This window comes from Micromonospora avicenniae (genome assembly GCF_900156065.1).
GTDB classification, from domain to species: Bacteria; Actinomycetota; Actinomycetes; order Mycobacteriales; family Micromonosporaceae; genus Micromonospora; species Micromonospora avicenniae.
Map to the genome: position 1 here is coordinate 1 of NZ_FTNF01000026.1, position 57,671 is coordinate 57,671.

Sequence of the window (57,671 nt, forward strand, 5' to 3'; positions counted from 1 at the left end):
TCCGCCGCTACATCATCTGGCGGAACAAGCACGCCGCCGACGAACGCCTACGCGAGGTAGTCAACAGGGCAAACGTTGCCTGACGCGGCACTAGCGTGGGCATTAGCCCAGCTCCTTTCAGGGAGATGAGGGTGAGGCGCGGGGCGGGAGTTGTCTTGGCGGGCGAGTCCCGCCCCGCGCGACGTGATCTGGTCAGGCCGCCTGCTGGATCGCGGCCGGCTCCGTCATGGCCCCGGCGCGGATCGACCACGCCTGCCGGGCCTTGCACTTCGGCGCGTTGCCCTTGCACCGCTGCGAGTCCACATACGGCGTCAACGTCACGTCGGTGAACTCCACCGCCGGCGGATAGCCCGGAACCCTCGACTCCGGCGGCACCGGCTGCTGAGGCGCAGCGATCTTCACCTTCACTTCCTTCGTGGTGAACTTGCCGGCCTCCGGGTCCAGGTCCATGACCCTGACCACCCACAGGCGCTCGCCCGTGTCCTTGTCCCGCGCCTGGTCATCGCCCTGACCGCGTTTGTCGAAGTCCGTCACCGGCTCCACACCGAGGAACAGCGCCCCACGCGGGAAGACGAAGTCGAACGAAACCGGAATCTTGATCGAGTTCGGGACAGCCATGCCCCACACCTCCCTGGTTGAGTCGGCCGGCTTCCCCGGCCCTTGACTTGGTTCGTCGCCGGCTTCGCGGCGCAGTTCGATGATGCTTGCTGTCTCGCGCATCGTCAAGCAATTGCGCGCAATTGCTCTAGACTCGGGTTCGCCAGGTTCCGTCACCCGCACCAACTCGCCCCGGTTGTCTAGTCAGCAACGGGGGCGATTGCGTGAAGATGCTCAGCAGTGCAGCATCGAGTCATCTGCGTCGCGGGGCGCAGCGATGGGAAGGGGCCTGAGGATGCGGAACCTGGAGTTCCTGTGGAAAGACGCCACCTCCGGAGGCGGCGGCTGCCCGGCGCTGTACAAGACCGAGGGCGGCTACGTCGTCCAGGGCATCAAGCTCGATGACGAGACTCGCGCGCAGCTTCGCCAGCTGGCGGACAACGAGGACGGCGTCTTCGTTCCGGCGAACGTGCTCGACCGCCTGCGCGAGATGGGCTGACCATGGGAACACCGCTCACCGACGACGAGTTCGCCGACCAGCTCCGCACGTTCGATCACACCGCGTTCCGGTTGGAGCTCCAGCCGGCGTACCTGGAGCCCAGCGAGCACGACACGGTGGCGAAGTTCTTGGCCGGTGACCCGGAGCCCCCGACTGAGGTTCCCGGGCTTGCCGCCTGGTTCGAGCAGATCACCGAGTTGACGCAGCAGGGCAAGCGAATCGAACGCGTGCGGGTGCACGAGGACCCGCCGACCGACTACCAGCGGTGGGAACGTTGGATCGGCCGGTGGAACGTCGAAGCCGGCGAGGAGATCCACTACCTGACGCGGGCGAGAGCGCATGAGGTCGGTTTGCTGCCCGCAGCCGGCGACGTCGACTGGTGGTTGCTGGACTCCAGCCGACTGATCATGATGCGGTTCGACGAGGTCGGCCACCGGATCAGCAATGAGCTGGTGACTGACCCGGCGACCGTGGTGCAGGCGTGTGCGTGGCGGGACCTGGCAGTCCACCACGCCGCTCCAACCAAAGCGCGGAGCGCAGCCGCCTAGCACGAGGAAGTCATGCGATGAACCCGATCGAAGAGTGGCTGACCCAGCCCGAAGGACTGGCCGATCGCCTGCGTGCCCTGCGCACGCAGGCCGGCCTGTCCGGCAAGCAGCTCGCCGACGCGAACGGGTGGGCACCGTCGAAGGTCTCCCGACTGGAGAACGGCCGGCAGATGCCGGCGCCCGCCGACCTGTACGCGTGGGCACGGGCCTGCGGTGCCGACGACACCGCCGCTCAGGAACTGTTGCGGATGCTCGGCGAGGTCCAGGCCGCGCACCGCAGCTTCCGCCGCCGGATGCGCCAAGGCCAAGCCGCCGTTCAAGACAGCTACAACAAGCTTGTCGCCGAATCGCGCCTGATCCGGCACTTCGAGACCGTGTACGTACCCGGGCTGCTTCAGACCGCCGACTACGCCCGCCGCGTCCTCACCGAGATGGTCGAGCTGCACAACCTCGACATCGTCGACGTGGACGCCGCCGTAGCCACCCGCATGCAGCGTCAGCACCTGTTGTACGACACCAGCAAGCGGTTCGAGTTCCTGCTAGCCGAGCCCGTACTGGGGTGGCTGCTGTCCTCGCCCGAGGTCATGCGCGGCCAGCTCGACCGGCTGCAAACCGTGGTCGGCGTACCGAACATCCGCTTCGGCATCCTGCCGCTTGGGGTACAACTCGTCACTACCCCGCAGAACTCCTTCCAGATGTACGACGACGTCGCCATCGTGGAAACCTTCGTCGGCGAGACGACCCACCGAGACGACGAAGCCGCCGCGTACGCCAAGGCCATCGACCGACTCTGGAATGAAGCCGTCACCGGAGAAGACGCACGGCGGCTCATCGTCCGCGCCGCACAGGATCTTCCGAGCTGATACGACAGCCCCGGGGGTCCGCTTACCGCACCGCATGGCTCACCGATTGGATGGCCGTATGAGGATTCCGCCGTTCGCGTTCAAACTGCTCTACCGCATGCGGCGGCTGTACTGGCGGATCGCCAAGCCGACCACCTACGGCGTGAAAGCGCTGATCATGCACCCGGTCGACGCTGACCGAGTGCTCCTCGTCCAACACAGCTACGGCGACCAATCCCTGTGGAGCCTGCCGGGAGGCGGATACAAGCCAGCCCGGGAGACCCCAGAGCAAGCGGCCAGGCGTGAGTGCATCGAGGAACTGAGCATTGAGTTGGACTCGTTCGCCATCGTGCTGGAGGAACACCTGACCACCAGCGGGGGCAAACAGGGGCACCTGAAGATCGTCCGCGTGCACGCAACCTCGGACGAGATCAGGCCAAATGGGGAGATCTCCGAAGCCCGATGGGCAGCCGTCGACCTTACGGACCTACCTGGCAACCCGACAGTCTCTAAGTGGGTGTACTCGGCTTTAGAAGCGCATGCACGCCGAGCCGCTGGAACCCGGGATGCGTCTTGAGGATTCAAGAACCGAAGGCGTTGCCGAATTGCCCTCTTAAGGATCAAGGCGGCCCGCAAGCGGGCCGCGCCGGACGCGCTCGGCCTGCTGGCGGCGCAAGCGCCGGCATCGGCCGGCGCGCCGGCCGATTGCAGACTGCGCCAAGTACCCGGAACCGATGCCTCCGGCGGGGATCTTCGACAGAGATGGGGGCCGCCCACCTCCACCGTGACTCCGGGCGAAGCCGAACGGGCCTGCTCCCCGGTGTCAACACGGTGGATCTTTGTGTTGACACCGGGGAGCAGGCCCGTTCCACGATGTGCGGACTCACGGCGGAGATGGGCTTCAGGCAGAGGAGCGGTACGTGGCAGACGAAGAGTCCCCGTGCTGGTAGAACCGGCGGCATGGAGATCAGCCAGTTGGATCGGGCCTTGGACGACATCTTCGACCAGGCGGTGCTGTACCACGCCTACACCGACTACATGCGCGACTACGAGGTCATCGTCTACGCGACCGCCGACCCGAGCACGGGCATCCAGCCGGCGGACCTCCGTTACCTCTTCGAGTGCTGCGTCGTGGCCGAGGCGACTACGGCCCTGAGCCCGGATACCTGGCGCGAGTCCTTGGACGAAGGGCTGACGGACCCGGAGATCGGGCCGGATCTCGATGGCTACGTGTGGGCGGTGAGATGGCAGTCTCTTTACCCCGGAGCACACCGGATTGCCGATTCGCGGCGCGCCCAGGAGTGGGCCGAGCGCGTGGGAATCGACTTCCATGAGGTCCGCATTGAGATGAACGGGCACAACCTCACCTTGGTCTTCAGTGACCTAGAAGTGACGCGACTTCCCGTCGGCTACGCGCCCTTCCGAGTGACCGAAGGAGAGTAGCCGGATCGGGGCGGGCTGTCGGCCGGGCGAATGGCGCTTGATCCACTCAGACGCGGGCGGTCCGCAACTGGTCCGCAAGAGGTCGATCGACGGCGGGGGACTGGTGTGAGATGTCGAGAGGTGTTTCCGCTGCTAGACGCTCATGTCCCCAGCTCGCCGGGTCGCTCATTTTGATCTCATAATTCTTCGGTCGCCGTGCCCGTTGGCATGGGAGCTGACCGTCGACGGCGGTCAGCTCCTGGACGTGCCCACCGGCAGACTGGTGCAGGTCAACCCACGTCACTGCCGCGCGACGTCTGGCCGTACCCACAGTTCCTAAGCCATGTAGCACCGTGACGGACGGGCGACCGACTGGGGGACACATGAGCAAGAAGAGCCGATACGTCGGCCCCAGCATGAGCAGGCCATACAGGGGGGTGCCTGAGCAGGCGGACCGCTTGACGTTGATCACTCATTGGCGGAACTTCGTGCCCGAGCGCCCTGTCCTGGTCCAAGCCGGCGAGACCATCTGGATCGAGGACCACCGACAAGCTGAACACCGAAGGCCGCAATATCACCTCATGGTGAAGCGGAACAACGGCCAGCTGGACTCATACCCCGGCGAGCTGTACCGCTGAGGTGCTGCGACCAGCGCCGAAGCGCACGGTGCGGACAGGGCCTCGAAACCCGTCGGGTTCGCGGGCAGCTCCGAGGCTTCGAGCCCTTGAAAGTAGATCCCCATACTCACTTTCGGCAAACTACCTGGTGCCACCGACGCGAGCCTCGTGGCCTACAGGCGCCGCAGGCACGAGCGCGTCCTCGACGAGGACCAAGTCCAGGCTGCCGACAGGCTGATGCCAAGTAAGAGGGCAGGGGGCCGAGGCAGCGAGGAGCAGCGAGAGCAGCAGCAACGAGCGGCACCAGACGACACAGGTCGGTAAAGAAGCTTCACTGTGCAGGGCAGAACGACATCGGAGGACATCAAAGGAAGTCACGAACCCGCGTTCACACAGAAGAGGTGTCGCCCCCATTGGCCGCCGGATCCGGGGCGAGTGAAGGAGGCGCCGCCCAGCTCCTCCGCGATCGATCAGCGCCAGCGCAGCGGGCCGGGATGGATGGACCACAGCAGCCGGCGCCAGCGGGATCGGGTGGCGCGGAGGCTGTCCACGTAGGCCTGAGCGATGCCTTTGGCCTGGACGGCCTGCTCGCCGGTGACGGTGCTGGGCGCGAAGCCGACCTGGTTGAGTAGGTCGGCCAGTTCGTCGATGCCGGCGGCCACCCCGTGCCCGCCGGGACTGGTGGCTGCCGCGCCGGGACGGGTGGGCTCGAAGGCGTGGCGGGCGCGTACGGCCACCTCGGTGGCGGCCAGATCGGCGCCGACCGGCTGGCCGGCCAGCCGCAGCGCGTCGGTGACCTCCCGCCAGGCGCCGGCGATGCGCTCGCCGGGGTCACCCCGTTCGAGCCGGCCACGGGTCAGCGCCCGGCGCATCGCGAGCAGGGTGAGCAGGACGGCCCCGACCAGCAGCAGCAGACCGCCGGCACCGCCGCCGACCAGCACCGGCGTCGGCACGTCCCGGTCCTCGGTCGGCCTGTCCGCTGCGGCCGCCGGCTCGGGTGCGGCGGTGGGCTGCACGGTCGGTTCCGGCGCCTCGGACGGTGGTGGGTCGTCCGGTACGGGGCGGAAGTCCTCCTCCACCGGCCGGGGCTCCTCGTCGGGGCGGGGCAGGGGGTCGAACGGCACCCAGCCGAGCCCGTCGAAGAGCACCTCCGGCCAGGCGTACGCGGCACCTGCCCGTACCGGCCCGTCCCCGGTCGACTCGAAGCCGACCACCACCCGGGTCGGCAACCCGGTGAGCCGGCCGAGCACCGCGAACGCGGCCGCGAACTGCTCCGACGTGCCGCGCTGCCCGCCGGCGTTGCGGGGGCCGAAGAGGAAGAAGGCCAGGTTCGGGTACGCGTGCCCGCTCGGCGCGTCCGCCACCAGTCGGTAGTGCTCGGCGAGGAACTGCTCGACTGCCGTGGCGCGTGCGTACGGTGCGCCGTTCTCCTCGGCGAGCTGGGCGGCGAGGCGGCGCAGCGGCTCGGGCACCCCGTCGGCCACCCGCAGCACCCGGGCCACCGGGTCACCGGCCGGTACGTTCGCGATGGCGAGCAGGTTCTCGTCCGGACGCTCCCGGTCCGAGGTGACCGTGTACCGCAGCCCCGGGGCCAGCCCCTCCGGCCGGATCAAGGTGCCCGTCGACGGGTCGTACGCCACCCGCGCGCCGCTGACCTCACGGGGTGTGGCGACCGCCGGCAGCAGCCGGCCGCTCAGCTCACCGATGGTGATCTCCTGCCGGACGGTCTCCACGGTGCTGCCGGGCGCTGGGGTGGCCGTTGGCAGGATCCGCCCGGCGTTTCGGTACGTCGCACCGACCCGCCAGGTGACCCCGTCGTAGTCGCTCAGCACCGCCAGCCGGATCCGGACGCCGTCCCCGCGCGGCAGGTCAGCGGCCGGTCCCGTGTGATCGGTGCCGGGCGACGCGGCCGCACCGGGCGCCGGAACCCCGTCCGGCCGGTCGGTACGTACCCGCAGCAGCTCCTGCTCCGGGTGCAGCGCCCAACCGGAGATCCGGACCAGCGGATTCTCGTCCAACGTCTCCACCTGCGGCGGCTCCACATACCGGCGGGGGTCCACGGGCCGGCCGTCGACCTGCGCGACGACCGTCGGACCGATCGCGGCGACCAGGCCGACCACGATCCCCGTCCCGAACGCCGCGCCGGCCGCGAGCCGGATCCGCACGGCGGCCCGCAGTGCCGGTGCCATCCCGACGTCCAGGGCTGCACGGGCGTCCGGGCCCGGTCGGGCGGAGGCGACCAGGCCGAGGGCCGCGATCGCCACGAAGACGACGGTGGGCCAGAGGGCCGGCGCGGCGTTCGGCCCGACCACGTAGAGCGCGCCCGCGTAGAGCAGCACCGGGGGCAGATAACCGGCGAGCACCCGGCCGGCCCGCAGCGCCACCTCGGCACCGGTCAGCCCTGCCAGCCAGGTTGCCACCAGCGGTACGAGCACCGTGTCGGGCGTGGGTTCGATCGGGATCATCGCGGTGAGCAGCCGGGGGATGCCGTTACGCGCGGCGTCCACGGTCACGTCGGCCAGGCTGCCCGGCAGGCCGGCGAGCACGGCGGCCTGCCGCATCGACCAGGCGGTCCAGCCCGCCATCGCCAGCACCGACAGCGGCGCGACCAGCCAGGACGGCAGCCGCCGGGCGGCCACGCTGACCAGCACCGAACCGAACGCGGCACCGGCCACCAGTCGCGGTAGCAGTGGTCCCGCGTACACCCGGCCGAGCACCTCGCCCGCCAGCGCGGTCATGGCGATCAGCGCGAGCGGAACGGGCACCGCCCGCAGCGCGGCCGCCATCCGATGCCACCTGCCCGGTCGGCGGCTCGGCCGGGCGGCCCGGCCGTCCGGGTCCACCTCGGCCGGTGTCCGTCCGTCGGGGGTGGTCACCATCGCCTGACCCGGTCCCACTCGGCGGCGAATGCGGCCCCGTCGGCGGCGTCGATCACCACCAGGCCGGCCGCTCCCGGCGGCGTCGGGTCGGCCGCGCCGACGACCCCGACCACCACCGAGGGGTACGCGCCGCGCAGCGCCCCGACGTGCCCGAGGTCGCCCCGGCCGCCCGGCCCGGTGAGGAAGACCAGCGTGTCGCCGAGCCGGTCGCGTCGCAGGCGCGTCACGGTCGCCTGCAGGTCGCCGTCACCGGCGACGAGTTCGGCAGCGGCGAGCCGGTCCAGTGGGCCGGCCGGGGAGGCCCCGCCGTCCGGGGCGGCGTCGGCGTGTTCGGCCGGACGGCGGCGGGCGCGCAGGCCGGCCCATCCGCGTACGGCGCCTACCGTCGTGCCGCTGCCCGTCGTCGCCGGGACGCTGTCCTCGGCCACGAGCAGCAGGATCGCGGGCAGGTCGGCCCGGTGCGCCGCGGTGATGATCGACGCCGCGGCCTCGCAGCAGGCTTCGAACGACTCGGACGGCCCGCCGCCGTACGGGTGCGCGGCGGCGCGGTTGTCCAGCAGCACCACGATGCGGGGCAGGCTGGTGTCCACGTTCTCCCGCACCATCAGCTCGCCCACCCGGGCGCTGGTGCGCCAGTGCACCCGGCGCAACTCGTCGCCGATCACGTACTCCCGGAGCGAATCGAACGTGATCGACCCGTGCGGTACGGCGTCGGTGCGGCCGTCGAGGCTGCGCCCCGCGCCGGTCGGTACCGCGTTGAGCGGGTGGATCCGCGGGTGCACCCAGATCGGCACGCTGCCGCCGTACGGGCGGGCCGACGCGACCAACCCCAGCGGATCCCGGCGGGTCACCCGCAGCGGTCCCACCCGGACCACACCCCGGCGTACGGTGGGCACGTCGTACCGGACGGCGGTGTCCCGGCCCGGTCGGAGCCGGAGCAGTGGGACGGGCACCCACCGGTCGTCGCAGCGGTCCTCGGCGAGGAGGTTCACCGCCCGCAGCCGCCCCGTGTTGCGGACGGTCAGCTCCATGGTGGCGGGCTCGCCACGCCCCACCCGGTCGGGGGAGGCGGTGCGGATGACGGTCAGCCGGGGCCGCCAGGCCGCGACCAGGGCGGCGTAGCCGACCGCGACGCCGGCCGCCGCGCCGAGCAGCGTCAACTCGGGGTACGCGAACCGGCCGCCGACGCCGAGCAGTACGACAGCCGCGACGAGCAGCCCGATCCCCCGGGCGGTGACAGCCATGCCGGTGCGGCCGGTCACCCCTGCACCGGGGCCGGCTGGCCGGAGGGCAGCGGGACCGGTACCGAGGCGATCGCCTGACGCAGCACCTCGGCGGCGGTCACCCCACGCACCTGCGCCTCCGGGGTCAGCAGCAGCCGGTGCGCGAAGACCGGCTCCGCCAGCGTCTTCAGATCCTCCGGCATGATCCAGCCCCGGCCGTCGATGAGCGCGTACGCGCACGCGGCGCGGGTCAACGCGATGACTCCCCGCGGGCTGACGCCGACGCGTACCTGCGGATGGGTCCGCGTGGCCGCGGCGAGCCGCACCGCGTACGCGTAGAGCGGCTCGGCGATGTGCACCCGGCGGGCCATTTGGATCATCTCTCCGACGGTGGCCGTGTCGGTGACGGCGGCGAGCGCCTCCGGGGAGCGGACGGTCGCCCCGCGCAGCACCTCCACCTCGACCGCCTCGTCCGGGTAGCCGACGGAGAGCTTCACCAGGAACCGGTCGAGCTGTGCCTCCGGCAGCCGGTAGGTGCCGTCCATCTCCACCGGGTTCTGCGTGGCCACCACCAGGAACGGCTGCGGCACCTGATGCCGGACACCGTCCACGGTGACCGTGCGTTCCTCCATGACCTCGAGCAGCGCCGACTGGGTCTTCGGTGAGGCGCGGTTGATCTCGTCGGCGATGACGATGTTGGCGAACACCGGCCCCGGGTGGAATTCGAAGTCCCGGGTGGCCTGATTGAAGATGGTCACCCCGGAGACGTCCGAGGGAAGCAGGTCCGGGGTGAACTGGATCCGCCGCCACTTGCCCTGCACGGTAGCCGCGATCGCCCGCGCGAGCGTGGTCTTACCGACGCCGGGGACGTCCTCCAGCAGTACGTGCCCCTGGGCGAAGAGCGCGGTGAGCGCGAGCCGGACCACCTGCGGTTTGCCCAGGACGACCGCGTTGACGTTCTCGGCCAGCCGGGCGGCGAGAGCGGCGAAGCCCTGCACCTCCGGCTGGGTGAGCGGTTCGTGGGTGTTCACGTGCGTGGCGCTCCTTGCCTGGGGCGGGTCAGCAGGTGGGCAGGACGTTGATGTTGTCGCCGCCCTCCAGGTTCAGCCAGGCCCAGGGAATGTAGTTCTTCCCCTCGTACGCGACCTGCACCCACCAGGTGCTGCGCTTGTTCTTGTTGTAGATGTAGGCGTACACCTCTTCGCCCCGCTTCTTGCAGTACGCCTTCAGCCGGGTGCCCGGCTTCGCCCAGCCGACCTGCCGGTCGTTGTCCTGCCGGGTCACCGCGAAGATCTCGTTGCCGTTGCGGCCGTCCACGTCCTTGTCGCAGTACGTGGCTTCCTCGCCGGAGTCGCCGTTGTTGCAGGTGGCGATGCCGTGCAGGTTGTTCGTGGTCTGGGCGCGGGTGGCCGTGCCGCGGCCGGCGGCGTTGCTCGCGGTCACCGTGAACGTGTACTTCGTGCCCGGGGCCAGACCGCTCATCGTGATGCCGGTGCAGTTGCCGGCCTTCGTCGGCTCGCCCGGCGCGCTCAACGTGCAGGTCGCCTTGCCGCCACCGGCGTCCACGGTGAACGACACCGTGGCCGAGGTGGCGGTCGCCGACGAGCCGGTCACCGTGACCCGCGGCTCGGCGACCGTACGGGCGGTCGCGGTCGCCTCCGGGCCGGCTCCGGCCTCGTTGACCGCCTTCACCCGCACGGTGACGTTCCGTCCGTTGCCCAGCCCGTCCACCGTGGCCCGGGTGTCGTTCACCTCGCTGGTCCTGCCGCCCACGTCGAGCAGGTACTTCGTGACCGGTCGGCCGTTCGGCTCGGCCGGTGCCCAGCGCAGCGAGACCGTGCCGGGCCGGTCCGGCACCGTGCCGGCCCGCAGTCCGGCCGGACGTCCCGGCGCCGTGTACGGCACCACCGTGTTGCTCACCGGGGACGTTGCCGACGCCACGCCCCTGTCGTTCACCGAGACCACCGTGAACGCGTACTGCGTCCCGTACTCCAGTTCACCCGCGGGCACCACGAGCTCGGTCTTCGTGGACTCGCCGACCGGGGCGTTCGCGCCTGCCGAGGACGCGGTCACCGCGTACCGCGCGATCTTGTTGCCCTGCCCGTTCGCGGCCGGCCACTTGACCAGGACGGTGCCGTCCGGCCGTTCCTGCGCGGTGACCCTGGCCGGTGGGTCGGGCACGGCGGCCGTCGGCGTGACCCGATTGCTGCTCCGTGACGGGCCCGCGCCCTTGGCGTTGACCGCGTGCACCGAGAACCGGTAGGTCTCGCCGTTGGTCAAGCCCTTGATCTCCACGGCCCGCTGGTTGGCGCCCACCTCGTGCCGCTGCCCGGCGCCCTCCACCACGTAGCGGATGATCGCGGCGCCGTTGGCGGGTGCCGGCCGCCAACTCACCCGAGCCTGCGCGTTGCCCGCGGCGGCGGTCACGCTGCGCGGCGCGCCCGGCTTGCCGACCTTCGGCTTCTTCGGCGGCGGTGGCGGCGGGGGAGCCGGCGGCGGGTCACCGCCGAGCACGTCGTTGGCGTACTTGTCGACCTCGCGGACCTGGTGCTTGTCGTCCACCACCCGGGCGGTCGCCGAGTCGGGCGCGTTGATGAAGAGGTGGTTCTCCCGCACCTCCAGCTCCAGCGGACCGGTCGCCTTACCGCGGATGGTGTCGACGAGCCTGCCCTGGGTGTCGAACGTGTAGATCGTGCCGGTCGCCTCGTCGGCACAGTAGAACCGGTCCGCCCAGGCGACCGCCGGACTGAGCTGGTCGCCGCTGCCCGGCACGGTGAAGGCGCCCACCTCACCGCCACCCTCGGCCACCACGTGCACCCGCCGTTCCCCGGGCACCGTGACGGGCACCCTCGGCCCGCTGGTACGCGCCGGAAGCGCGCCCGGCGAAGTCACCGTGAGCCTCGTCGGCCGGACCGTGCCCTCGCGTACCGTGACCAGGGCACCCGCGGTGCGGTCGAGCACCGCGACCCCGTCATCCAGGGTGGAGATCACCAGCTCGTGCGCGGGATCTGCCACGCGGTACGTCTCGACCCGAAGCGGGCTGAGCCCGGCCCTGGGAGACGCCGACGCGGCATTGTCCGGCAGGTCGGCGGCGGTGACCGCCGAGACCGTGCCCTCACTCGGCACCCCGATCCAGAGTCGACCCGCACTGTCGAACGAGCCGCCGGTGATGCCCGGGAGGTATCGGACCGGCTCGCCGACGGGCATGAGCGAACGCGGATCCAACTGCCGCACCACGCCTTGCACGGCGTCGATCACGAAGGCCGCGTCCTCGTGCAACGCGACGTTGACCCCCAGCCCGGGCGTGGTCCGCGTGGTCCCGGTCATCTGCAACGTTGCCAGGTCCAACGAGCTGACCTGCCCCGTGCTCCGGTCGCGCAGGATGAGCATCCGGTCGGTCTGGGTGACCTCCATCGGATGCCGCCGGGTGCCCGGCACCTCGGTGCGCGTGTCGACGCGCGCGGTGACCCCGTTGACCCGGGCCAACTCGCTGCGCGCCGCACTCCACAGCCAGGCGCTCGCGTCGTAGTTGGCGACCGCGTTGTCGGCGGCACCGAGCCCGTGCACGGTGAGCCCCATCGCCGCGAGCAGCGCGACCACCGTCGCGATGGTGACCAGCCCACCCCGCGGCCTCCGCCGACGGCGGGAGGCGCCGGACCCGGCGTGCACCGCGTCGTCGATGGTGGCCACTACCGGCTGCCTTCCGTGTCGTCGTGCCAGGTGGCGCACCCTGTCGATGCCCCCGGCCCTGAACCGGTGCCATCATATGGTCCAGGTCACAGCCGGGGGAACCCGCAGAGTCCGCCTGTGGACACCGAGCGTGTACGGAAGACCTTTCAGGTCACCTCGGCAGAGCGCCGCCCGCGCGTCCCGTGCACACCTGAGCGGACGTGGCGAAGGTCCCCGTCGGCCAAGCCGCGAGCACCGTGAAGCAGTAGTCCAGCCCAGGATTCAACCCGTTCACCGTGTAGCTGGTCTGGCCCGGGTCCACCGTGGCCATCGCCCGCATCGGCTGCCCCGCGCGACCGCCGACGATCGTGAACGGCACCTTCCCGCCGGACGGGTCCGCCCACGTCAACGTGATCGTGCTCTTCTCGTCGCGCAGCCGTACGTCGCCCGGGGGCGGTCCGGCCACCGTCGACTCCGCGGCCGACGGCGTGCTCGCCGTCGACCCACCCTCGCCGCTCAGCACCATCGCGCCCACACCCGTCGCCGCCGCCGCTGCGGCCACCACCACGGCCGCGGTCACCGCCATTGTCGTCGCCGCTCGGCCTCGGCCACGCTTTCCCGCGTCCTCGAACATCGGGTCGGTCGAGCCGAGCGGCGGGTACGGCGGCTCACCCGCGAGGGTGCCCGGGGCGGACGGGTCAACGGCCACCTCCGCGACAGGGACCCGGGGCGTCGACCGCGGCAGTGCCGCAGTCTTCGCCTGCCTCGCCGAGAAGTTCACCGGCACGGTCGACGGGTGCGGCGCCGGGTCGGCCTGAGGCGCCGGTGCGGGCGCCGCGGGCGGATCCGCCGGTGCCGGCCGGGCGGCCCCGCCTACCTGAGGTGCGGGTGCGGGTGCCGCGGGCGGATCCACCGTTGTCGGCGAGGCGGCCTCGCCTGCCTGAGCGGTCGGCAGCACCTGCAGCTCGGCGGTGGCGCCCCACTGCGGCGCGTTCTCACCCCACGCCGGCACCTGTGTTTCGCCGGCCGGCCGCGACTCACCGCCCGCCCCGCCGGCTGCTGGCGCGTACCCCGCAGGCACGCCGTCCGCCGGTCCGCCGGTCGGCGGCGACTCGACGGCCGGCGGCACCGCGGCCGGTTGCGTGTGGCCCGGCCAGAGCCCGTGCTCGTCGAACGGGGCGGATCCCGGTCCGGGCTGGTGGGGTGGTGCGCTGACCGGCGGCGGCACGGGCCCTGGCCCCGGCTGGTGAGGCGGGGCGCTCACCGGCCGCGCGGGGGCAGCCGGAGCCGACGTCGGAACTGACTGGCCGGGCGTTCCGCCGACCGCGGGCGGGCCTTCCGGTTGTGAGACCCGTCCAGCCTCGTCCGGGCGGGCCGGTTCCGGCCCCGGCTCCTGGACTCGATCACGCTGGCCTGCCCTGGCCCGAGCGATCTCGTCGGCCAGCAGCGGCTCGATCTGCTGCACTCGGATCGTCGGCTTGTCCCACCCGGGCGAGCCGGCGCTGGCCGGGTGGGACGGGGTCTGGCCGCCCGCGGCCCGTCCGCCGGGCGCGTCGGGAGCTGGCTGCCGGGGCTCGGGCCGGGCCGGGCCGGACTCCGCACCGGTCTCCGTTCGGTCAGGCGGCACCGGATGCGGCACCGGCCCGGTTACGGGCTGCGCCGCGGAGGCGCCGGGGCGCGGCGGCACGGCCGGAGGTATCGGCACTCCGGGCAGCGGAGGCCCGACCGGGCGTGGCGGCAGCGCCGGGGTTGCCGGGGGCGGAGGCAGCGGTACGCCGGAGCGCGGTGGCGGCACGCTGCCGGGCGCCTGCGGCGCAGCGACCGGGGGCACGGTTGGCCGTGCCGGCCCGGTGGTGGGAGCCGGAGGCGGGGGCACTGCCCGGGTGACCAGTGGTGGCGGCGCGACGTGCCCGGGCGGCGCGGTGGGCTGCGTCGGCGCCGCGACCGGCGGCGGGGGTGGTGCGACCGGGGTCGCCGGTGGTGCCGGGACCGGGGGCGTCACCGGTGACACAGGGGCGGTCGGTGACGGGAAGTGTCCGGCGGGGGCCAGGGGCGCGGATGGGGCCCACGGCGTGGCGGGCGGAGGCGGCGGCTCGGCCGGACCGGGCCGCCGAGGAGCGGATGGCGGGACGGCAGCGCCGGGCTGCGGCGCCCAGGGCGACGCGGGTGGGGACGGTACCGCGGTGGCACCCGGCGTGGCCGGCGGGGGCGGGACCGGCGTGCCGGGCTGCGGCGGGAGCGGGGACGGTACTGCGGCGGCGCTCTGCGTGGCCGGTGGAACCGGTGCGGCCGCAGGCGGGACCGGGGCGACGGGCTGCGGCGGGGGCGGGGCAGCGGAGGCGCCGGGCTGCGGCGCCCACGGCACCGCGGCACCGGGCGCCTGTTGCGAGACCGGCGGGGTCCGCCCCGCCGGCGGCGGTACGGCGGCCGGCGGATGCACCGCCGGGGGCTGGTTACCGGGCGCTGACGGACCGGTGCGCTGGATCGGCGGCAGCGCCTTGAACGCCAGCGTCGGGCCGGTCAGGGCCGCCATCGCGCCGGCCTGGGCCGGGTCCGGCGGTGCCGGGGCAGCCGGATGGGCGACCGGCGGGGCGGCGCCGGCGTGCTGCGCGAGGTACTGGTGCGCCGCGCGTACCGCTGGATGGTCCGCGCCGAGCACCGTCGGTCCGGCGGCGGCGATCCGGCTGTAGTTGCGGCGAGCCTCGTGCCGATTGCCGAGCTCCTCCGAGACACCGGCCAGGTCGTAGATGAGGGCGAGCATCAGTGGGTCGTTCGGGTGCCAGCGGCGCTCACCCGCGGTGTACGCCTCCTCGAGCACCCGACGCGCGGCGAGCGGGTCGTCGGCCTCCCGGTGCAGCCGGGCCAGCAGGTGCGCGGTGTTGAGCACGTCCGGGTGGTCTTTCCCGTACGGCGGGCGGGCCGACTCGACGGCCTCGGTCAGCACCCGACGAGCAGCGGTCAAGTCGCCCGCGGCACGCAGAGAGAGCGCCTGGTGCTGAACGGCGGCCAGAGGGGAGGGATGGGACACATGGTCATGCTGCCGGTAGAACGCCTTCGGACGCTACCCGGACGTGTGTGCGCGGCGGACGGCTGCGCCGTGACCTGGGCTAACGACGCGCCTTGCGGCGCGGGGGAGCGCGATGTGCATGATCCACGTCGGCCGTGTACAGTAACTCCCCGTGCGGCCCGCCGGGGCGGCCATCGGGTGACGAGATCACCGAGGCCGACACGGTAGGCTGGATGAGTAAGTCCGGGTGGCGGAATGGCAGACGCGCTAGCTTGAGGTGCTAGTGCCCGTATAGGGCGTGGGGGTTCAAGTCCCCCCTCGGACACAGATTTTCCGCATCGGTGCGCACTTTGAGTGCGCATGCGCTGATACTACAGCCGTCCGCCCCAGCAGCGGAGCGTGCATCGGGCGAGCGTCTGCTCCGCAACCATGCGTTGGTCATCGACGGCGCAATCCGTGCGGTCACAACTTCAGCGATCTCACCCCGACGCGTAGCAGGCCTTCGTCCGCATGGTGGCTCTCCTCAGCGTCTACGTCGCAGAGGAGAAGCGCCCATGAATCGAACGCCTCCGCCAACGCGGTCAGCGACGCCGAGTAGATCGGCCCAGGCCGGGACATCGCCCTCCGCCCTTCCACGTGACCGTCGGCCAGCGGACCGCGCATCCGCCCTCGTGCGCCGGGCCGGGTACTGACGCAGTCCTGGGTCTCAGCCTGATCAGGTTTCACCCTGCCCGAGGTGCCCGTGTGGGGAGCACCATGGGCAGTGCTCGTCTTGGCGTGGTAGTTGGGCTGAGCGTTTGCGCTGTCGAGGAAGGTGGATCGTGGAGGTGGTGTCGCCGGCGTCGTGGTGCATGCCGGTGGTGGCTAGCATGAAGTGGTTGATGGCCTCCATGGCGACGAGGCCGTTGAGGGCGATGACGCTGGGCGCTGGGACGCCTGCCACGTAGCGGGCGGCGGCCCGTTCGTGTTCGGGGTGCATGTCGATCGCGAGTTCGGTCGGGTCGATGAGGCCGTTGCACCACATGCAGCCGCTTCCCGGGACGAAGAACCGGTTAACGGCGTGGATCTCGCCGACGTTGCCTTGGTCGTCCACGGGGATCTTGACGCCGATCTGGGTGGCAGGGATCAAGTACTGGTTCACGGTGGCGTTGACCCAGAAGCGGGCGGAGTGGCTGTCCGCGGCGAGGAAGATCCAGTCGCAGGAGGTCAAGGCCTGCCTCGCCCTGCTGGTCTCGACTCGCTCCTCGAGCACGGTGAGACGGATTTGGGGGTTGGCCCGTCGGGCGTTGCGTTCCGCGGGGACGGTCTTCGGTTTGTCGATGTCGTCGCGCTCGGCGGCTAGGAGCCGGGGCAGGTTGGTTTCGTCGACGGTGTCGTTGTCGATCAGGAGAAGGTTGCCGACGCCGAGTCGGGCGAGTCCTTCGACGAGGATGCTGCCGACTCCGCCGAGGCCGACGACGGCGACCCGCATGCGGCTAAGGGACTCCTGGCCGAGCTGCCCGAAGAGCCTCGCCTGCCGGTCATGTACGAGGTTGATCGCTCCCTCGCGGGCGGGCCGAGGCCGCAGGCGGATGAGGTTTCCGCCGGGGATGACGGTCTCCGCCAGGTTGACGCGGGACCCGTCGGGCAACCACAGGTCACCCGCGGCGGCCTGGGGAGTGAAGACCAGTCCACCGACGACCTGCCCGGTGATCTGCCGCAGCGCCGGGTAACCCCGCTCGTGGCTGGCCAGGTCGATGGGGGAGAAGCCGGCCCTGACATCGCCGAAGTGGTTGTGGACGGCGAGGTAGGCGAGCCCTTCGTTCCGCGCCCGGACGGCGGCGTCGCGCACGAAGGACGGCGCGAGTGCCCGGTAGCCGGTCTCGCCGGGAACGTAGTCGATCCCGTCCTTCGCGATGATCAGCTCCCGCGCTAGCAGGCGAGGTCCGCGAGGGCCGTCAGCGCGTCCGGCGAGGATGACCGCGCCGTGCTCCTCCTTGTCGCCCCGGAACAGGTGATCGGCCAAGGCGGCCCAGAGTCGGGGCGGCAGGGTGAGGCTCCAGCCATCGGTCGGTGGGTTCACTGGGTGACGAGCCATGTGATCACCTTCTCGGCCTTGAGTGCCGCGTTGTCGATCCCGGCCCGCCAGCCGTTGGAGCGGCGGGACAACTGCATGGCCGGCCGGTTCTGCCAGTCGACCTGTTGGATGGCTGGCCCGTGGGGCTGCCCGTCGGTGCGGGTCAGCTTCCCGGTGTAGTGGGGGTAGACGTCCGCGCTCGGGTAGGCGGCGCTGACTTGGAAGCCCAGCCAGGTGGTCGACGGGGTGTAGCTGGGGCCGACCTCGATGTCGTTGACGATCACGAAGGCGCCGCCGGCGCCGTCCGGGGTGACCTCGACCGGCTTGCCGGCGAAGTGTTCCCGGAGGGCGTCGACCGCTGTGGCGACCGCGGGAGTCAACGCGGTCACGAGTTGTCGTCCGGCGCGACGGCGAGGAACTCCTGGTTCGGGTGGACCGTGACGGTGTCGTTGTCGCCGACGACCTCGTAGCGGTTGCCTCGCTTGACCGAGAGCTGGAAGTTCGGCTGGAGGTGGACGCCCTGCGCGATGGCGGCCTGCTTGATCTCCAGGCCGGTGACCCGGTGCTCGGGCAACTCGACCTGCTGGTTGTTGACCGAGACCGTGATGGTCCGGGGCGGGCGCTGGTTCTCGTTGACGCTCTCGGCGGCGCTGGTCGTCATATTGATCTCCTCAGATCGTTGCTGCGGTTGGAGCGCAGCAGGTACGGTGGATGTCCTACAAGTAGGACACCGTTCGACTTGTCGAACGAGATCAACGCTACCACGCGAGCGTTCGACATGTCGAACGGTGGTAGAAAGGTGGTTCGCGCAACCCTGCGAGGAGATGTCCCGCCCATGGCCCAGACCAGGATCAACGTGCCGGCGCTGTACGCCGCCCTCGACGCCGCGCGGAAGAGCAAGAACCTCTCCTGGCGACAACTCGCCGCTGAGGTGGGGTGCAGTCCCTCGACGATGACCCGCCTGGCCAACGGCTATCGGCCGGACGCCGACGCCTTCATGACCCTCACGCAGTGGCTGAAGATGCCGGCGGAGAAATTCTGGATTTCCGAGGAAGGGGCGAGCCAGGACGACGAACAGCCCGAGCTCCTCGCCGAGGTAGGGGTACTTCTCCGGGCTCGCAAAGACCTCGGCGAGGAGGAGAAGCAGCACCTGCAGAACGTGCTGGAGGCGGCCATGAAGCTGCACGCCACCCAACGCGCGGCTCGGAACCGGTGACACGTGGCCAAGAGGCTCTCCAAGGCCGAGATCCGGCGCCGAGCGATCGACATCCGCACGACCGACCTCGGCCTCACCGAATACGACCGGCTCTGCCCCTACGACCTCGCTCGTGAGCACGGAGTCGACGTGCACCCGCTGGAGGGCCTTGTCGCGGTGGGCTGTCCAGAAGAGTCGGTCATCTTCTTCGCCTCCGAACGTCCGGACGTCTGGTCGGCTGCGCTCGTTCCCGCCGGGGCGGGCCAGTTCATCGTCGAGAACACCGCACACCTGCCGCGCCGCCGCAGATACAACATCGCCCACGAGATGGCCCACGTGCTCCTCGAGCACGAGTTCGACCGGGTCATGTTCAGCGCGGAGGGGCGACGGGGCTGCGCCAACCCCACCAACAAGGACCAGGAGTGGGAAGCCGCCGAACTCGGCGCCGAGTTGCTCCTGCCCCAAGCAGCGGCATACAAGGCGGCCAAGGAGCACAGGACCGACGAAGACGTGGCCGACATCTTCGACGTCAGCCTCCCGGTTGCACGCTGGCGCATGAACGGAACAGGAGCACGGATCGTCGCCCAGCGCACAGCCGCCAAGTGGGCCAAGTTCAGAAGAGGTCAATAACTCCAGCTACATCCAACACCGCACTGCTTCGGGGTCGCGGCGAGACGCTGGCATTCCGTTGCAGCGGTCCGCGTGACGGCTGCTGCGGAGCGGGCGGCGATTCGTGCTGTTCGGTGGATGCTCGTACGACGAGCTTCCCTCACATCCCGGCCTGCCCGGCGGATTATGGAGCGGTTCATGCGGGGCTTGGCGGCGGGGTTGGCGATTCCCATAACAGTGCCGCCGATTTCCATCGATGAAGTTCATGCCGGCGGTGACCCTTCGGCGCTGTCCCTAGCAACGCCAACGTCCGAATCGTCTCTCGCTGCCAAGCTGCCGCGACCGGCGTGACTGCCGGCTCTGGGGCCGTCACGCCTGCCTGGTTGGTCGCCGCTCCGGGAAGCGGGGATACGCCGTGGCTCACCGTCTGCTGAGTTGCAGCATGCGCTGGCGGTTTGCTCTTGACGGTGGGCGTGGACAGTGCGTTGCTCGTAGTAACAGCTGCTGGGAGAGCAGGTAAGGTGCCAGAGTTCAGACGGAGGTCAAGGGAGCCAGTGCATGCGTGAGGATTCGCCGCGCTGGGAGCAGATCAACGCGAGCTCCTACACCTGGGAACAGGACGGGCTGCGTGAGCTGGCCAGCTACCTGCCCGACGCCGACCCGTACCACGTCTGGGCGAACGTCGAGTTCGTCGGCGCCGACGGGTCGATCAACGAGGTCGACGCGCTGGTGCTCACCCCCAGCGGGCTCTACGTGCTGGAGCTGAAGCACTGGCAGGGGGAGATCCGCGGCGACGGCACCCAGTGGGTGCGCCGGGCACCCAACTCCCGGCTCATCCCCGAGGACAACCCGTACATCCTGGCCAACCGCAAGGCGAAGCGGCTGGCCAGCCTGATCCGCTACTACGCCCGCCAGCACGGCAGGGAGGGCCAGTCGCCCTACGTCGGCGCGGCGGTGTTCCTGCACGCCAGGGGCATGCGGGCGAGCCTGGACGCGATCGGCGGTCAGCACGTCTACGGCCTGGAGGGGCACGACTCCGGGCTGCCCGGCCTGAAGGATCTGCTGATCACGCAGCCCCGCAACCCGGCGCACCGGGTGGACGAGGCGCGCGGGCGGCAGATCGTCGAGCTAGTGCGCGGAGCCAAGATCCGGCCGTCGGTGGCGGACCGGAAAATCGGCCAACTGCTGCTGCACCCCAAGCCGTTCGCGGAGGGGCTCGGCTGGCAGGACTTCCTCGCCGGGCACGCCCTGGACACCTCGCTGGTGCGCCGGGTGCGGTTCTACCTGACCAGTCGGGCCGCGGAGCACGAGGTGCCGGCCATCCGCAGGGCGGCCGAGCGGGAGTTCCGCCTGCTGCAGGGCATCCACCACCCCGGGGTGGCCCGGGCGCACGACCTGGTCGAGCACGCCTGGGGCCCGGCGGTCGTCTTCGACCACCAGCCGGACTGGGTACGCCTCGACCAGTGGCTGCTGCGCCGTGGTGACTCGCTGACTCTGGCCCAGCGGCTGCAACTGGTTCAGGATCTCGCCGAGATCATCGACTACGCGCATTCCCGCCGGTTGGCCCACCGGGCGCTCTCGCCTCGGGCGATCTACGTGGGCGACCCCGACGGGTCGCGCCCGACGCTGGTGGTGACCGACTGGCAGACCGGTGGACGGTTGAGTGGCAGTACCCAGCTCACCCGGCTAGGTCCGTCGAGCGACCCGGCCAGCCTGGAGCTGTTCTTCGACGACGAGGTCCGCCGCTACCAGGCGCCGGAGGCGGAGCACGCCACCCGCCTGCCCGGCCATCAGCTCGACGTGTTCTCCCTCGGCGCGCTGGCGTACCGGATCTTCGCTGGGGCGGCCCCGGCCGCCACGCCGGAGGAGCTGGTCAGCGCGGTCCGCGACGGCGGCCTGCACCTGGACGCCGCGGTCGACGGCATGCCGCTCGAACTCGTGAAGCTGGTCTACGACGCGACCCGGGGCGACCCCGGGCAGCGGCTCGCCGGTGTGTCGGCGATTCGCGCCGGGCTGGAGAAGGTGTGGGAGGAGCTGACCGCTCCGGAGCCGGAGCCGGTGGCCGATCCCCTTTCGGCCCACCGGGGCGACCTGCTCGACGGCGGCCTGGAGGTGAAGGACCGGCTCGGTTCTGGTGCCACCGCCGTCGCCCTGCTGGTCAACCGGGTCGGGGAGTCCCGCGAGCTGGTGTTGAAGGTGGCCCGCGACGAGCAGCACGAGGAACGGCTGACCGCGGAGGCGCGTACCCTCGCGAAGTTGAAGCATCCCCAGGTGGCCGCGCTGGTCGACGGCCCGGTGCGGGTCGGCGGCCGGACCGCCCTGCTGATGGAGAGCGCCGGGCCGCGGACCCTCGCCGAGGAGCTGCGCGGTGGCCGGCTCGCGCTGGACCTGCTGGAGCGGTACGGGCGGGACCTGCTCGACATTGTCAACTACCTGGACAGCCAGGGTGTCTGGCACCGTGATCTGAAGCCGGCCAACCTGGCGGCCCGGCCGAGGCCGAAGGACAAGCAACCGCACCTGTGCGTCTTCGACTTCTCGCTCTCGGCGGCTCCCGCCGACCAGCTCGGTGCGGGCACCGTCGGCTACCTTGACCCGTTCCTCGGCCCCCCGCGCCGGCTGCGCTTCGACGCGGCGGCCGAGCGGTTCGCCGCGGCCGTCGTGCTCTACGAGATGGCGACCGGCGTGCTGCCCAGGTGGGGCGACAACGCTAACCCGGCCGCGATCAGCGACGAGGTGACGCTCGACCCGGCGGCGTTTGACCCGGCGGTAGCCGACCGGCTGGTGGAGTTCTTCGGCCGGGCGCTGGCCCGGGACGCTTCGGCCCGGTTCGACACGGTCGACGAGATGACCGACGCCTGGCGAGCCATCTTCCAGCAAGTCCCGCAGCCGGCCGTAACTCCGGTCGGTCCGATGCCGTCGGTGGTGGGGCTGACCCGCGAGTCGCCGCTGGAGGTTACCGAGCTGACTGCCCGGGCCCGCTCGGCGCTGGAACGGCTCGGCCTGCACACCGTCGGTGAGCTGCTGGACGCGGAACCGTCGGCGCTGACACGGGCCAAGGGCGTACCGGACGCCACCCGCAAGGAGATCCTCGCCCAGGCGCGGGCGCTGCGCGCCGTGCTGCCCTCCGAGTCCGACCGGGAGCCCACCGACGAGCGGGCACTGGCGCAGGGCGTCGAGGCCCTGTGCGCGACTCTGCTGCCGGCCGCCTCGTCCCGCAATCACCGCACTGTGGCGCTGCTGCTCGGGCAGGCCCCCACCGACGATGGCACGTTCCTGTGCTGGCCGGCGCAGAGCGACGTCGCCCGAGCCGCTGGGAAGAAGCAACCGCAGATCTCGGTGCTGCTTCGCAACCAGGCCCGGGTCTGGTTGGACAATCCGGCGCTGGGGGCGGTGCGCAACGAGATCGTGGCGCTGCTCGACGCCCGCGGCGCGGTGATGTCCGCCGAGGAGTTGGCTCAGGCGCTGATCGCCGCCCGCGGCTCCTACACGCCCGCGCCGAAGCGGCTGCCGCAGGCGATCGGGCTGGTCCGGGCCGCCGTCGAGGCCGAGTTGAGCACGGGTGGGGACGCCCGGGTGGCGATCCAGCGGTTCCGCGCCTCCGGCACCGTCCTGGTCGGCCGGGAGCCGGACGACCCGGCGTCCGACGTCACCGCCGCCGACTTCCTCGGGTACGTGGTGGAGCTGGGCGGCCGGGCCGCCGAGCTGGCCGCCGCCGACCCGCTGCCGACCCGGCAACGCGCCGTCGACGAGCTACGCCGGCTGCCCGCGCCGACGGGGATGCCGGCGATGGCCGACCTGCGGCTGCTGCAGCTCGCGGCGGCGGGAAGCAACGACCGGGTCGACGTCAACGCGCAGGGGCAGCTCTACCCGGTGGAGATGTCGGCGGAGCGGGCGCTGCGGCTGTCGGTGGGGAGCCTGATCGGCCAGCGGCTCAGCGAGAAGCAGATCCGCGACCGGGTGCACAGCCGTTTCCCTCGGGCGGAGAAGGTGCCCAACCGCCCCGCCCTAACCGACCTGCTCGCGACGGCCGAGGTGCCGCTGACCTGGCATGCCTACGACCAGGCGTATGGGCCGGCGAGCACGGCGGCCTCGGTGACCGGCACCCGGTTGGCGAGCACCCACGCCCCGCTGCTCGGGCTCACCGCCGCCGACGAGGTGGGGGACAAGCTGGCCTCTGCCATCGAGCGGCGCGCGTTCCTGGCGGTGCTGGCGCCGCTGCGCCGGCTCGGCCCGGCCCGGCGGGCGCTGCTGGCCCGGCTGTCGCTGACCGAAGTGGACGTCACGGCCATCCTGCTGGAGCGGCTGCGCTCGCTCGGCTTTCCGTGGGAGGCGATCGTGTCGGCTGACAACGGCTCGCCGCAGGACGCGGACTTCCGGAGCCTGGTCGACCTGGTCAAACACCAGGTGGTGCCGGCGGTCAGCGCCGCCATCGCCGCCGCCGACGGGCCGGTGCTGCTCACTGAAGCGGCGCCGCTGACCCGGTACGGGCAGCTCGGGCTGCTCCAGGAACTGGCCGACCCGACCCGGCCCCGGCCGGCTGCCCGGCTGCTGCTGATCCCGGCCCGCCGCCCCGAGCCGGCATTGCTGGATGGGGTGCAGGTGCCGCTGACGTCCCCGGCCAGCCAGTCGCTCTGGCTAGCCGGCGACTGGATTGAGGCGGTGCACTTGCCGGCAGGCAGGAAACCGTAACGCGGGATGGCGTTGCCTCAGCCGGTGTCGGCGGCGACTGCGGGAGCGACCTGTTCGGATCGGGGTTGCGGGGGCACCCACGACTCTTCGATCTCATCGAAGGCAGTTCGTCGCGGCCCGTCAAGGCGGGCTGGTCGGACGAGGAAGGCCATGCGATACCGCCGCGGGTCTGCCGCGAGCAGTAGGGCCATGAGCCGGTCGCCCCGTTCGACAACCTGACGGGCGGTGACAAAGGCAGAGGCGAGGTCGTCGAGGTTACGCATTCGCTGCTCGGGCTCGCCGTCAGCGATCCAGATCGTCCAGCCATCGTCATCCGGCTCCGGACCTGACGTCTGGTCGCTGGCTGTCGGATCATCCTCCTCGGGGGGTACGGGCAGGTCGAACGCGTTGTCTTGCCTGAGTAGCTCATCTACGAGGTCGTGCAGGTCGCCGATGGCATCGACAAGCTTTCGACCAGCGGAGACCATGTCCGGATTGTCGGTGGATAGGCGCGGGACGAGAACCCGTGTGAGCTTGCGATGGAGCAGCTTCCAGTCGTGGTGAAGTCCGGCAGGCCACATGAGCATCCACAAAGCGGAGACGCGGCTGATCACGTCGGTGGCGCCTTCAGCTAGTGCTCTGACCACGAACGTTCGCGGTGTTGGGGGTCAGGCCGCTCGGGTGGTGGGTTGGCCCCAGCGTCGTTGTCGTTCGCTGCGGATGCGGGCGCGTTCGCGGCGTTGGGCGGCCAGGACGTTGGGGTGGCGGGCATTGGCGTTGCGCCAGCGCAGGTAGGCCTGCAGTTTCCGGGTCAGGGCCTGGTGGTTGGGGTGGTTCGAGCCGGCGATGACAAAGGTGCGTAGCGGCCCGAACTGGGCCTCGATCGGGTTGGCCCAGGAGGCGTAGGTCGGGGTGAAGCAGAGCTCGACCTTGTTCCGAGCCGCCCACGCTCGGATCTTCGAGCCCTTATGCGCGGACAGGTTGTCCAGGATGACGTAGATCGGCGCCCCGTCCGGACGAGCGGCGCGGATCGACTTGAGCGCGGCGAGGGTGTTCGCGGCGCTCTTACGGCGCCGGACGACGCCCCAGAGTTGGTCGTCACCGACGGAGTAGCAGCCGTGGAACTGCCGGACGCCGTGCAGCTTGTGGTAGTTCGCTGGCAACCGGCGCGGGTGCCCGGCCGGCGCCCACCCGGCCCCGACCTGGGGGCGGATCACCAGCGGCCCGAACTCGTCGAAGGCGAACACTCGCTGCGGGAATCGGGCGCTGACGTACTCGATGCGGGCGAGCTTGGCATCGCGGTGCGGGTCGGTGGACTCCTTCCACGTCTTGGTCCGCTGGAAGGTGATCCGGTGCCGGTGCAGGATCTGCCGCAGCCGTTCCCGCCCGACACGGACCCGCCGAACGGCATGCGAGCCCAGGTGGTCGGCGAGCTTGCGGATGCTCCAGCGGGTGAACGGCCGCCCCAGCGTTTCGGGGCGGGTGTTGGCCGTCTCGACGATGAACTGTTCCTCGTCAGGACTGATCTGGCGGGGACGGCCACCCGCCCACTGAGGGTCCAGGCTGGCCATCCCCATCTCGTTGAACCGGTGGATGACCTGCCGGATCGTGTCCTCGTCAGCCTGGACCAGACGGGCGATCGCCGGCACGGTGTTCCCACCAGCCGAAGCGAGCACGACCATCGCCCGCCGAAGCCGGATCGGTGAACCGGTACCTCTACGAGTAATCCTCAGCAGCTGCTGACCCTCCTGGTCACTGAGCCGCCGAACGCGAACGGGTTCTGCCACCGCCACAGCCTGACCGCCACCAGGCCAGCAGCCCGACAGGCCGGACGGCGTGTCACCCAACACCGTGAACGTTCGTGGTCAGAGCACTAGCTGCCAGGTGGGCCGCTCGGCCCACGGGTCGTGACCCGGGCGGGCGGCTTCCTGTCGGTGCAGGTGCTCCCACGATTCACGAGCGTCTCTGATCCAGCTGAGCGGTCCTGTCACATCCTGGACGGTGTACTGGTACACGAGCAGGTCACGTAGCCGTTCCCAAGTGGCACCAACCGCATCAGTAAGTTCAGCGGCGGCTACCTGCCACTGCCGACGCCGGCGGCGGTCCTGCCAGCCGGTCAACAGCACGCCCGCAACGTAGAGCTCAAGCGGAACCAGCATGGCTCCGGCGAGGATGTTGGCGGCCAACGGGGACCGGTCGGCAAACTGCGGCCAGCGCCACTCCACGAACGGGCCGCCACCGACAGCAAGAGCCAGCAGGGCGGCCCCGATAAGGATCCACCTCGTTCTGGTCAGCCACGACACGGCCGTACCGTAGCCGACGCAGCAGCATCCCTTCGGCAAACGGCCTCCAGAGGGCAGCTCAACCGGACGTGAGCAGGCCGAGGCGCCCGGGTTACCTACCGGACCCGTCCTTCAAGTAATAATAACTCCTCCAGAGTGTTGCTTAGTGGCCTGTAAGTGAAAGACACTGTTCTCAAGTAGTTCTTACTTGGAGGGTGGAATGTACATCTCCGACCAGGCCCGTTCCGAGATCGAGATCCTTCTCGACGGCATCGCCCGGGCATCTTCACGTATCCAAGCTCTGCTCGGTGATCATGACTCGCAGGGTGGCCAACCCGCCGGGGTGGACGACGCGACGAATGCAGCCGGGTCGATCGACTTTTCGGTTGTCGATGCGCAGCCGTTGACCCCACGGTCGTTCACCTACCGCTGGCCAACCGGGGAGGCGAAGTACGTCGACGCCATCCGGTACACGGTGCGGTGCGACGACAACGAGTACGTCTTCGTCGTAGGTGCCGAGGAGGGGGGACGCGCGGCGTACCGACGGGCGGATCGGGGGCGGGTCGTGGTGTTCCTCCGGCAGACCACTAGTGCGAACTCCTACTATCCACTGCTCGAATTCGCCGAGAGTGACCTGGACGCCAACCTTTACGCCGCGCTCATCCCGAAGCCCGGGCAGAAGTCGGCCCGGGCAACCGTCGACGACCTCGATGCCGTGCGCGGTGTCGCGCACCTGCACAAAGCCGATATCCGGCGTGCCGACCAGGTGTTTGACTCCTCAGCGAACGCCCCAACCCTGCGGGTCCTGGTGCGTCGCGACGATCACAACATGTTGATCGCCCACTCGTGGTGGGTCGGGCGGCTCCGCCGCACCGCCCCGTAGGCATATCAGCAGCATGACGTGAGGGCGGCTCCACGCCGTGGAGCCGCCCTCACGTCAGTGCCAGGCGGCGTCCGGCTCGGAGGCAGGCGGCGGCTGGTAAGACGATTCCAGAATGGACGTCTGTGGGTCAGTGGCCGCTCACTTTCTGTGGTACGACTCTAGGAATGCCCCTGCGCAAGATCGTGCTGGAGAACTACCGCTGCTTCCGGGACCGGCAGGAAATCGAGCTGGCCCCGGTGACGGTGGTGCTCGGCAAGAACAACTCCGGCAAGAGCGTGCTCACCCGGGCACCCCTGGTCATCGCGACCGGGTTCGGCACCACCAGCACCGCGCCGCTCGACCTGGACCGGCTCGAACCGCAGCCGGTGGACGGCTTCGCGGATCTGGTCTTCGAGCAGAGCCCGCACGGCAGGTTCTTCCTCGGCTTCGAGGTGGACGGTCCGACTCCCTTCTCGATGGACGCGACCGTTCAACTGGTCGACGAGGAGCGGACAGCCTTTGTCTCAGACCTCCGGGTCGCGTTGGCGGATCAGGAGTTCGTGCTCTCCTGGCAGCCGACGATGACCGACGGCTACGAGGGCTTCCAGTACCAGATTCAGGTGTCGGGGCGGACGCCGGTTGTGCGGGCGGTGCCGTTCGCCGGGCTACGCCCCAGCCCGGCTGGCATCCCGGAACTGCGGCTCCTCGCTGAACGGCGCAACGGCCTGACTCTGGGGCCGATCCGCTTTCTCAGCGCGTACCGGGACCGGCCCGAGCGGCAGCACCGACTGCCGCTCGGCGTGCCCCGGGGCATCGGTGAGCAGGGACAGGGCACCCTCGGCATCCTCGCTCATGACCAGGCGCGCAACGGTGGCGCGCTGCTCGCCAACGTCAACGAGCGGCTGGCGGCGATCGTGCCGGGCTGGCGGATTGAGGAGATCGAGGCCGGGCCGTTGTGGTCGACGGTGTTGACACGAAGCGGCAGCCGCGTGCGGGTCAACCTGGCGGACACGGGCACCGGCCTGTCCCAGGTGCTCCCGATTCTGGTGCAGTGCGCGCTGGACGAACTGCGCGGCGTGGACGCACCGCCGGCGTTGCAGATCATCGAGGAGCCGGAGATGCACCTGCACCCCGGTGCCCACGCCGCGCTGGCCGATCTCTACTTGAGCACCGCACGGGCCACCGGCACCCGCTTCCTCATCGAGACCCACAGCGAGACCCTGCTGTTGCGACTGCGACGGCACATCGCCGAGGGGTGTCCACCAGAGATGGTGGCGGTGTACGTCGTCGAGCAGCACGACGGTGTCTCCGACGTACGGCAGGTCGGCATCGACCGGCTGGGCAACCTCGACGACGACTGGCCCGAGGGCTACTTCTCCCAGGACTACCATGAGGTACGGGCGCTCGCGGCCGCACAGCTCAGGCAGGGTGGCTATGCGTCTTGACATCGAACCCGAGGTCTTCACCTCCGGCGATCGGCTGTCGGTGATCCACCTGCTGGCGATGGTGATCGAGGGACAACACGAGTGGCGGCCCACCCTGCCCGTCGCGCTCAGCGCCGAACGGTTCGCCAACGAGGAAGCCCCGGTGCTCTCCGAGTTCGTGCAGAAGGCGCTGGTCGAGGCGGCGAACCCGGCCCCTGACGCGCCGGCGGTCGCCCAGATCACCGCCGCCAAGCTCAAGGAGTTCGTGGCGGACCTGCGCCGGCCCGCCACCCTGGTGGTGGAGAACCGCATCGCCGATGGTGGCTTCGTCCGGGCGGTTGCGGCGGCTCTCGGCGACCACCGGGTGGTGGAGGCGCTGTCCCCGGGCCGGCAGTGGCTCTGCTTCAGCCACGGCGGGGGCAGCGGCGACATCCCCGAGCTGGCGGCCGACGAGCGAAGTGGCTTCACGGTTCTCGTTCGAGTGGCGGTGCTGTTCGACAGCGACCGCGAACACGCCGGCCACGCCGGTCGCAACCACGACAAGGTCCAGAAGTGCCGAGAGCACGGCGTCGCCGAGGTGCATCTGCTGGCCTGGCGGATGATGGAGAACTACGCGCCCTTCCGGATCTGGGAACACCACTTCGTGCACCGGCCAGACCACGTCGAGGCACTGCGGGCCATCGAGCCGGAGCAGCGGGGCTACCTGCACCTCAAGACCTGGTTCAAGGAGCGCCGCTGCCACGTGCCCAAGCGGGTCTTCCCGGCCGATCTGGCGCTGGCCGAGGATGACTTCGCCGAGCTGGGACCGGACGTCGTGGCGGAGCTGCGGGAGTTGCTCGCGATGATCCACCGGATCCTGTAGGAGACTGGGGGCCATGCGCGCCGACCAGGCCGAGATTCGGCCCGACCCGACCATCGCACTCGTCGATGACCTCCTGGGCGGCATCGGCCGAGGCGAGATCCGGGTGCCGGCCTTCCAGCGGCCTTTCGTGTGGCGGCCCGCACAGATGCTGGAGCTGTTCGACAGCATCGAGCGCGGCTACCCGATCGGCAGCCTGCTGCTCTGGCAGACCGACGTGCAGGTGCCGTCGCTGGACCGGATCGGCGGCCTGGAAGTCCCACCGCCGCCGGCCGGCAAGCAGATCTCCTACCTGCTGGACGGTCACCAGCGAGTGTCGACTCTCTTCGGTGTCTTGAACCGGCCCCTGCGTGACGGGCCAGCCGAGGACGAGCGAGATTGGATCTGGCAGATCTACCGCGACCTGCGTCCCGATCCGCTCGGCTCGGACCGGTACCGCCATCACCGATCCGGCAAGTTCGCGCCGCACCTGCTGCCGCTGGCCGCGGTGATGCGGACCCGGAACTTCCTCCGGCATTTCCACCGGGTGGAGCTGGAAGTCAGAGACACCCGCCAGGCGGATGCGCTGATCCGTGAGGCGGAGGCGGTCACGCAACGGATCAAGGGCTACAAGCTGACCCTGGTACGTCTGCAGGGGGCCAGCCTGGACCAGGCGGTGAACGTCTACGCCCGGCTCAACCGCACCGGCACGCGGATGGACCCGGACCAGATGGTCTCCGCGCTCACGTACCGGAAGGAACAGCCCTCCCTCGCGAGCCGGATCGACGACATCGTCACCGCCATCGCCGACACCGGCTTCGGGGAGCTACCGCGGCTCGCGGTGTTCCGGTCGCTGCTGGCGATCGCCGGCGAAGCGGACATCATGTCGCCCCGGTGGAGCCTGGTGGCCGACTATGTGCAGAACCGGTTGCACGACGCCCTACCGCAGACCGCGCAGGCGGTGCGACTGGCCGCGCAGTTCCTGCGGACCGGGGTCGGCGTGCCGCATGCGCGGTTCCTGCCGTACTCGCACCAGCTCGTCCTGCTGGCCATGCTCTTCCACGTCCGTCCGCAGCCGAGTGGCTGGCAGTACGACCGGCTACGCCGGTGGTTCTGGTTCACTTCGTGGTCGAGCGCGTTCGCCGGGGCGACGTCGACCACCCTCCGGAAGGCGCTGGGGGAGATGCGGTCGTTCGGCATCGGCGAGGGTGACCTGGAGCCGGATCCGAGCGATGTGCAGCCCATGCCGGAGCTGTTCAACCTCAACAGCGCCCGCACCAAGGCATACGTGACCTGGGAGGCGTTGGAGTTCCCCCGCCGGCTCGACATGCTGGGGCAGCCGTTCGACGTGGTGAAGCTGCTCGCCACCGCCGACATCCAGGTCTTCAAGCATGTCGTGCCGAAGGACAGCCGCCCGGCCAACCGGCTGATTTTCCCCACCACCCCGAACATCGGCGTGCTCGCGGCGCTCAAGGGTCTGAGCCCCACCAGAGGGCCCGATCTGTTCGACGGCAACCCGCACCAGAACGGCCTGGTCGGCCGGTCGATGACCGAGCAGATCCTGGAGAGCCACGGCATCCCGCTCAAGGCGTGGCGGCGACTGTGCGAGGGCGGCAACGGTAACCAGATCTTCGTCGACGACCGCACCGAGTATCTGGCGCAACGGCTTCGGATCTTCGCCGCTCGCCTTGACGTGCCGGTCGGCGGCAATATGGAAGGTATGGCCGACGACGACTCGGAGTAGCGGACTACGCGGGCGCAGACCTTAGGATCTAGCGGTGATCGAGCTGAAGGCGCTGCAGGCGCAGGTCAAGAACCTGGTGGACGACCTCCGTCGGCAGGTGGCAGAGGCGCCGGACCTGCGTGCCGAGCTGCGGCAGGAACATGCGAGGGCGCAGGCGGCCGAGCGGGTCGGGGCGAGCTTCGAGACCTGGCTGGAGGACGTGCTCGACCAGGCGGCGGTGGCCTGGGTGCTCGGCTGCGTGTTCGTCCGCTTCTGCGAGGACAACTCGCTGGTTGACGGGCTGTGGATTGGTGGCGCCGACCCGGCCGCGCCCGCCGAGCGGGCGGTGCAGCACCGGCAGGCGTACCTGATCGCCAACCCCCGGCACAACGACCGGCACTGGCTTCGGGAGGCGTTCGCCTACCTGCGCGGCCTGAAGGCCACCGGCAAGATCTTCGACGGGCACAACCCGGCCTGGCGGTTCGACATCTCCGGCCCGGCCGCCGAAGAGTTGAGCGATTTCTTCCGCCGAGGCGCGGGATCCGCTTCCCTACGTGATCCGAAGCTTGACACGCGGGATCTTGGTGACCTATATGAACATCTGTCGGCCCACGCCCAAAAGACGTATGCGTTGCTTCAGACGCCTCCCTTTGTAGAGAAGTTCATCCTTGATCGAACGTTCGAGCCGGCCGTCCGGGAGTTCGGCCTACCGGCGACGAAGGTCATCGACCCGACCTGCGGCTCTGGCCATTTCCTGCTCGGAGCGTTTCATCGCCTGTTCGATAAGTGGCGGGATCGGGAGCCGGCGACCGACGTCAAAATACTGGCGGAACGGGCGCTGGGGCAGGTAACCGGGGTTGATATCAACCCATTCGCAGTGGCGATCGCGCGCTTTCGCCTGCTGATCGCCGCGATGAAGGCGTGTGAGTTAAACCGGCTTGAACGGACTCCGGCCTTTCCGGTCCGAGTGGCGACGGGTGACTCGTTGCTTCCGTGGGGGGCGGGTAAGACGGTCGAACAGACCGACGTGTTCAAGTGGCAGACAGAGAAGCCATTCGCTTTCGCAAGTGAGGACGACGATCTGCTGACGCCCTATCTTCGGCCGGGCCAGTATACGGTGGTGGTAGGGAATCCGCCCTACATCACAGTCTCCGACCCTGCACGGAACCAGAGATACCGGGAACTGTATCCGACTGTTTGTCATAGGCAGTATCAGCTGACAGTTCCTTTCGCGAAGCGGTTTTTTGACTTAGTTAAGTCGTCTGATGAGCACGGTGAGGGTGGCGGCTATGTAGGCCAGATCACCGGCAACGGCTTCATGAAGCGTGAATTTGGAAAGAAGCTAATTAACGATTACTTTGCACATGAGGTCGAGCTCACCGAGGTGATCGACACCTCAGGCGCTTACATCCCGGGACACGGTACGCCGACCGCGATTTTGATCGGTCGTGCTAACAAACGTCGTCGGTCACCAGTGGTCCGCACTGTCCTCGGCATTCGAGGTGAACCGACGACCCCTGACAATGCCGCAGACGGTCACGTCTGGCGAGCAATCCTCGATCAAGTGGACCAGCCAGGATCTGAGTCCGACTGGGTCAGCGTTACGGATCTACCCAGGAGCCGGATTCTTAATCACCCTTGGAGCCTTTCCGGTGGTGGTGCTAGTGGCGTCATGGACTTGCTGAATGCTGCCTCCGCTGGTCGTTTGGCGGACCTCTCCGTTGATATCGGGAGCGGGGCCGTGACCCGTGAGGACGGCATTTATATGTTCAGCCGGGGTGCGCTGGACCGTCTAGGTGTGCCAGAGAGATTCCGGCGGCCTTTCGTCGAGGGCGAGGACGTACGCGATTGGGCAATTCATGCGCCTGAAGATGTCTTGTGGCCTTATAACGAGAAGACCCTGAAGCCAGAGTTGGCTCCGAGTGCTGCGCGTGTGCTTTGGCTCGCAAGAAGAAGACTGCAAGATCGCGTTGCATACGGAGCGACCCAAATTCAGCGAGGATTGAAGTGGTATGAGTTCTCGATGTTCTTTGACAAGCGATACCGCCGAGGGACCTCCATCGCCTTTGCTGACATTTCAACTCATAACCACTTCGTCCTCGAGGTGGGGGGCAAGGTCTTCAATCGTCACGCGACGTTGTTGCAGTTGGGAGAACATGCAACGCCCGATGACTACCTGAAGCTGCTCGGTTTGCTGAACAGCTCTACCGCCTGCTTCTGGCTCAAGCAGGTCAGCCAGCCGAAGGCGGGCGGCGGCGTTGGCCGGGGAATGCAAGACGAAGCCTGGGAAGAGCGTTACGAGCTCACAGGAACCAAGTTGCAGGAGTTTCCATTGCCCTCGAAGTACCCGTTGGGGCGGGCACGGGAATTGAATGGGCTGGCGCAGCGGCTGTCAGACTCCAGCCCTGCGGCGGTCGCCTCATCTGGAGTGCCCACTCGACAACGACTTCTTGAGGCTGAAGCGGAGTACCAGTCGGTGCGAGCGCGGATGATTGCGCTTCAAGAGGAGTTGGACTGGGAAGTTTACCGCCTTTACGGGCTCATCGATGAGGACTTGACGTGCGAGAACCCGCCTGAGCTGGCATTGGGCGAGCGGGCCTTTGAGATTATCCTGTGTGCCAGTGGGGCACGGACAGCATGGTTTGACAGGCATGAGTCAAAGTCGATCGATCGGCCGCAACCGCACTGGTCGGCGGAGTACCGATCCTTGGTTGAGCGGCGGATCGCCATGATCGAGTCCAACCAACACATCAAGCTAATTGAGCGGCCCGAGTGTAAGCGGCGCTGGTCGCAGAAGCGGGACAAGGAGAGGTGGAGTTGGGCTGAGCAGGAGAAGGCCGCGTTGAGGGACTGGCTGCTCGATCGGTTGGAGACGCCCGAGGTGTGGCGTGGTCAGCCCATGCCGCTGTCGGTGGCGCAGCTCGCCGACCGGGTCGGCAGCGACCAGGACTTCCGGGCGGTGCTGGACCTGTGGGTCGGACACGACAACTACGACCTGACAAAGACCCTCGGCCTGCTGGTTGCCGACGAGCATGTGCCGTACCTGCCGGCACAGCGGTACAAGCCGTCCGGGCTGCGCAAGCGGGCGCAGTGGGAGCGGACGTGGGCGTTGCAGCGCAGGGAGGACGCGGGGGAGAAGGTCGAGATCGAGGTGCCGCCGAAGTACACGTCGGCGGACTTCGTCCGGCCGTCGTACTGGCGGGCACGGGGCAAGCTCGACGTGCCGAAGGAGCGGTTCATCTCGTACCCGCAGGCGGGGCGGGACAGCGACGGCAGTGAACTGCTCGGCTGGACCGGGTGGGACCACCTGGCGCAGGCGCAGGCGCTCGCCACCGTCTACCTTGACCGGAAGACGCAGGAGGCGTGGTCGGCGCATCGCTTGCTGCCGCTGCTCGCCGGACTGGTCGAGATCGAGCCGTGGCTGCATCAGTGGCACTCGGGCGAGCACCCCGCATTCCCCGGGTCACCGGCCGAGTTCTTCACTGACTTCATCAACGCCGAGCTGTCCCAGCTCAGCTCTGACCGCTCGGCGCTGACCCTGCTCCGCGGTGTACCGGAGTTGCTATGACGTCTCAAGAGTCCGGCATGATGCGCCGATCAGCGAGGAGGGCGTACAGGTAGCTCGGTCCTCGAACCACCTTGTTCAGTGCGCCTGGTCCGGTGACCGGCCACAGTTCCAGGGCTGCATGGACCTGGCTCCGATGGATCCAATAGTCGGTGCGGTCTGGCATCAGCCGATCGCCGTCAACGACATAGCGAAACGGCAGGCCGGTGACCGTTCGGAAGTCCTGTCCTGCGTGGAGGGCGATGGCGTTCCAGATTGAGTCGATGTTCGGCATGTCTTGATCCTGCGTACGGCCGCCGACCGCCGGCAAGGTTCATAAACATCAGCCGAGCGGCCAGTTGTGCTGGTCGACGGCCGAACTGGGATCTTTCCAGTGCTCCACGTAGCGGGTTACCGGATGCTTGTCGAAGTCAGGTGCGGGGCCAACAGATGCGGCAGGCCGACTTGCCTCGGTCCTGCGCGGTGGCGGCGGTGACACGCTCGACCTCATTGACCCTGCGGCCCTTCTTCTCCGCCTGTCGCACGCCCTGCCGGTAGCCGGGGCAGGTTGTGTCTCGGTGGAAGGTCCGGCCCCCCGTGGTGACTATGCCGCGAGTCCCACCGGCCGGCCAGGGATTCTCGAGCTGCACGGGCACGGCTTGGGCGTCCTTGCTGCCGTTCTGGCCCCTGCGCCTGACGTAACGTCGATCGCTCATCCCCACGGGTCAATTCTTGCGACCGATGCGGGCGGCGTCGAGCCCTCGATCCGAGGCGATCCTGCCGCCTCCAAGGGGCCTCGAAGGCGGCAGGGATGTCGATCAGTGGCCCAGGGTCTCGGTCTTGACGCCATGGATGAAGGCAGCCCACGCCCGAGAGTCGAAGGTCAGAACGGGTCCGGTCGAGTCCTTGCTGTCGCGGAGCCCGACGATGCCGGCAAGGTTGTCGGCGACCTCGACGCACTCGCCGCCGTTGTTGCTGCGGCTCGACTTGCGCCAGACGGCACCGGTGAGGTCAGGCACGGGAGTACTCCTCTGCGACTTGCTGGATCAGGCTCTTGGACCGGGACGGGTTCAAGGCGCGGCCGGCCATATCAGCCCAAATGGCGTTGTAGGCGGCCGTCTCATGCGACTTGTCGAGGTAGATCGCCCCCGTTGCGGCTTCCAGGTACGCCACCGGCGGCTCCACCTCCCTGCCGTTGCCGTCCCGCGGGAACTCCAGGATCGAGAAGGCTCCGGACATCGCCCCGGCATGCAGCCCGGCAGAAAAAGTCAGCACCTGCACGGTTACGTTCGGTAGTTCCGCAGCCTTCAAGATCTGCTGAAGTTGTTCAGCCATGATCGTGGTGCTGCCGACTGGGCGGCGCAACACGGCTTCGTTGATTATCACGCTCAGTTGCGGGGCGGAGAAGCGCGTGAGAAGGGCCTGCCGTTCGACCCGGAGCTGGATTGCTCGCTCTTGCCCATCGCGGTCCTCTGCCTCGATCGCACCGCTGGGCATCAGGAAGAGTTGCTCCGCGTAGGCGCGAGTCTGGAGCAGGCCGGGAACAAGCTCCGCCTGATACTGCCTGATGTTGGACGCCGCAGCCTCCAAGCCGATGTAGAGCTGGAACCAGCGCGGCAGGCCCGAACCGATGTAGTCGTGCCACCAGTTCTTGTTCTCCCGGGTGGCTGCTGCCATCGCCAGAACCAGCTCGGTGTCCTCATCCGAAGCGCCGTAGAGCTTGAGCATCTCTTTGACGTCCGCCGCGCGGAAGCGGACGTTCTCGGCGCCGCTCTCGATTCGGTAGAGGGTGGCCCGCGCTCGATCCAGGTCCTCGGCTGCCTTCTCCATCGTCAGCCCGGCGGCCTTACGAAGTGCTTCGAGCTTCCTGCCGAGCTGTCGACGAAGCATCGTTGATCCCGTAACGGCCTGTGACATCTGTGCCTCTGGTGGTCTGCTCAACGTTGACGTGCGCCTGCCCAATTAAACGCCACCGATGTATCAGAAACAATAGACACGTCACGCTGGGTTCTCCTAGCAATGTCAGGACGTCGTAAGACGATGTTTGTTAGACGTTGCATTTAGTTCGATGCGCTGCTTCACTGCCTCTGCGGCCACTGTGGAGTTCGTACTGCTCAGCGGCCTTGTCGGGCCCTGCTTTCGTACTGCTGATCGTCAGGCTGCGGTGGCAGGTGCCGGGGTGGGTCCGCCGGTGCGGGGCGGGTCGGTGGGCCCGCCCCTTCCACAGGTCGATCTCGACGGTGAGAGGCAGGTGCTGTCATGCGCGTCTTCTTTCGGCGTGCCCGGCGTCGTCAGCGGTCGGTCCTCGGGCCGACCTGCTACCGCTCGGCGGCCTACCATCCGCTGCGGCCGTGGCAGGTGCGGGAGCGGCGGTTCCGGTCGACGCCGCTGGGCCGGCGCGGGCTCGACCCGCAGGAGGTGGGGGAGTTCCTCGACCGGATCGCCGGTGACCTGGCCGCCGTCTACGACGCGTTGGCCCGCAGCCGGCGGGAGACCGAGCGGGTCAAGGACGCGCTGCGCCGCTGGCAGTCCGAGCAGGCCCGCGCCCGCCACGAGCGGGGGTCCGGCCGGTGACCGAGCGCTGGGTCATCCACCTGCCCGCCGCTGCGGGTGACCTGCTCTCCGCCCAGCGGCTCGCCCGGGTGGTCGCGCACTGGGCGCACGTCCTGCCGCAGCTCGATCCCGGCGGCACCACCGTGTCGGCCGAGGACGAGCAGAACGTACGCCACTGGGTCTTCTGCGACCGGATCATGCCCGGTGGCCTGCGCTGCCTGCTCTGGCCCGACCACGACGGCGACTGCTCGCGGCGACCCCGGCGGCGCTGAGCGGAAGTAACGCCGCGCGTGGGTGGGCTGGGACCCTGAGCTTTCAAACCTTAGGATCGTCGGGTTGCCGGTGGTGCTGGCATCACGGGGAGCAGTGGGGGCGAGGAGCGGCGATGACCCTGTTACGGGACGTGATCGACATTCCGACGTCGGTCGGCGACGGCGACTTCGTCGTCCGCGCGGCCGAGGGCGCCGACCTGCGCCGGTACGTGGTCACCGACCAGCTCCGGGAGAACTTCGCCGACGCGTTGCGGCGGATCGGGCACGCCGTCACCACCGGCCGCTCCCAGGCGGTGTTCCTGCACGGCTCGTTCGGCTCCGGCAAGTCGCACTTCATGGCCGTGCTGCGGGAGATCCTTCAGCACAACCCGGAGGCGCGGCAGGTGCGCGGCCTGGCCGAGCCGGTGCTCGCCGCCGACTCGTGGCTGCGCGACCGCAAGCTGCTCACCCTCACCTTCCACATGCTCGACGCGCGCTCGGTCGAGCAGGCCGTCCTGGAGGGCTACCTCAACCAGATCACCGCGCTGCACCCGGAGGCTCCCGTTCCCGCCGTACATCGGTCGGACGCGCTGCTCGACGACGCCGCGCGGCTGCGCGAGCGGATGGGCGACGACGCCTTCTTCGCCGCGCTGCGCGACGGTGGCGGCGCGCCCGCGGCCGGTGGCGGCCTCGGGCTCGCCGCGCTGCGTGCCCAGGCCGATGGGTGGACCCCGGACCGGTACGCCGCCGCCGCGGCCGCGCCGCCCGGCACCGAGCAGCGGGACGGGCTGGTCAGCGCGTTGACCAGCACGTTCTTCACCGGCGCGGTCCGCAGCGGGGAGTACCTCGACCTGGACACCGGTCTCGCGGTGATCACCCGGCACGCCAAGTCACTCGGGTACGACGCGCTGGTGCTCTTTCTCGACGAGCTGATCCTCTGGCTCTCCACGAAGATCAGCGATCACGTCTTCGTCAACACCGAGGGCGCGAAGCTCAACAAGCTCGTCGAGTCGGCCGACGCGACCCGGCCGCTGCCGCTGATCTCGTTCGTCGCCCGGCAGCGCAACCTGGAGGACTTCCTCGGCCCGCAGGTCGGCGGCACCGAGCGGGAGGCCCTGGCGCACGTCATGCGCAGCGTCCAGGGCCGGTTCGGCGAGATCGCCCTCGCCGACACCAACCTGCCTGAGATCACCGAGAAGCGGCTGCTCAAGCCGCTCACCGACGAGGGTCGAGCAGTCATCGACAATGCCTTCGCCGCCGTCAAGGGTAACCGGGAGGTGTGGGACGCCCTGCTGCTCGGCGCCCAGTACGGCGACGCCGGCATCGGCTCCGACGCCGCCGCCTTCCGCAAGCTCTACCCGTTCTCCCCGGCGCTGGTCGCCACCCTGGTCGCCCTCTCCCAGGCGTTGCAGCGGGAGCGCACCGCGCTGAAGGTGATGACCGAGCTGCTCGTCGACCGCCGGGACACCCTGCGGGTCAACGACCTGATCGGGGTGGCCGCGCTCTTCGATCCCCTCGTGCTGCACGGCGAGCTGCCCGACCGGCCCAAGCTCAAGCAGCTCTTCCAGTCCGCCCGGAGCCTCTACACCCAGAAGCTGCGCCCGATCCTGCTCAAGATCAACGAGATCGGCGAGGAGCAGGCGGCCGGGCATCAGCAGTTCCAGCTCGACGACAAGCTGATTAAGACAGTGCTGCTCGGGGCGCTGGTGCCCGACGTGCCGGCCCTGCACAACCTCACCGCCGCCAAGCTGCACGCGCTCAACTTCGGCTCGATCACCTCGCCGATCCCCGGTTACGAGCGGCAGATCGTGCTCAACCGGCTCAACCGGGTCGCCGACGCCGCCGGCGAGCTGCACCTGACCAAGACCCCCGACCCGGTGGTCAGCCTCAAACTGCACACCGTCGACTACGACAAGCTGCTCGATCTGGTCCCCGAGGGCGAGGTCACCACCACCGGCGTGCGGCAGCAGCTCATCCGCGAACTGGTCACCGCCGAGCTGAACATTACCGGCGCCGAAGGACAGCTCGGTGAGCTGCTGCACCACCGCGACTGGCGTGGCCGCCGGCACACCGTCCAAGTCAAGTTCGGCAACGTCCGCGACCCCGACACCATGCCGGTCGCCGCGCTGCTCGCCACCGGGGAGGCGTGGCGGGTCGTCATCGACTACCCGTTCGACCCGCAGGGCTACGAGCGCAGCGCCGACCGGGCCCGGATCGAGAGCCTGGAACGCGGCTCCCGCACCGTCTTCTGGCTGCCCTACTACCTCACCGACGAGGTGATGGGGAAGGTCGCCCAGCTCGCCAAAATCAATTACCTGCTCGGCAACGGCACCGGGGACCGGCTCAACTCGCTGGCCGCCGACTGGCCACTCGCCGACCGGCAACAGGGCAAGGTCTACCTCCAGCAGCGGCAGACCCAGCTGCGCGGCACGCTGATCAGCGCCCTCATGCAGGCGTACGGGTCGGCCACCTCGCAGGGCTCGGACGTGCAGGACGACGCCATCGGGGTGTTCCACACCCTCGCCGAGGGGCTGCACGTCGGCGACCCGCGCGGCGGCACCCTCGCCGACGCCTTCACCAATCTCACCGGGGAACTCCTCGCCTGGTCCTACCCGGGCCGCCCGGCCATGCCCGACGACGAGAAGCCCGTCACCCGCAGCGAACTCAACAAGATCCTCGAGTACGCCAAGCAGGCCGCCGCTGAACCCACCCGCGGCGTCACCGTGCCCAACCCGGCCGACCAGCGCACCCTCCGGCGGGTCTGCAACCACCTGCGCCTCGGCGAGCTGGTCGACGGCCGCTACGTGCTCACCACCTCCACCTCCCGGTGGAGCCAGCACCTGCTCCAGGCCGCCGCCAACGAGGGCTACACCGACCGATTCCCGGTGCGGCTGCTGCGCGAGCTCATCGACGAGCCGGCCGCGTTCGGCTTCGACCGCGAGCTGCAAAACCTGATCATCATGGTCTTCGGGCTCGAACAGCAGCTCGCCTGGTACCAGCACAGCGGCAAGGTCGAGGTGCCCAGCCTGGCCGCCGTGCGGGACGACCTCGAGCTGCGGCACCCGCCAATGCCCGACGAGCAGGCCTGGGCGGACGCGGTGCGCCGGGGCTCGGCGATCTTCGGCGGGGCGCTGCCGGTCTGGCGGACCCCGGCTAACCTCGGCAAGCTCGCCGGCACGCTGCGCGACGCGGCGAGCGCGCGAAAGAAGGCGGCCCGTGACCTCCTCGACGCGCTGACCGCGCACGCCGACGTGCTGGGCCTCGACGTCGCGGCCCCGACCGGCCGGCTCGCCACCGCGCGGCGGGCTGACCGCTTCGTGACCGACCTCGCCGCCGAGCGTGACGACGTGGTGCTGGTCGAGACGGTGGCCCGCGCCGATCTCGGCGACGTCGACGACCAGGCTGTCGGTGAGGTGCTCAGTCAGGCGGGCAGGCTCAGCGCCGAGCTGGCGCAGGGCCACCAGTGGCCGCTGCTCGAGGCGATTGCCGCCCGGGCTGCCCATGACGCCCGGGCGCAGGCGATCATCGGGCAGCTCCGGGACGTCGCCCGGCATGAGCAGCATGGCAAGGACCTGGTCGACGCCCTTCAGACGGCGACGGCGGCGTCGGCGGCGCTGCTCGCCGCCGAGCAGCCGACGAAGCCCACACCCGTCGACCCGCTCGTGACGCCTCCCGTCGTCAGGCCGCCCGGGGGGCAGACGCCGCCGGCGAATCCGCCGGTCATCCCGCCGGCCAGGCCGCCGGTCGACTCCGATCCCGCACTCGTGCCGGTCGGTGACGGCAAGGGCGTCGAGCCCGGAGGCTCGGGTGGGAATGGCGACGGGTCGGGTGCCGGGGCGCTGTCGGTCGTTCCGCAGCGCCGCGAGGTTACCGACGCGGCCACCTGGGAGAAGGTCGCCGCTGAGATCGCGGCCGAGGTCGCCACCGGACGGCGGGTCACCATTACCTGGGAGATTCAATGACCGCTCGCGCCGTCGCTCTGCAGACCAAGATCGCGCCACGCCGGGCGGGGTCGTGAGCGCGCCAGTCAGCGTGGCTCAGCCGGACGCGGTCCGCCGCAAGGTCGAGGCGTGGCTGGCGGAGGACGACCCGGCGGACGCCATCGCGCTGACCGCCCGCCCCGAATGGCCGGCCGAGCCGGTGCTCAACATCGACGGCAGCCGCGTCCGGGTGGTTCCTTGCCCCACCCCGCTGGCCGCCCGCGCGGCTTTGCACGACCGGGCCGACGGCGAGCGGCTGGTGCTGCTGACCGAGCTGACCGACAGCGAGCTGGGCGACGGGCTCCTTGCCCACCTGAGCAAGCAGACCGTCCGCAAGATCGACCCGTGGGACCTGGTCCGGCAGATATTCGGCGGGGTCAAGGGTCTCGATCCCACCCTCGTCCGGGTCGGACGCTGGGTCGCCAACGCGCTCAGCGACCACGCCCCGCCGGACGGCTGGCCCGCCCCGCCCGGCGCGATCCTCACCCGCGACCACGCGCTGCGCAGCCTCACCTCCGCACTGCTCGACCTGCCACCCGCCGAACTCGACGACAGCGGCCTGGTGCAGTGGAGCACCGACGCCAGCCGGCAACTGCGGTTCACCACCGTGCCCGACGTCGTCGCCGAGGGCGTCACGGCGTACCTGACCGGCACCGCCGGCCGCGCCGCCGTCCCGATCATGGCCGCCGTACGGGCCGGACACGGGGTGGACGTCATCCCGTTGGGGCTGCTGGCCGGGCTGCTCTGGCCCGCCGGCAGCGAGCGGGCCGCCGAGGTGGAGGCCGCCGTCGGCCGGACCCGGCTGGAACCCCGGTTCGGCGGGCTTCGGTTGACCCCGCCGCAGGCCGAGGCGCTGCACCAGGCCGCCGAGGCGTGGGTCTACCGGACGGTCGACTCCGGTGACGACGGCCGGGCCGAGGCGATGCGGATGCTGCGCCGGGCCGAGGCGATCGCCGCCGAGATCGGCATCGCCGGGCTGCTCGGCGCGTCGAACGTCCTTCCCAGCGGCTTCGTCCAGCGGCTGCGGGCCTTCGCCGACGCTGTACGCCTCGCCGTGCCGGCCGGCGGATCGGCGCTGCCCGCCGCGGTGGCCCGGGCGCAGTCGGCGCTCGCCACCGTGGAGGCGCACCGGGCCGCCGAGCCGCGCCGGGTGGAAACCGCGCGGATGGCCGTACGCCTGCTGCGCTGGCTCCACACCGCCGACGGACCGTCGCCCGCCACCCTGCTCGACGCGCTGCACCGGCAGGTCCGCCACGACGGGTGGGTGGACCGGGCTCGGCTCGACGTCTTCGCCGGCGACCCCGACCAGCAGGTCGCCGAGGCGTACCGGCTGCTGCACCGTGCCGTGGACACCCGCCGGGCCCGGCACGACCAGCAGTTCGCCACGCTGCTCGCCGCCGCGACCAGCGCCGAGATCGAACCGGGTGCCCTGCTGCGGGTCGAGGACGTGCTCGACCGGGTGGTCCAGCCGATCGTCGACCAGGGCCGGCGCGTGCTGCTGCTCGTGATGGACGGGATGAGCGTCGCGGCGGCCACGGAGCTGGCCGAATCGGTCACCCGTACCGGTGCGTGGGTGGAACTCACCCCCGGCGGCGGCCCCCGGACCGGCGTGCTGGCGGCCCTGCCCACGGTGACTGAGGTCAGCCGGTGCAGTCTGCTGAGCGGGCGCATCGTCGCCGGGAACCGGCAGGCCGAGCAGAAGGCGTTCCAGGAACGCTTCCCCGCCGGGCGGCTGCTGCACAAGGCGGCGTTGCGGGCCGGAGCCGGGGCGGCACTCGATCCGGATGTGCTGGCTCCCCTCGAGGACCGGTCGATCCCGCTGGTTGCCGCGGTGGTCAACACGATCGACGACGCCCTCGACCGCAGCGACCCGGGCACCACCGTCTGGGGCGAGGACACCATCACGGCTGTGGCAGACCTGCTGGCGTCGGCCGCCGATCGGGTGGTCGTCCTGGTCTCTGATCACGGCCACGTCGTCGACCGGGGCCCCGAGTCGGTCACCCTGCCCAGCGCCGGCAGCGAGAACCGGTGGCGCCTGCCGACCGACCCGGCCGGCGACGCCGAGGTCGCCGTGACCGGCAGTCGGGTGGCGCTCGGCGGCGGCACGGTCGTCCTGCCCTGGCGGGAGGAGGTGCGGTACGGCCCGCGCAAGGCTGGTTACCACGGTGGGGCCGCACCGGCGGAAGCGGTGATCCCGTTGGTGGTGCTGGCCGCCGGTGACGACCAGGCCGTACCGGGCTGGGCGGGCGCCCCGGTGGCCAGCCCCGACTGGTGGCGGGAACCCCTGGCCGATTCGTCGGCGCCTTCCGAGTCCGGCGCGACCACTCGACGTCGCTCACGTCGTCCCGTAGAGCAACAGTCCGAGGGTCTCTTCGATCTCGCACCGGTCGCCGCCGTGCCCGCCGCAGCCCCGCAGCCCGCCGCGACGGGGCCTGACCTGGTGACCGCCCTGCTCGCCAGCGACCGGTACGCCCAGCGGCGCGATCCCCGCATGCCGCTGGCAGACGAACGGGTGGCCGCGCTGCTGGGCACCCTGCTCGGCGGCGGCGACCGGGCCACCCTCGACACCCTCGCTGCCCGGGCCGGGGTCCCGGCCCATCGGATCAACGGCACCGTCACCGCGTTGCGCCGGCTGCTCCAGGTCGAGGGCTATCCCGTCATCACCCTCGACCCGGACGGTCGCACCGTCCACCTCAACCGGGCGTTGCTGATCGAACAGTTCGAGCTGGAGCCGCGGTGACCCTGGAATTGTCGGCCCGCCGCCGTCGGGACATCGTCGACGCGCTGCGGCGCGGTGTGGTTCCGAGCAACGGACTCGACGCGCTCGCGGTCGGGTTGGACCGGTTCACCGCCGCACTCGACGACGACCTCGACCGCGTCGCCAGCGGCGGCAGCGTCTTCAAGGCCGTGCGCGGCGAGTACGGCGCCGGCAAGACGTTCTTCACCCGCTGGTTGGCCGAGCGCGCCAAGCGGCGGGGCTTCGCCGCCGCCGAGGTGCAGATCTCCGAACTGGAGACACCCCTGCACCGGATGGAGACTGTCTACCGTCGGCTGGTCGAACACCTCAGCACCGAGCAGTTCGCGCCGAGCGCCTTCCGGCCCGTACTCGATGGTTGGATCTTCGCGCTCGAAGAGGATGTCCTTGCCGGCGGTGCGGTCGTCGAGGACGATGCCGAGGCGCTGGACCGGGCCGTCGGCGAGCTGCTGGAGCGCCGGCTGGGCGACATCTCTCGCAGCACGCCGGGCTTCGCCGCGGCGCTGCGCGGCTACCGGGCCGCCACCGCCAGCGGTGACCACCTCACCGCCGACGGCCTGGCCGCCTGGCTGGGTGGCCAGCCGCATGTCGCCGCGTCCGCCCGCCGGGTCGCCGGGGTGAAGGGCGACCTCGACCACTACGGCGCGTTGAGCTTCCTGCGGGGGCTGCTCACCGTCCTGCGTGACAGCGGCCACCAGGGGCTGCTGCTGGTGCTCGACGAGGTCGAGACGCTGCAACGGGTGCGCTCCGACGCGCGGGACAAGGCACTCAACGCCCTCCGGCAGCTCATCGACGAGGTGCATGCGGACCGCTTCCCCGGCCTGCTGCTGGTGATCACCGGGACACCCACGTTCTTCGACGGCCCGCAGGGCGTCCAGCGCCTCGCGCCGCTCGCGCAACGGCTCGCGACCGACCTCGGCCCCGACCCGCGCTGGGACAACCCCCGGGCCACCCAACTGCGCCTGCCCGGGTTCACCGTCGACGCCCTGGTGGAACTCGGCAGCAGGGTCCGCGCCATCTACGCCAGCGCTCAGGTCGACGCCCGGGTGGACGACGACTACCTGGCCACGCTTGCCCGGGCGGTCACCGGCGCGCTGGGGGGCCAGGTCGGGGTGGCACCCCGCGTCTATCTCAAGAAGCTCGTTGCGGATGTCTTCGACCGGGTGGACCAGTTCGCCGACTGGGAACCACGGCGGCACTACGCGCTGACCCTGCGCGCCGACGAGCTGACCGAGGTCGAACGCAACGCCGCCGCCTCGGCCGACGACATCGAACTGCCGATCTGACATGCCGCCGGACCTCGACCCGATCGTGGTGCACCATCTGGTCAACACCTTGGGCTGGCGTGACCTGCGCCCGATGCAGCGGGCCGCCATCCCGCCGATACGCGGCAGCATGGATGCCCTGCTCCTCGCCCCGACCGCCGGCGGCAAGACGGAAGCGGCGCTGTTTCCGCTGCTCAGTCGGATGGCGGAACAGCGGTGGACGGGTACCTCGGTGCTCTACCTCGCCCCGCTGAAGGCGTTGCTCAACAACCTTCAGCCCCGGATCGAGCGTTACGCCGGCTGGCTCGGACGACGGGCCGCCGTCTGGCACGGCGACGTCAGCACCTCCCGCCGCCGGGCGGTGCTCTTCGAACGGCCCGATATCCTGCTCACCACGCCCGAGTCGTTGGAATCCATGCTGGTCAGCACGAAGGTCGACCATCGGTTGTTCTTCGCGGACCTGCAGGCCGTCGTCGTCGACGAGGTGCACGCCTTCGCCGGTGATGACCGGGGCTGGCATCTGCTTGCGGTGCTGGAACGGCTGACCCGGGTGGCGGGCCGAACCCTACAGCGGATCGGACTGTCCGCCACCGTCGGCAACCCCGGGGAACTGCTCACCTGGCTACAGGGATCGGGCGCGGGCAGCCGGCCGGCACAGGTGGTGGCACCGGATGTGGTCGCGGTGGTCGATCGCCCGCCGCCCGGCGATATCGAGCTGGACTACGTTGGCTCGTTGGCCAACGCCGCGACGGTGATCGCCGGATTGCACGCCGGCGAGAAGCGCCTCGTCTTCTGCGAGTCCCGGCAGACCGTCGAAGAACTCGGGCAACTGCTGCGGGAGAAGGGAATTAGGACCTTCCTCTCCCACGCGTCGCTCTCCGTCGACGAGCGTCGCCGCGCCGAGCAGGCGTTCAGCGAAGCCCGGGACTGCGTCATCGTCTCCACTAGCACCCTCGAGCTGGGTATCGACGTGGGTGACCTGGACCGGGTGATCCAGATTGACGCGCCGGGCACGGTGGCGTCGTTCCTCCAACGCCTCGGCCGCACCGGCCGGCGTCCGGGGAGCAGCCGCAACTGCCTCTTCCTTACCCTCGACGGCGACGCGCTGACCGAGGCGGCCGCGCTTCTGCAGCTCTGGGCCAGGGGCTGGGTGGAGCCGGTGAACGCACCACCCGAGCCGCGGCACATCGTCGCCCAGCAGGTGCTCGCGCTCTGCCTGCAAGAGCATCGGGTCGGCGACCAGCTGTGGACGCAGGCGTGGAACGGGCTGCCGCCCTTCGGCGAGAGTGGCCGCCCGATCGTCCGTCATCTGGTGGAGCAGGGTTACCTCGACCAGGACGGTGGGATGCTGTTCATCGGCCCGGCCGCCGAGCAGCGCTTCGGTCGCCGGCACTTCATGGACCTGACCGCGGTCTTCACCGGACCGCCGGAATTCACCGTGCTGACCGGACGGAACGAGCTCGGTCGGATCGACCCGAGCCTGCTCACCGAGGAGGTCCGAGGCGACCGTCGGCTGCTGTTGGGTGGCCGAAGCTGGCGCGTCACCTACATCGACTGGCGTCGGCGGCGGTGCTTTGTGGAGCCCGCCGACGGGGGCGGCCGCGCCCGGTGGCGGGGCAGCGGCTGGGCCTACCTGGGCTTCGAGCTGAACCGCGCCATGCGGGATGTCCTGCTCGGTGCGGACCCGCCCGTCGCCATCACCCGCCGGGCGGCGGCCCGACTGGCCGAGGTACGTGCCGAAAAGGCGCACCTCGTGCATCCGGGCGGAACGGTCATCGTGCGAGAGAAGGACGGCGACCTGCGCTGGTGGACCTGGGCCGGCTTCCGGGCGAACGCCACCCTGACCGCGACCCTCGGCGAGGTCGTCGACCCGGTGGAGAGGTTCGACGACTGCAGTATTCGGCTCCGGGAAGACCTGACGCCACGAGCCTGGCGGTCGCTGACGGCGGACGTCGCTGACCGGCTGTGCCTGCCGGAGGTCGACGAGAAGGCGCTGGTCGGCCTCAAATTCAACGCCGCCCTGCCGACACGGCTTGCCACGGCGACCCTGGCGGCCCGACTGGCGGACCTGGACCGGGCGGCCATGGTGGTGGACGAGCCGGCGCGATTCCTGGTCACCTGAGCTGTTTCGCCCCGGGCTGACCCAGCCCGGGGAATGCCGGCGCAGCACAACCGGTCACCGGCGCCAGTGGCATGGCAGGACGGCGATCCAACCCTTCCCGCTGATGTGGATCAGTAGCCATATCGAGCTCATGGACTCGGCTGGCCCGCCGCAGTAGGCGTTCGACGGACGCGCGTGCCGTTGTGGGGCTGATGGTTCCGCTGTTCGACGGAGCGCGCGGGGCTGCAGGGGCGGCGACAATCGCGGTACGCCCTCTCACTGGAGATGCCGTGCCGCAGATGCCCGGTCCGCCTGAGCCCTCAGCGCAACAGTCGCCGGGACCCGATGGGTTGGCGGCCGTAGATCCCTCACTGGTACCAGCCGTGGCCGCAGGGACCCCATCTCGAAATGCAAGGGTGGGCCTCGTCCTGCTGGTGGTGGTCGTGGGTGGGTTGTTCATGTGCTGCGTAGGTGGAACGGGCCTGGCCACTCTTGGTCTGATCATCGGCGACCCCACGCTCCCTCGCCCTGCTCCGGCCAGCCCTGCTACCGAACCGGCACCCTTACCGAGCGCCCGCACGCCGGAGCCCGCCTCCACCACCACTGTGCGTACCTCACCAACCGCTACGCCTACCACGCCCCCGGCAGCGACAACTCGCGAGGCGAAGCCTGAACATCCCGCAGCTGCCTACGAAGTCTTTGAACGACGAGACGTCAGCGCCGGCTCCGGCGATCGTCGTCTCGCCCTCCGGGTGGAACTACGCGTCTACCCCGTTACCGGCCAGCAGGTCACTGACGTGGCGTCACAGATTATCGAGAGCCATCGAGGCCAGGGATGGCAGGCGCTGTCGATCGTGGTCACCTATGACCGGCGTGAGGTCGTGCCGAGCTACGCGGTCTACGAATGGGCGCCAGAGGGGCGCTGGTCGGACGCCGCCAAGGGAGACGCCGCGTCCTGGCGAGGCTACCGGCTCAATCAAACCGTCGTCCGGGACAAGCTGACGCAGCCCAACACCTGCAAGGTCCCGACGGAGCAGGCATACATGCTCAACAACGAGTTCAACCAGGCAACCGAGGACGACGTAGAAATCAGCGAGGAAGCGGTACTGACGGAAATCGCCAAACGGCACAACATCCCGACCACCCGCGCCGAGGAACTAGTTCTGACCGTCGAGGACTGGACGATGTGCTGAGCCACTGGGCGCGACACGCAGCAGCGGATGGCGGAACCGCAACATACTCGTCATTCCGATACGCGGAGCCAGCCAAACGTCCCTCACTCGCGCCGTGACGCGGGGGGTCTGCCACCGCGACGGCGAGCTGCCACCGCGAGGTTGTAGGTGCGTCGGCCGTCGACCGGGACCAGATAGACGGCGGACACCACGAGAGTAACCAGCCCGCAGCGCACAAGGCGTGCGCTGCGGGCTCGGCTCCGCCGCGCTTCTAGACGGTGAACGCCTAGGCTGACGTGGGTGTCAGCGTCGGCGTAGGACCAGTCTTGTTGCTACCGACCTCGGTGATCGTCACGAATTCCCGGCCATTGCTTTGAGCGCCTGGGCCGCTGCTGTCGCCTGGGTCAGCTGGCCGGCGCCGGTGTCTCGGTTCACCACTGTCGACCGACAGCAGCCGGTAGGGGTAGCCACGCAGGTCGACACCGGCCGGAGGCAACGGCGGATGGCGGATCGATATCACCCCCACCCACCACGACATCCCGTTCGCCAGCAACGGCCGGCGAGGAGACTCGCACCACCCGCGTCGTCCCCTGGCCATCGGGCCGCCGGGTCGGCCCCTACCGGTCGGGCCAGCTCTGCCTACGTCCGTAGCGGTGCAAGGGTCAGAGCTTCGCGGGATTCAGCCCCAGCACCAGCGGCACTCTGTAGGGCCAGGTCGGCACCGGCTGACCGACGTACGCCGCAGCGGCGTCGGCGGTCACCTTGACCACCGCCCGGAGGAACCGCATGCAGTCGATCGCGTCGGTGAGTCGCACCGCTACCGTCGACGACCGCTCGCGTACCCCCTGCAGGACGTTGACCTGCGGCATGCTGGCGTGCCCGTGTGCCACCCCGTGCCGGACCGTCAACCACTGATTCAGGGCCTTCACAACGTGGCTGTGTTCGACGAGCACCTTCTTCCCGGCCACGCGCTGCTGCCATATCCAATGCGGTCGAGGGTCGAACCCAACCCGCAAGAGGAGCTGCCGGGTCTGGTCGGGGCCGGGCGTCGAGAACTTCTCCAGCGATGAGTTGAAGTCGGTCTCCCACTGCCGCATCGCGCCCGCGAGCAGAGGCGAAGGCGCGACCGCCTTGACCTGTGTCAGGGTCGCGTCCCGAAGCGTAGCGGCCAAATCCTGGACGAACGCCTGCCAGGTTGCTGCTGCAATGACCACCAGACCCCGGTTAAGCGATGTCTCCTCGACGCGACGACCGCGGCCACCGTCGCCGACCGCACGGTGGACCTTGATGATGTTCTGGCAGTGCTCCAGCGCCTTGATGAAGTTGTCCACCGTCTCCTGGACGTCCACAGGGCCCCCTGTCCCGACTGAGAGAAGTCCTCACTCTCATGATTCTCGCGCTCGCTGCAGCGCTAGTGCCCTGACCATGAACGTTCACGGTGTTGGCTCAGGCTGCGCGGGTGGCGGGTTGGCCCCATCGGTGTTGTCGTTCGCTGCGGATGCGGATGCGGATGCGGATGCGGATGCGGATGCGGGCGCGTTCGCGGCGTTGGGCGGACAGGACGTCGGGGTGGCGGGCGTTGGCGTTGCGCCAGCGCAGGTAGGCCTGCAGTTTCCGGGTGAGCGCGGTGTGGTTGGGGTCGTTCAAGCCGGCGATGAGAAGGTGCGTAGCGGCCCGAACTGGGCCTCGATCGGGTTGGCCCAGGAGGCGGCTGCTCCCGCCGGAGTGACTCCTTGATCATCTCATCGGACTCCCCCGCCAAGGGGCGGCGACTGCCATGACACTGCTTCTGCTGCGTCTTGCACCTGATGATCAGCGCGATTCCGCCCTCTGAGGCAGTGCGGTGAAGGCGGTTCGGAATAGCGAGGGACTGTTGCCTGGCTGCGATGGGTGCACAATCGGACGGTGACCTTGGACCTGCTGATAGTAATGCCGGTGTCTGCTTGGTCGTGTCGAGCCGGACGGGCGCAACGCCCGCACGGTCGATCAGCCGGGGGAAAGATGGTACGAGCCGAGGTTCCTCGTAGCGGTTGCGGGTCGAGATGCCGACGGTGGGCATTGCCCTGGCTGCAGCAGTTGCTGCGTGGGCCGCACGGAGACTTTACCGGCCGCGTGATCTGCTGGGTGACCGCCGCGGGTGCGGCCTAGATGACCGAGATCGCGGAGCTACCGTTCGAGGAGTACGCCGCCGAGTCCGCTGTCCTGGGTGTGTATCGGCAGGTGTTCGCTGTCTTGGCGCGAGAAGCGAACGGGATGGTCGACGACGCCGGGTTGGTTCGTGTCGATGAGCTGATTCTGAGCGCGTTCGCGGCTGCGGGTCCGGTCGGGTTGACGGTGGAGCAGGTGGTGGCCGCGTGCGGGGAAGTTCCGGCGCCTGCGGTGCGGCGTCGGTTCGAGGTGCTGCGTTCGTACCGGGCGGTGGCCAGGGTTAATGAGCGACCGAACGAGATGTTCTACCAGGCGGCGTTCGCGCCGTACGTGATGCTGCTGTTCCTGCGCCGGCTGTCGCGAACCGGCGGGCTCGGGGAGTTGCACCGAATGTTGTCGATCGCCCGTCTCGCGGTCGACGACGACACGACCACGCTGGAGGAGGCGCGATCGCATCTGCGGGAGATGACGAACGTGTTCCGCCTCCTCGCGAATCCGATCATGCAGCTGGCGAAGTCTGGGACGATCGAGTCACTGCGAACGCAGGCACAGCCGCTGCTGGGCAACAGCGAACTGCTCGACCAAGCGACGGCGTATCACAACCAGGCGGTGGAGAAGTGGCCGCAGCTGCTGCCGGAGTGCACCGAGCTGCGGATGGCGCTGGCCGCCTACCGGGACGCGGTCACCACGGCGGCACGGCGGTTGATCGATCAGGCCGGAAAGACCCGGGCGTTGGGGTTGCTGCCTGCGGAGCGGTGGCGAAGCTTCGCCCGCGACGCCGATGTGGATGAGTTGGCTGCTGCGGTTGAGGGACTGCTGTTCGACGCGCCGGACCCGTATTTCACCGCCGATGACCTGCTGGGTGCGGTTGAGGAAGGCCTTCGGACCGATACAGGGCGGACACCGCCGCCGCGGCCGCGGATCGACGACGACCTGCAGGTCCCGGACCAGGTCGGTGTCGATGTCGAGGCTGGGCGGCTTGCCGCGCGTGCGGAGGACCTCCTCGCCGGCCGTGACGAGGTCACCGTCGCTGAGCTGCTCGCTGCGGCAGGGGATTGGCGGGCGGGTCGGCGAGTTTTGTCGGACCTGACCGCGATCGGGCTACGGCCGGAGTTGCCGTACACGCTGACGTGGGGTGACGGGCTGAGGATCGACGTTGCCGGGGACCTGACGTGGGTCACCGACGGCCGGTTCCGGCGGCAGAAGCCGGTGGAGGTGCCAGCGTGAACGAGCGGGATACCGCAGTGTGGTGGGCGAAGGTTCGCTCCGGGGGCCCGCAGCGGGCCTCGGCGGGCAGCCCGTCACCGACAGGGATGCGGCGGCTGATCGAAGCGGACGCGCAATCGGTTTGGCTACTGCCGAACATTCCGTCCAGCGCAGGCCCGCAGGTTCTCGCCGAGTACCGGCAGCAGGCGGTGACGCTGCAGGACGCCGCCGGCACACTACGGGTTCTCGCCGCCTGCCTGCGCTGCTGCTGGCCCGATCCCGGGACGGATCCGTGGCCAGGCCGGCCAGCGGACCTCGCACACGTCGATCGGGTCCTGGAGCAGCTCACCCCGGGCCGGGACCAGAGAAGTCGACAGCGGCTGCTGACCGCCGCCCTGCGCAGGCTGGAAGCCGCCCGTTGGGTGCTTCAAACCGCGGGGAGGGTGCGGCTGGGGCCGCGAATCGCGACGTGGGGGCCGCTGGAGCTGTCCACGGTTCGGGAGCTGTGGCGGATGATCCCCTACTCGGACCCTGATATACGGCCGCAGAGACAGGAGGCGCGGTGAGCAGCGACCAGAACCGGCTGTTCGAATCCGTGCTGGCCACGTTGACAGACCGGCAGCGGGAGCACGTCGAAGCGGCGTACGCGCTGCTGGAACACAGCCGAGAACCGGTCCACCGGCAGGAACTGCTCGCGTTGCAGGACCCGACAAGCCGGGACCGGCTGGAGCAGTTGCTGCGCCGCACCGGTCGGGTCCTCGTTCAGGTCGACGGGCTGCGGTTCACCTCCGGGTACGACGATGCTGTTGCCATGCAGTTGACCGGTAGCGGTTGGCAGCCGCTGACCGTGGTCGAACGGGCTGTGCTCGTACTCGTGCTCATCTACTCGGTCGCGATCCCGCGCAGCGAGGAACGCCTCGCGCAGGACGTGTGGACGAGCCCCTATCCGACGGCGGAGGAGGACATCCTGCGAGCCAGCAAGGCTCCGGCAGTCGCGGCGAAGGCGGCGTTGAGCAAACTCGTCGCGTGCGGCCTGCTCGGCCGGGTCCGTGACCGCGTCGACGCCGACGGTGGGTACGTGCCCGGTCCGCAACTTCTGCGGCTGACCCCTGCCGCGCGGGAGCGGCTACAAGACCAGCTGATCCTCGCCGCCGCCCCGAACCATCCGCTCGCTGCCGTAATCCGCGAGCGTCGTAACCGCACCAACAGCAGGGAGACTCCTCGTTGACGGCACCAGGCAGCATCCTCGACGACGACGGCCTCACTGACATCGTCGGGCCTCGAGTCCTCGCCGGCATCCAAATGATCAACATCTCGCGGTTGTCGACCCACCCCGTCCCGATCACGTCCCGAGGCCTGATCACCATCGCGGGACAGGGCCCATCGGACTCCAACGGTGCCGGGAAGTCGTCATTCATCGCCGGGCTCAGCCTGCTGCACGCCGACGACCAATGGCGCCTGCAGTCAGGTGCGCAGGCCGCCGCTGAGCTGCTGTTCACCGCAGAGCTAGCCGGGCAGGAAGTCGTGCACGCCAACGCCGACCACGGCTACATCATCGGCGTGTTCGTCCCGCCGGACAGCCACACGGTCGCCGAGATCGAGGCGGACGCGTTGACGGCGTGGTTGCGGATCAACCGGCAGGCGCCGCACGTCGAGCTGCGCTGGAAGCCGCAGCTGCACGTCGCGTACGGCGACACGGAGAACGACCGCGCCGCCAGTGCCGACCAGCTGTGGGACAAACTGCAGCCCAGCAACGGCCGCACGAACATCCGCGCGAACAAGCTCGCCCGCACGTTGTACGGCAGGACGGTGCGGTGCGTGTCGTTCCTGTCGACGTCAGTGCGGGCCAGCGCGACCGCGAACCTGCTCGCCCAGCCGCTGAACGAACTGACCCCGGAACGGATCTTCGACGCGATCGGTGCGTTGACCGGCCTGAACAGGGAGATCGACGACGAACAGAAGGCCCGACAGAAGGAGTACCAGCACGCGGTCGACGCCCAGCGCGCGCAGGACGAGTACGACGAGTGGAACAGGCGGGTCACCGTCACCGAGGACATGATCCACGCTCGCGAAGAAGCCCGCACGTTGAAAGCCGACGCATATGACAGCTGGAGGTCGCGGTGCGCACGCTACCTCATCGACGGGATCGCCGCGGACGACGACCTGGCCCACGACATCGGCCAGCTTGAAACCCGGCGCGAAGAACTCGAAGCGAGCATCGAGATCGCCGACGGCAACCTGGAGCGGCTCACCGACGATAAGACGTTCGAGGTCAGCTATCGCCAGCGAGTGAAGGCGTACGAGGAGGCCCAAGCCGCCGCAAAAGACCTGCAGGACCGTGAGAACCGCAACGTCGCGCAGATCGACCTGCTTTCCAGCCGGCTCCGTGCGCTGAGGGAGACCGCAGCGGCTGCGGACGGGCGGACGCTGCCCGAAGCCGAGCAGGAACTCCGCGAAGCAGTCACCGTTATCCAGACCGCACAGCGGAAAAAGGGTGTCACCGAACAGGCCGTCCAGCAGGCACGCGAGGCTCTGGCTGCGGCAGAACGTGGCGAGGACGTCGCGGTGGCCCAGGTCCAGAAGCTGCGCAGCCACGGCATTAGGGCGGTTCCGCTCGTGGACGCGATCACACTGATCGAGCAGCAGCGGCCCCTGTGGGAGGCGCGACTGCTGCCGTACCGGCACGCGGTCGTTGTCACCGACGCGGCTGAGGCGATGAAGGTGCTCACGGCCGTGCCCGGCTCGTTGCTGGTCGAAGCGGACCGCGACGGGGAGCCCGGCGGCCGAGACCTGCCCGCTTCCGCAGACGCGACCATGACCGTGAGCCGGTTCCTGACCGCGCTGCGCGACCGTGCCGACGACGGCACCGGTCTGATCGACACGACCGCCGGGGTGCACGGCATCGCCGGGTTCGCCGAAGCGATGACTGGCCGCGCCGGCCGGATCCAGGCCGCTCGCGGCGCCCTCGAAGGTGCGTCCGCCGACGATCGGACCGCTGACGCCGGCCTTCAGATTGCCGAGCGTGGGCGGGCACGTGCCGCCGAACGCGTCGCGGCAGCCAAGGCTGCTCTCGAAGCGGACGACCTCGATAGTCAGGTCCGGAAGCTGCGGAAGGAGAACACGCAGCTCAGTGACGAGCTGGCCAAGCTCGCCGGGCCGATCGCCCAGGCCAAGGCGGCGTACGAGACCGCGCTGGGGGAGAAGAACGCCCGCGACGAGCGGATCGCGGCGGCGAGGGCGCAGCTAGAAGCGTTGCGCCGGGAGCTGGAGCAAAACCGGAAGACATGGCGGGAAAAGACTGAGGCGCGGGCGGCGTTGGACTTGCCGCGCCGGCATGAGGCGTGGGCGGGAACCGTCGCGTCAGCGGAACAGCACCTGCTCACCCTCACCGAGCAGGAGCAGCAACGCGCCACCGCAGAGTGGGACGACCTGTGCGCCTTGCAGACCGATAAGCTCCACCGCGCGTGCTTCCCGCCTGGGACCCCGGATGACGCGCTTCCAGAGGAACTGAAGGTCGTTGACCAGCAGCGCCGCGACCGTAGGCTGGCTGCCCACATCCGCCTTATCCCTCAAGTACTTCGGATCATCGGCACGCACCTCGACGACCTCGAAGACATCGACCGGCAGCAACTCGACCAGATCAAGAACGACCGGGCCAACCTCACCCGCACGCTGCACAGCGCTCAAGAACACTTGAGAGAGGCACGGTTGGCCTCCACAGCTCTGCGCGCCACCCTGGCGAAGGCCATCAAAGCGAAGCTGAAGCAGGTATCCGACGAGTTCAACAATCTCGACCAGGCATACGGGGGGTACGGCGCCGGCCTCGACTACCCCGAGCCGGAACCGCCGACCGACCCGCAAAAGCCGTGGCAGTGGACGGTCACCCCACGTTGGCGACGCGGCGAGGGGAAACCCCTGTCGTCGTACCGGCTACGCGGCAACACCGCACAGATGGACGACAAAGCCGTCAAACTCGTCTGCGCCGCCGCGCTCGCCGGATCCCAGGACCGGCCGCTGCTACTCGTCCTCGACGAACTCGGCCGTAACCTCGGCTCGGCCCACCGCCGCGACGCGGTGGCCCTGTTCGAGAACATCGGGCGGGACCGCGCCATCAGCGTTGTCGGCGCCCTCCAGGACGATATGGAGCGGTACGCGATCGGCTCTTCGAGCCTGTACATCAAGCTGCGGCGAACTTCCGATGCGTACGCGTACAACCAAGCACCCGTCGTCGTCGGCAGCGAGACCGAGGCAGCCCGCGTCGAACTCCTTACCGAGTGGATGACCTCCTACCGTCCGGAGCCGCAGACGTGACCACCCCCGACACCGACCAGGACACCGAGATCACCCTCACCTGGATCGACCGGCCCGGGCTTGTCGCCTATGCGCCGGTACCGGCCAACGGCCGGTACCCCCGCGACAGCCGGAACCGGCCATGCCCACGGACGGCCCGCCTGCGGACCGAAACCCCACACCTGCCGCCGCACCGGCCCTCCGGGCTGCTCAGCGACACCGACTGGGCGTGGATGATCCGCAGCGAACACACCTGGCCCCACGTCGCCGCCCGACTCGGTACCCAAGCCGAAACGATCGTGCTCACCCTCGCCCGAGCGGGCTGCGTCACCATCGGGTACGACCTCAAAGGCAGCAGCCTCGCACCGACACCCAAGCGGGTCTACCCGCACCCCGACCTCGCCGCTGCCGAGCAGGACCGGCGCACCGCTCGCCGCGAGCGACGAACCACGCTGCAGTCCCGTGCCGCCGACCTCGCCGCCGACCTGCGCGACGAATGGCCCGGCGTCGCCCAGGCCCTGCGCGCTACCGATCACCCGGACCGGCTCGGATGGGCAGTCAACGCCGCCGCCGACCTAGCGGCCGGCGTCGTCCACGACTCCGTCCGCGCGTTCGTGCAAAACCATGCCGGAAACACCAAGGCGCGCGACGACGTCCAGCGGCTGCTGACCGACCTCGGGTTCGAACCCGACGCGCTCGCCGCGCTCGGCCTGTCCCGCAGTCCGTACATCGGCATCGGCGGCCCGATCCGGCTACGCACCGGCAACACTCGCGTCGACCTATCGCCGCTACCTGGACCACACGACATCCGCCTCAGCCAACGTCACTCGATCAACATCGACGTCCGCGCCGGCGCCGGCCCGCTACTCGTCATCGAGAACCGGCAGGCCGCCGAAACGATCTGCGATATGGACCCGGATCTGCCGGTCATCTGGTGCCATGGCCAGCCACCCGATCTCGTCGTCGAGCTGATCACCGAAGCAGCAGCGCAGACCCGGTCGACGCTGATCTGCACCGACGCTGACCTCGGTGGCGTACGGATCGCAGCCCGGATCCGCGACCGCCTCGCCGCAGACACGACCGTTCACGTCATCGACGTCGGCGTTGCCGAGCACAAGCCCGGCAGAGCTCTCTCGGCTCACAGTCGCGCTCAGCTAAAAACATTCACGACCAGACCGGACCAGATCGGAGCCTTCGCCCGCAGCTGCCTTGACCGCGGCTACGCTATTGAACAGGAAGCAACCGCGAGAATATCTCTGACCGCCGCACTGAACCGAAGTCCAGGCCACTGAGCAAAGGACGAGAACGCCCTGTTCATTGCACACACCGGGCTCAGTATCCAGGCCAGCAGGTGGTGCTGCAGGTCGCTGCCACCGGTTGCCATCTCAACCTTCGAGAGCGGGACGACTTACGTGACTTGGCGGCGCGGCTGATCTACTGGTGTGC

Annotated in this window: 41 protein-coding genes, 1 tRNA gene and 1 pseudogene; 26 read left to right on the forward strand and 17 right to left on the reverse strand. The window is 69.7% G+C overall.

Annotated elements, in window-relative coordinates:
- Positions 1-192 precede the first annotated feature (192 nt).
- Positions 193-726, reverse strand: a complete 534-nt coding sequence (locus BXA10_RS26370) for a hypothetical protein (RefSeq protein ID WP_425436121.1) — start codon at positions 724-726, stop codon at positions 193-195.
- A 166-nt stretch (positions 727-892) separates the two neighbouring features.
- Here BXA10_RS26370 and BXA10_RS26375 point away from each other — a divergent pair, with 166 nt between their 5' ends.
- From BXA10_RS26375 to BXA10_RS26395, 5 genes are all read left to right on the forward strand, one after another.
- On the forward strand, positions 893-1,096 hold the full coding sequence (locus tag BXA10_RS26375; RefSeq protein WP_091346970.1) for a lipid A biosynthesis lauroyl acyltransferase: 204 nt from the start codon (positions 893-895) through the stop codon (positions 1,094-1,096).
- Between the two features lie 2 nt (positions 1,097-1,098).
- Complete coding sequence (locus BXA10_RS26380; RefSeq protein WP_084753340.1) at positions 1,099-1,644, forward strand: DUF6879 family protein; 546 nt, start codon at positions 1,099-1,101, stop codon at positions 1,642-1,644.
- Positions 1,645-1,661: 17 nt separating this feature from the next.
- Complete coding sequence (locus BXA10_RS26385) at positions 1,662-2,507, forward strand: helix-turn-helix domain-containing protein (RefSeq protein WP_076473557.1); 846 nt, start codon at positions 1,662-1,664, stop codon at positions 2,505-2,507.
- A gap of 58 nt (positions 2,508-2,565) precedes the next feature.
- A complete protein-coding gene (locus BXA10_RS26390; protein WP_076473558.1) occupies positions 2,566-3,063 on the forward strand; it encodes an NUDIX domain-containing protein in 498 nt (165 codons plus the stop codon).
- 383 nt (positions 3,064-3,446) lie between these two features.
- The gene (locus BXA10_RS26395; RefSeq protein WP_076473603.1) at positions 3,447-3,929 is read left to right on the forward strand and encodes a YxiG-like protein; all 483 of its coding nucleotides are present in this window, start codon (positions 3,447-3,449) and stop codon (positions 3,927-3,929) included.
- A 1,066-nt stretch (positions 3,930-4,995) separates the two neighbouring features.
- Here the strand turns inward: BXA10_RS26395 and BXA10_RS26405 are convergent.
- From BXA10_RS26405 to BXA10_RS32755, 5 genes are all read right to left on the reverse strand, one after another.
- Complete coding sequence (locus tag BXA10_RS26405; RefSeq protein ID WP_425436122.1) at positions 4,996-7,422, reverse strand: transglutaminase TgpA family protein; 2,427 nt, start codon at positions 7,420-7,422, stop codon at positions 4,996-4,998.
- Entirely contained in the window at positions 7,398-8,648 is a 1,251-nt protein-coding gene (locus tag BXA10_RS26410) for a DUF58 domain-containing protein (protein ID WP_076473605.1), read from the reverse strand. Before BXA10_RS26410 ends, BXA10_RS26405 begins: the two co-directional genes overlap by 25 nt.
- A gap of 14 nt (positions 8,649-8,662) precedes the next feature.
- Positions 8,663-9,658, reverse strand: coding sequence for an AAA family ATPase (locus tag BXA10_RS26415; RefSeq protein WP_076473560.1), 996 nt, complete (start codon positions 9,656-9,658; stop codon positions 8,663-8,665).
- A 28-nt stretch (positions 9,659-9,686) separates the two neighbouring features.
- The gene (locus BXA10_RS26420; protein ID WP_076473561.1) at positions 9,687-12,317 is read right to left on the reverse strand and encodes a fibronectin type III domain-containing protein; all 2,631 of its coding nucleotides are present in this window, start codon (positions 12,315-12,317) and stop codon (positions 9,687-9,689) included.
- A 151-nt stretch (positions 12,318-12,468) separates the two neighbouring features.
- Positions 12,469-15,324 carry a tetratricopeptide repeat protein gene (locus BXA10_RS32755; RefSeq protein ID WP_076473562.1) on the reverse strand — a complete coding sequence of 952 codons (2,856 nt, stop codon included), beginning with the start codon at positions 15,322-15,324 and terminating at the stop codon, positions 12,469-12,471.
- A gap of 220 nt (positions 15,325-15,544) precedes the next feature.
- Between BXA10_RS32755 and BXA10_RS26430 the strand changes: the two genes are divergently transcribed.
- A tRNA-Leu gene (locus tag BXA10_RS26430) sits at positions 15,545-15,628 on the forward strand.
- Between the two features lie 390 nt (positions 15,629-16,018).
- Here the strand turns inward: BXA10_RS26430 and BXA10_RS26440 are convergent.
- The 3 genes from BXA10_RS26440 to BXA10_RS26450 are packed head-to-tail and all read right to left on the reverse strand — an operon-like array spanning position 16,019 to position 18,020.
- Positions 16,019-17,380, reverse strand: a complete 1,362-nt coding sequence (locus tag BXA10_RS26440) for a ThiF family adenylyltransferase (RefSeq protein WP_076473564.1) — start codon at positions 17,378-17,380, stop codon at positions 16,019-16,021.
- Complete coding sequence (locus BXA10_RS26445; protein WP_084753343.1) at positions 17,362-17,748, reverse strand: hypothetical protein; 387 nt, start codon at positions 17,746-17,748, stop codon at positions 17,362-17,364. The genes BXA10_RS26440 and BXA10_RS26445 overlap by 19 nt, the downstream gene beginning before the upstream one ends.
- Positions 17,745-18,020 (reverse strand): multiubiquitin domain-containing protein, encoded by a 276-nt coding sequence (locus tag BXA10_RS26450; RefSeq protein WP_076473565.1) that lies wholly within the window; start codon positions 18,018-18,020, stop codon positions 17,745-17,747. The genes BXA10_RS26445 and BXA10_RS26450 overlap by 4 nt, the downstream gene beginning before the upstream one ends.
- Positions 18,021-18,194: 174 nt before the next feature.
- Here BXA10_RS26450 and BXA10_RS26455 point away from each other — a divergent pair, with 174 nt between their 5' ends.
- The 3 genes from BXA10_RS26455 to pglW all read left to right on the forward strand — a co-directional run bounded on the left by BXA10_RS26455 (position 18,195) and on the right by pglW (position 23,852).
- The gene (locus BXA10_RS26455) at positions 18,195-18,575 is read left to right on the forward strand and encodes a helix-turn-helix domain-containing protein (protein WP_076473566.1); all 381 of its coding nucleotides are present in this window, start codon (positions 18,195-18,197) and stop codon (positions 18,573-18,575) included.
- Positions 18,576-18,578: 3 nt separating this feature from the next.
- Complete coding sequence (locus BXA10_RS26460) at positions 18,579-19,184, forward strand: ImmA/IrrE family metallo-endopeptidase (protein WP_076473567.1); 606 nt, start codon at positions 18,579-18,581, stop codon at positions 19,182-19,184.
- A gap of 537 nt (positions 19,185-19,721) precedes the next feature.
- Positions 19,722-23,852: a BREX system serine/threonine kinase PglW gene (gene pglW / locus BXA10_RS26465; protein ID WP_076473568.1), complete on the forward strand. Its 4,131-nt coding sequence runs from the start codon at positions 19,722-19,724 to the stop codon at positions 23,850-23,852.
- Between the two features lie 17 nt (positions 23,853-23,869).
- Here pglW and BXA10_RS26470 read toward each other — a convergent pair whose 3' ends face one another.
- From BXA10_RS26470 to BXA10_RS26480, 3 genes are all read right to left on the reverse strand, one after another.
- On the reverse strand, positions 23,870-24,445 hold the full coding sequence (locus tag BXA10_RS26470) for a hypothetical protein (protein WP_076473569.1): 576 nt from the start codon (positions 24,443-24,445) through the stop codon (positions 23,870-23,872).
- Positions 24,446-24,499: 54 nt separating this feature from the next.
- Positions 24,500-25,618, reverse strand: coding sequence for an IS630 family transposase (locus BXA10_RS26475; RefSeq protein WP_245828521.1), 1,119 nt, complete (start codon positions 25,616-25,618; stop codon positions 24,500-24,502).
- 78 nt (positions 25,619-25,696) lie between these two features.
- On the reverse strand, positions 25,697-26,134 hold the full coding sequence (locus tag BXA10_RS26480; protein ID WP_076473571.1) for a hypothetical protein: 438 nt from the start codon (positions 26,132-26,134) through the stop codon (positions 25,697-25,699).
- Positions 26,135-26,333: 199 nt separating this feature from the next.
- On the opposite strand from BXA10_RS26480, the gene BXA10_RS26485 reads away from it, so the two are divergent.
- The 5 genes from BXA10_RS26485 to pglX all read left to right on the forward strand — a co-directional run bounded on the left by BXA10_RS26485 (position 26,334) and on the right by pglX (position 34,528).
- Positions 26,334-26,996 carry a hypothetical protein gene (locus BXA10_RS26485; protein ID WP_076473572.1) on the forward strand — a complete coding sequence of 221 codons (663 nt, stop codon included), beginning with the start codon at positions 26,334-26,336 and terminating at the stop codon, positions 26,994-26,996.
- Between the two features lie 164 nt (positions 26,997-27,160).
- Positions 27,161-28,420: a DUF3696 domain-containing protein gene (locus BXA10_RS26490; protein ID WP_076473573.1), complete on the forward strand. Its 1,260-nt coding sequence runs from the start codon at positions 27,161-27,163 to the stop codon at positions 28,418-28,420.
- A complete protein-coding gene (locus tag BXA10_RS26495) occupies positions 28,410-29,261 on the forward strand; it encodes a hypothetical protein (protein ID WP_076473574.1) in 852 nt (283 codons plus the stop codon). The genes BXA10_RS26490 and BXA10_RS26495 overlap by 11 nt, the downstream gene beginning before the upstream one ends.
- Positions 29,262-29,274: 13 nt before the next feature.
- Positions 29,275-30,981 (forward strand): DUF262 domain-containing protein, encoded by a 1,707-nt coding sequence (locus BXA10_RS26500; protein ID WP_076473575.1) that lies wholly within the window; start codon positions 29,275-29,277, stop codon positions 30,979-30,981.
- A gap of 34 nt (positions 30,982-31,015) precedes the next feature.
- Positions 31,016-34,528 carry a BREX-2 system adenine-specific DNA-methyltransferase PglX gene (gene pglX / locus BXA10_RS26505; RefSeq protein ID WP_076473576.1) on the forward strand — a complete coding sequence of 1,171 codons (3,513 nt, stop codon included), beginning with the start codon at positions 31,016-31,018 and terminating at the stop codon, positions 34,526-34,528.
- A 4-nt stretch (positions 34,529-34,532) separates the two neighbouring features.
- On the opposite strand, the gene BXA10_RS26510 is transcribed toward pglX, so the two are convergent.
- The 3 genes from BXA10_RS26510 to BXA10_RS26520 form a co-directional block, all read right to left on the reverse strand.
- Complete coding sequence (locus tag BXA10_RS26510) at positions 34,533-34,799, reverse strand: hypothetical protein (RefSeq protein WP_076473577.1); 267 nt, start codon at positions 34,797-34,799, stop codon at positions 34,533-34,535.
- Positions 34,800-35,322: 523 nt separating this feature from the next.
- The gene (locus BXA10_RS26515) at positions 35,323-35,523 is read right to left on the reverse strand and encodes a DUF397 domain-containing protein (RefSeq protein ID WP_076473578.1); all 201 of its coding nucleotides are present in this window, start codon (positions 35,521-35,523) and stop codon (positions 35,323-35,325) included.
- On the reverse strand, positions 35,516-36,421 hold the full coding sequence (locus tag BXA10_RS26520) for a helix-turn-helix domain-containing protein (RefSeq protein ID WP_076473579.1): 906 nt from the start codon (positions 36,419-36,421) through the stop codon (positions 35,516-35,518). The genes BXA10_RS26515 and BXA10_RS26520 overlap by 8 nt, the downstream gene beginning before the upstream one ends.
- A 342-nt stretch (positions 36,422-36,763) precedes the next feature.
- Between BXA10_RS26520 and BXA10_RS26525 the strand changes: the two genes are divergently transcribed.
- The 7 genes from BXA10_RS26525 to BXA10_RS26555 all read left to right on the forward strand — a co-directional run bounded on the left by BXA10_RS26525 (position 36,764) and on the right by BXA10_RS26555 (position 48,602).
- Positions 36,764-37,078 (forward strand): DivIVA domain-containing protein, encoded by a 315-nt coding sequence (locus BXA10_RS26525; protein WP_076473580.1) that lies wholly within the window; start codon positions 36,764-36,766, stop codon positions 37,076-37,078.
- Positions 37,075-37,329 (forward strand): hypothetical protein, encoded by a 255-nt coding sequence (locus tag BXA10_RS26530; RefSeq protein WP_076473581.1) that lies wholly within the window; start codon positions 37,075-37,077, stop codon positions 37,327-37,329. Before BXA10_RS26525 ends, BXA10_RS26530 begins: the two co-directional genes overlap by 4 nt.
- 113 nt (positions 37,330-37,442) lie before the next feature.
- Positions 37,443-41,270 (forward strand): BREX-2 system ATPase PglY family protein, encoded by a 3,828-nt coding sequence (locus tag BXA10_RS26535; protein WP_076473582.1) that lies wholly within the window; start codon positions 37,443-37,445, stop codon positions 41,268-41,270.
- A 52-nt stretch (positions 41,271-41,322) separates the two neighbouring features.
- Positions 41,323-44,028 carry a BREX-2 system phosphatase PglZ gene (pglZ, locus tag BXA10_RS26540; protein ID WP_076473583.1) on the forward strand — a complete coding sequence of 902 codons (2,706 nt, stop codon included), beginning with the start codon at positions 41,323-41,325 and terminating at the stop codon, positions 44,026-44,028.
- Positions 44,025-45,329, forward strand: a complete 1,305-nt coding sequence (gene brxD, locus BXA10_RS26545; protein ID WP_076473584.1) for a BREX system ATP-binding protein BrxD — start codon at positions 44,025-44,027, stop codon at positions 45,327-45,329. Before pglZ ends, brxD begins: the two co-directional genes overlap by 4 nt.
- Position 45,330: 1 nt before the next feature.
- Positions 45,331-47,430 carry a DEAD/DEAH box helicase gene (locus tag BXA10_RS26550; RefSeq protein WP_076473585.1) on the forward strand — a complete coding sequence of 700 codons (2,100 nt, stop codon included), beginning with the start codon at positions 45,331-45,333 and terminating at the stop codon, positions 47,428-47,430.
- A 731-nt stretch (positions 47,431-48,161) separates the two neighbouring features.
- Positions 48,162-48,602: a hypothetical protein gene (locus BXA10_RS26555; RefSeq protein WP_076473586.1), complete on the forward strand. Its 441-nt coding sequence runs from the start codon at positions 48,162-48,164 to the stop codon at positions 48,600-48,602.
- A 641-nt stretch (positions 48,603-49,243) separates the two neighbouring features.
- Here BXA10_RS26555 and BXA10_RS26560 read toward each other — a convergent pair.
- Entirely contained in the window at positions 49,244-49,930 is a 687-nt protein-coding gene (locus BXA10_RS26560; RefSeq protein WP_076473587.1) for a HEPN domain-containing protein, read from the reverse strand.
- Positions 49,931-50,027: 97 nt separating this feature from the next.
- Positions 50,028-50,293: pseudogene (locus BXA10_RS26565) on the reverse strand (hypothetical protein); the annotation flags it as partial.
- A gap of 769 nt (positions 50,294-51,062) precedes the next feature.
- On the opposite strand from BXA10_RS26565, the gene BXA10_RS26570 reads away from it, so the two are divergent.
- The 5 genes from BXA10_RS26570 to BXA10_RS26590 all read left to right on the forward strand — a co-directional run bounded on the left by BXA10_RS26570 (position 51,063) and on the right by BXA10_RS26590 (position 57,517).
- A complete protein-coding gene (locus tag BXA10_RS26570) occupies positions 51,063-51,956 on the forward strand; it encodes a hypothetical protein (RefSeq protein WP_245828524.1) in 894 nt (297 codons plus the stop codon).
- Positions 51,953-52,501 (forward strand): hypothetical protein, encoded by a 549-nt coding sequence (locus BXA10_RS26575; protein WP_076473589.1) that lies wholly within the window; start codon positions 51,953-51,955, stop codon positions 52,499-52,501. Before BXA10_RS26570 ends, BXA10_RS26575 begins: the two co-directional genes overlap by 4 nt.
- Positions 52,498-53,163 (forward strand): hypothetical protein, encoded by a 666-nt coding sequence (locus BXA10_RS26580; RefSeq protein WP_076473590.1) that lies wholly within the window; start codon positions 52,498-52,500, stop codon positions 53,161-53,163. Before BXA10_RS26575 ends, BXA10_RS26580 begins: the two co-directional genes overlap by 4 nt.
- Positions 53,160-56,246, forward strand: a complete 3,087-nt coding sequence (locus tag BXA10_RS26585) for a coiled-coil domain-containing protein (protein ID WP_076473591.1) — start codon at positions 53,160-53,162, stop codon at positions 56,244-56,246. Before BXA10_RS26580 ends, BXA10_RS26585 begins: the two co-directional genes overlap by 4 nt.
- Before the next feature lie 212 nt (positions 56,247-56,458).
- Positions 56,459-57,517 (forward strand): DUF2399 domain-containing protein, encoded by a 1,059-nt coding sequence (locus BXA10_RS26590; RefSeq protein WP_245828527.1) that lies wholly within the window; start codon positions 56,459-56,461, stop codon positions 57,515-57,517.
- Positions 57,518-57,671: the final 154 nt, after the last annotated feature.

What these genes read in the sequence shown, in the direction of transcription:
- BXA10_RS26375 (WP_091346970.1), top strand. Translation starts at nt 893, where the DNA reads ATGCGGAACCTGGAGTTCCTGTGGAAAGACGCCACCTCCGGAGGCGGC.
- BXA10_RS26380 (WP_084753340.1), top strand. Translation starts at nt 1,099, where the DNA reads ATGGGAACACCGCTCACCGACGACGAGTTCGCCGACCAGCTCCGCACG.
- BXA10_RS26385 (WP_076473557.1), top strand. Translation starts at nt 1,662, where the DNA reads ATGAACCCGATCGAAGAGTGGCTGACCCAGCCCGAAGGACTGGCCGAT.
- BXA10_RS26390 (WP_076473558.1), top strand. Translation starts at nt 2,566, where the DNA reads ATGAGGATTCCGCCGTTCGCGTTCAAACTGCTCTACCGCATGCGGCGG.
- BXA10_RS26395 (WP_076473603.1), top strand. Translation starts at nt 3,447, where the DNA reads ATGGAGATCAGCCAGTTGGATCGGGCCTTGGACGACATCTTCGACCAG.
- BXA10_RS26410 (WP_076473605.1), bottom strand. Translation starts at nt 8,648, where the DNA reads ATGGCTGTCACCGCCCGGGGGATCGGGCTGCTCGTCGCGGCTGTCGTA.
- BXA10_RS26440 (WP_076473564.1), bottom strand. Translation starts at nt 17,380, where the DNA reads ATGGCTCGTCACCCAGTGAACCCACCGACCGATGGCTGGAGCCTCACC.
- BXA10_RS26450 (WP_076473565.1), bottom strand. Translation starts at nt 18,020, where the DNA reads ATGACGACCAGCGCCGCCGAGAGCGTCAACGAGAACCAGCGCCCGCCC.
- BXA10_RS26455 (WP_076473566.1), top strand. Translation starts at nt 18,195, where the DNA reads ATGGCCCAGACCAGGATCAACGTGCCGGCGCTGTACGCCGCCCTCGAC.
- pglW (WP_076473568.1), top strand. Translation starts at nt 19,722, where the DNA reads ATGCGTGAGGATTCGCCGCGCTGGGAGCAGATCAACGCGAGCTCCTAC.
- BXA10_RS26485 (WP_076473572.1), top strand. Translation starts at nt 26,334, where the DNA reads ATGTACATCTCCGACCAGGCCCGTTCCGAGATCGAGATCCTTCTCGAC.
- BXA10_RS26490 (WP_076473573.1), top strand. Translation starts at nt 27,161, where the DNA reads ATGCCCCTGCGCAAGATCGTGCTGGAGAACTACCGCTGCTTCCGGGAC.
- BXA10_RS26495 (WP_076473574.1), top strand. Translation starts at nt 28,410, where the DNA reads ATGCGTCTTGACATCGAACCCGAGGTCTTCACCTCCGGCGATCGGCTG.
- BXA10_RS26500 (WP_076473575.1), top strand. Translation starts at nt 29,275, where the DNA reads ATGCGCGCCGACCAGGCCGAGATTCGGCCCGACCCGACCATCGCACTC.
- BXA10_RS26510 (WP_076473577.1), bottom strand. Translation starts at nt 34,799, where the DNA reads ATGCCGAACATCGACTCAATCTGGAACGCCATCGCCCTCCACGCAGGA.
- BXA10_RS26520 (WP_076473579.1), bottom strand. Translation starts at nt 36,421, where the DNA reads ATGTCACAGGCCGTTACGGGATCAACGATGCTTCGTCGACAGCTCGGC.
- BXA10_RS26525 (WP_076473580.1), top strand. Translation starts at nt 36,764, where the DNA reads ATGCGCGTCTTCTTTCGGCGTGCCCGGCGTCGTCAGCGGTCGGTCCTC.
- BXA10_RS26535 (WP_076473582.1), top strand. Translation starts at nt 37,443, where the DNA reads ATGACCCTGTTACGGGACGTGATCGACATTCCGACGTCGGTCGGCGAC.
- BXA10_RS26550 (WP_076473585.1), top strand. Translation starts at nt 45,331, where the DNA reads ATGCCGCCGGACCTCGACCCGATCGTGGTGCACCATCTGGTCAACACC.
- BXA10_RS26570 (WP_245828524.1), top strand. Translation starts at nt 51,063, where the DNA reads ATGCTGCTGTTCCTGCGCCGGCTGTCGCGAACCGGCGGGCTCGGGGAG.
- BXA10_RS26590 (WP_245828527.1), top strand. Translation starts at nt 56,459, where the DNA reads ATGATCCGCAGCGAACACACCTGGCCCCACGTCGCCGCCCGACTCGGT.